This is a genomic window from Cognatiluteimonas telluris, from assembly GCF_011320095.1.
Lineage (GTDB): Bacteria > Pseudomonadota > Gammaproteobacteria > Xanthomonadales > Xanthomonadaceae > Cognatiluteimonas > Cognatiluteimonas telluris.
Window position 1 is genome coordinate 1 of record NZ_JAANOY010000018.1, and the last position, 44,417, is coordinate 44,417.

Annotated in this window: 37 protein-coding genes and 1 pseudogene; 16 read left to right on the forward strand and 22 right to left on the reverse strand. The window is 70.9% G+C overall.

Translation table 11 applies throughout. From position 1 onward, the window contains the following. The 7 genes and pseudogenes from G7B67_RS09505 to G7B67_RS09535 all read right to left on the reverse strand — a co-directional run. A pseudogene (locus G7B67_RS09505) lies at positions 1 to 377 on the reverse strand (hypothetical protein); the annotation flags it as partial. Next, positions 377 to 1,072: a DUF4124 domain-containing protein gene (locus G7B67_RS09510; protein WP_166211406.1), complete on the reverse strand. Its 696-nt coding sequence runs from the start codon at positions 1,070 to 1,072 to the stop codon at positions 377 to 379. The pseudogene G7B67_RS09505 and the gene G7B67_RS09510, both read right to left, overlap by 1 nt. A gap of 79 nt (positions 1,073 to 1,151) precedes the next feature. Then, on the reverse strand, positions 1,152 to 1,718 hold the full coding sequence (gene tsaC, locus G7B67_RS09515) for an L-threonylcarbamoyladenylate synthase type 1 TsaC (RefSeq protein ID WP_166211409.1): 567 nt from the start codon (positions 1,716 to 1,718) through the stop codon (positions 1,152 to 1,154). A 165-nt stretch (positions 1,719 to 1,883) separates the two neighbouring features. Continuing rightward, on the reverse strand, positions 1,884 to 4,442 hold the full coding sequence (locus tag G7B67_RS09520) for a DNA topoisomerase I (RefSeq protein ID WP_166211412.1): 2,559 nt from the start codon (positions 4,440 to 4,442) through the stop codon (positions 1,884 to 1,886). A gap of 284 nt (positions 4,443 to 4,726) precedes the next feature. Beyond that, entirely contained in the window at positions 4,727 to 5,212 is a 486-nt protein-coding gene (locus G7B67_RS09525; RefSeq protein ID WP_166211415.1) for a DUF494 family protein, read from the reverse strand. 202 nt (positions 5,213 to 5,414) lie between these two features. Beyond that, a complete protein-coding gene (gene dprA, locus G7B67_RS09530) occupies positions 5,415 to 6,620 on the reverse strand; it encodes a DNA-processing protein DprA (RefSeq protein WP_166211418.1) in 1,206 nt (401 codons plus the stop codon). A gap of 92 nt (positions 6,621 to 6,712) precedes the next feature. After that, on the reverse strand, positions 6,713 to 7,786 hold the full coding sequence (locus G7B67_RS09535; protein ID WP_243412321.1) for a LysM peptidoglycan-binding domain-containing protein: 1,074 nt from the start codon (positions 7,784 to 7,786) through the stop codon (positions 6,713 to 6,715). Between the two features lie 323 nt (positions 7,787 to 8,109). Here G7B67_RS09535 and def point away from each other — a divergent pair, with 323 nt between their 5' ends. The 8 genes from def (at position 8,110) to G7B67_RS09575 (ending at position 15,676) form a co-directional block, all read left to right on the forward strand. Then, positions 8,110 to 8,619, forward strand: coding sequence for a peptide deformylase (def, locus tag G7B67_RS09540; protein WP_166211421.1), 510 nt, complete (start codon positions 8,110 to 8,112; stop codon positions 8,617 to 8,619). 144 nt (positions 8,620 to 8,763) lie between these two features. Next, entirely contained in the window at positions 8,764 to 9,690 is a 927-nt protein-coding gene (gene fmt, locus G7B67_RS09545) for a methionyl-tRNA formyltransferase (RefSeq protein WP_166211424.1), read from the forward strand. A 226-nt stretch (positions 9,691 to 9,916) separates the two neighbouring features. Next, positions 9,917 to 10,657, forward strand: coding sequence for a pseudouridine synthase (locus G7B67_RS09550; RefSeq protein ID WP_166211503.1), 741 nt, complete (start codon positions 9,917 to 9,919; stop codon positions 10,655 to 10,657). 66 nt (positions 10,658 to 10,723) lie between these two features. Next, positions 10,724 to 11,143 carry an alternative ribosome rescue aminoacyl-tRNA hydrolase ArfB gene (gene arfB, locus G7B67_RS09555; protein ID WP_166211427.1) on the forward strand — a complete coding sequence of 140 codons (420 nt, stop codon included), beginning with the start codon at positions 10,724 to 10,726 and terminating at the stop codon, positions 11,141 to 11,143. A gap of 9 nt (positions 11,144 to 11,152) precedes the next feature. Then, the gene (locus tag G7B67_RS09560; RefSeq protein WP_166211430.1) at positions 11,153 to 11,761 is read left to right on the forward strand and encodes a lysophospholipid acyltransferase family protein; all 609 of its coding nucleotides are present in this window, start codon (positions 11,153 to 11,155) and stop codon (positions 11,759 to 11,761) included. Between the two features lie 102 nt (positions 11,762 to 11,863). Then, complete coding sequence (locus G7B67_RS09565; RefSeq protein ID WP_166211433.1) at positions 11,864 to 12,892, forward strand: NAD-dependent epimerase/dehydratase family protein; 1,029 nt, start codon at positions 11,864 to 11,866, stop codon at positions 12,890 to 12,892. Further along, positions 12,846 to 14,237 (forward strand): glycosyltransferase, encoded by a 1,392-nt coding sequence (locus G7B67_RS09570; protein WP_166211436.1) that lies wholly within the window; start codon positions 12,846 to 12,848, stop codon positions 14,235 to 14,237. Before G7B67_RS09565 ends, G7B67_RS09570 begins: the two co-directional genes overlap by 47 nt. Then, positions 14,234 to 15,676: a PgaA family protein gene (locus G7B67_RS09575; RefSeq protein WP_243412319.1), complete on the forward strand. Its 1,443-nt coding sequence runs from the start codon at positions 14,234 to 14,236 to the stop codon at positions 15,674 to 15,676. The genes G7B67_RS09570 and G7B67_RS09575 overlap by 4 nt, the downstream gene beginning before the upstream one ends. Before the next feature lie 12 nt (positions 15,677 to 15,688). On the opposite strand, the gene G7B67_RS09580 is transcribed toward G7B67_RS09575, so the two are convergent. Beyond that, positions 15,689 to 16,639, reverse strand: a complete 951-nt coding sequence (locus tag G7B67_RS09580) for a LysR family transcriptional regulator (protein WP_166211438.1) — start codon at positions 16,637 to 16,639, stop codon at positions 15,689 to 15,691. A 141-nt stretch (positions 16,640 to 16,780) separates the two neighbouring features. Here G7B67_RS09580 and aceB point away from each other — a divergent pair, with 141 nt between their 5' ends. Then, entirely contained in the window at positions 16,781 to 18,400 is a 1,620-nt protein-coding gene (aceB, locus tag G7B67_RS09585; protein ID WP_166211441.1) for a malate synthase A, read from the forward strand. 65 nt (positions 18,401 to 18,465) lie between these two features. Next, positions 18,466 to 19,782, forward strand: coding sequence for an isocitrate lyase (gene aceA, locus G7B67_RS09590; protein WP_166211444.1), 1,317 nt, complete (start codon positions 18,466 to 18,468; stop codon positions 19,780 to 19,782). Between the two features lie 35 nt (positions 19,783 to 19,817). Here aceA and G7B67_RS09595 read toward each other — a convergent pair whose 3' ends face one another. The 6 genes from G7B67_RS09595 to G7B67_RS09620 form a co-directional block, all read right to left on the reverse strand. Further along, entirely contained in the window at positions 19,818 to 21,563 is a 1,746-nt protein-coding gene (locus G7B67_RS09595) for a potassium/proton antiporter (protein WP_166211447.1), read from the reverse strand. A gap of 137 nt (positions 21,564 to 21,700) precedes the next feature. Beyond that, the gene (locus G7B67_RS09600; RefSeq protein ID WP_166211450.1) at positions 21,701 to 22,414 is read right to left on the reverse strand and encodes a 2OG-Fe(II) oxygenase; all 714 of its coding nucleotides are present in this window, start codon (positions 22,412 to 22,414) and stop codon (positions 21,701 to 21,703) included. Next, entirely contained in the window at positions 22,411 to 23,502 is a 1,092-nt protein-coding gene (locus G7B67_RS09605) for a class 1 fructose-bisphosphatase (RefSeq protein WP_166211453.1), read from the reverse strand. Before G7B67_RS09605 ends, G7B67_RS09600 begins: the two co-directional genes overlap by 4 nt. A 97-nt stretch (positions 23,503 to 23,599) precedes the next feature. Then, positions 23,600 to 23,950 (reverse strand): hypothetical protein, encoded by a 351-nt coding sequence (locus G7B67_RS09610; protein WP_166211456.1) that lies wholly within the window; start codon positions 23,948 to 23,950, stop codon positions 23,600 to 23,602. A gap of 123 nt (positions 23,951 to 24,073) precedes the next feature. After that, positions 24,074 to 24,973, reverse strand: coding sequence for a phenylalanine 4-monooxygenase (gene phhA, locus G7B67_RS09615; protein WP_166211459.1), 900 nt, complete (start codon positions 24,971 to 24,973; stop codon positions 24,074 to 24,076). 27 nt (positions 24,974 to 25,000) lie between these two features. Beyond that, on the reverse strand, positions 25,001 to 26,542 hold the full coding sequence (locus G7B67_RS09620; protein ID WP_166211462.1) for a M28 family peptidase: 1,542 nt from the start codon (positions 26,540 to 26,542) through the stop codon (positions 25,001 to 25,003). A gap of 169 nt (positions 26,543 to 26,711) precedes the next feature. Between G7B67_RS09620 and G7B67_RS09625 the strand changes: the two genes are divergently transcribed. Continuing rightward, on the forward strand, positions 26,712 to 26,861 hold the full coding sequence (locus tag G7B67_RS09625; RefSeq protein WP_166211464.1) for a hypothetical protein: 150 nt from the start codon (positions 26,712 to 26,714) through the stop codon (positions 26,859 to 26,861). On the opposite strand, the gene G7B67_RS09630 is transcribed toward G7B67_RS09625, so the two are convergent. Next, the gene (locus tag G7B67_RS09630; RefSeq protein ID WP_243412320.1) at positions 26,858 to 27,646 is read right to left on the reverse strand and encodes a rhomboid family intramembrane serine protease; all 789 of its coding nucleotides are present in this window, start codon (positions 27,644 to 27,646) and stop codon (positions 26,858 to 26,860) included. The two genes, G7B67_RS09625 and G7B67_RS09630, sit on opposite strands and share 4 nt — an antisense overlap. 89 nt (positions 27,647 to 27,735) lie before the next feature. On the opposite strand from G7B67_RS09630, the gene G7B67_RS09635 reads away from it, so the two are divergent. Next, positions 27,736 to 28,905, forward strand: a complete 1,170-nt coding sequence (locus tag G7B67_RS09635) for a class I SAM-dependent rRNA methyltransferase (RefSeq protein ID WP_166211467.1) — start codon at positions 27,736 to 27,738, stop codon at positions 28,903 to 28,905. Here G7B67_RS09635 and G7B67_RS09640 read toward each other — a convergent pair. Continuing rightward, positions 28,869 to 29,195 carry a hypothetical protein gene (locus tag G7B67_RS09640; protein ID WP_207780905.1) on the reverse strand — a complete coding sequence of 109 codons (327 nt, stop codon included), beginning with the start codon at positions 29,193 to 29,195 and terminating at the stop codon, positions 28,869 to 28,871. The two genes, G7B67_RS09635 and G7B67_RS09640, sit on opposite strands and share 37 nt — an antisense overlap. A gap of 81 nt (positions 29,196 to 29,276) precedes the next feature. On the opposite strand from G7B67_RS09640, the gene G7B67_RS09645 reads away from it, so the two are divergent. After that, positions 29,277 to 30,869 (forward strand): DNA recombination protein RmuC, encoded by a 1,593-nt coding sequence (locus tag G7B67_RS09645; RefSeq protein WP_166211470.1) that lies wholly within the window; start codon positions 29,277 to 29,279, stop codon positions 30,867 to 30,869. Positions 30,870 to 30,908: 39 nt separating this feature from the next. Here G7B67_RS09645 and G7B67_RS09650 read toward each other — a convergent pair whose 3' ends face one another. The 6 genes from G7B67_RS09650 to G7B67_RS09675 all read right to left on the reverse strand — a co-directional run bounded on the left by G7B67_RS09650 (position 30,909) and on the right by G7B67_RS09675 (position 35,152). Continuing rightward, the gene (locus tag G7B67_RS09650) at positions 30,909 to 31,940 is read right to left on the reverse strand and encodes an MlaA family lipoprotein (RefSeq protein WP_166211473.1); all 1,032 of its coding nucleotides are present in this window, start codon (positions 31,938 to 31,940) and stop codon (positions 30,909 to 30,911) included. Positions 31,941 to 32,126: 186 nt separating this feature from the next. Next, positions 32,127 to 32,417 carry an STAS domain-containing protein gene (locus tag G7B67_RS09655; RefSeq protein ID WP_166211476.1) on the reverse strand — a complete coding sequence of 97 codons (291 nt, stop codon included), beginning with the start codon at positions 32,415 to 32,417 and terminating at the stop codon, positions 32,127 to 32,129. Next, positions 32,404 to 33,060, reverse strand: a complete 657-nt coding sequence (locus tag G7B67_RS09660; RefSeq protein WP_166211479.1) for an MlaC/ttg2D family ABC transporter substrate-binding protein — start codon at positions 33,058 to 33,060, stop codon at positions 32,404 to 32,406. Before G7B67_RS09660 ends, G7B67_RS09655 begins: the two co-directional genes overlap by 14 nt. Next, entirely contained in the window at positions 33,057 to 33,581 is a 525-nt protein-coding gene (mlaD, locus tag G7B67_RS09665) for an outer membrane lipid asymmetry maintenance protein MlaD (protein WP_166211482.1), read from the reverse strand. The genes G7B67_RS09660 and mlaD overlap by 4 nt, the downstream gene beginning before the upstream one ends. Positions 33,582 to 33,611: 30 nt before the next feature. Further along, a complete protein-coding gene (locus G7B67_RS09670) occupies positions 33,612 to 34,364 on the reverse strand; it encodes an MlaE family lipid ABC transporter permease subunit (RefSeq protein ID WP_166211486.1) in 753 nt (250 codons plus the stop codon). Continuing rightward, the gene (locus tag G7B67_RS09675; RefSeq protein WP_166211489.1) at positions 34,364 to 35,152 is read right to left on the reverse strand and encodes an ABC transporter ATP-binding protein; all 789 of its coding nucleotides are present in this window, start codon (positions 35,150 to 35,152) and stop codon (positions 34,364 to 34,366) included. Before G7B67_RS09675 ends, G7B67_RS09670 begins: the two co-directional genes overlap by 1 nt. Positions 35,153 to 35,511: 359 nt before the next feature. Here G7B67_RS09675 and recC point away from each other — a divergent pair, with 359 nt between their 5' ends. From recC to recD, 3 genes are all read left to right on the forward strand, one after another. Continuing rightward, the gene (gene recC, locus G7B67_RS09680) at positions 35,512 to 39,033 is read left to right on the forward strand and encodes an exodeoxyribonuclease V subunit gamma (RefSeq protein WP_166211492.1); all 3,522 of its coding nucleotides are present in this window, start codon (positions 35,512 to 35,514) and stop codon (positions 39,031 to 39,033) included. Further along, positions 39,030 to 42,689: a UvrD-helicase domain-containing protein gene (locus G7B67_RS09685; protein ID WP_166211494.1), complete on the forward strand. Its 3,660-nt coding sequence runs from the start codon at positions 39,030 to 39,032 to the stop codon at positions 42,687 to 42,689. The genes recC and G7B67_RS09685 overlap by 4 nt, the downstream gene beginning before the upstream one ends. Next, a partial coding sequence (recD, locus tag G7B67_RS09690) for an exodeoxyribonuclease V subunit alpha (protein ID WP_166211497.1) occupies positions 42,686 to 44,417 on the forward strand: 1,732 nt, incomplete at its 3' end. The genes G7B67_RS09685 and recD, both read left to right, overlap by 4 nt.

Sequence of the window (44,417 nt, forward strand, 5' to 3'; positions counted from 1 at the left end):
AAATTCGGAGGCGGCGGCAGGCGGTCGGCGATCGGCGGCGTGGCCGCTGGCGCCGGCACGTCGGCGGTCGCGACCGGCGCCGGCGTGGCCGCAGCCACCGGCTCGGGCGGGCGTTCGACCGGGCGATACGCCGGCATCGGCGGCGGCGGCTGGATGACCTGCTTCTTCTGCCGCGTGCCCTTCGGGCAAGGCGTGTCGTTCTGCACGGTGAGATGGCCGAAGACGTCGGTGCAGCGATAGATCACCACGTCAGCGGCGTGCACGCGCCCTGCGGGCAGCAGCAGCGCCAGCGCGGCGGCCCCCAGCAGGCACGCGATCGCCGTGCGCCGGGGCCGCAGGGTGCCGGCACGCGGGCCGCCGCTCGTCCGGTCTGGCATCAATGTCCTCCGCAATCTTCGTCCAGGCGCGCATTGATGCCGCGCTCCTCGACCGTCAGTGTGTCGCGCTCGTTGGGCATCGCGTTGAAGAAGCGATGGCGGATGGCGTCGCGGCGGTCGCGCAGGCGTGCGCAGACTTCCGGCTGCGGCAAGGCATGGCAGTCGTCGCGGACCCAGGTGCCGGCGCCATACGCCCGGCGCGGCACCGGGCGCGGCCGGGTGAGCGTGGTGCTGCCGTGATCGATGCGCACGTTGCCATCGGTGATGGCCAGCGAAGTGTCCGACCCGCGGCCCGCGCGTCCGTGGCCGCCGCCGGTGATCATCGGATAGTCCAGCGTCCACAGCGGCACCCAGCGCGGATTTCCGTCCGCGGTGTCGCTGGTGTACGGCTCGCCGCCGGGTGGAATGCATTCGTAGAGCGGACGCGGCGCGCGCAGCACCACAGTGCGCACCGGTGGTGCAGTGGGTCCCCCGGTTGCCGGCGCCGGCGGGCGCGACGGCACGGGCGGCGCGTCGGTGGGCCGCACCATCGTGCGCGCCTGCTGCGCCTGGCCCTTGCCGCAGGGCGTGTCGCGGAACGTGAGATGGCCGCTGGCATCGGTGCAGCGATAGATCGTGACGTCATTGGCCGCGCCCGCCACCGGCGTGCCGCCGGCGAGCGCCAGGACCAAGAGGACACCGGCAATTGCACGCATGGGCGGCATCTTGCGCGCCACCCCGTGATGCGCCAAGTCCATGCCGTCGCCGGGTTTGCGCCGATTCATGTCGCCGCGCTCACTGCGCGCGCAGCACGGCCCCGGAGCGCGCATCCCGGATCGCGGTCGGATTGGCGAGCGTTCCCACCTCACCGTCAAGGATGCCGTCCAGCCGCGCGAACAGCATCGGCGCAAAGCCGTCCCGGGTTTTCGGCGGCGGCGCACCCGCCGGATTGGCGCTGGTCGACACCAGCGGACCGCCGAACGCGGCGCACAAGGCGACCACCCGTGGATGCGCACTCACGCGCACCGCGACGCCATCGTGCGTGCCGGTGATCCAGCGCGGCACCCGGCCGGTGACCGGCACGATCCAGGTGTTCGGACCAGGCCAGGACGCGAACACCGCATCGCGGTTCGCCGGCGACAGCGCGTCCCAATCGACCAGGCCGTCGAGCTGCGCAGGCATGCCCGCGATCAGGATCAGCCCCTTCTCCACCGCGCGCTGCTTGAGGTCCAGCAGGCGCATGACCGCGGCTTCATCGAACGGATCGCAGCCCAGGCCCCACACCGCCTCGGTCGGGTAGGCGATGACGCCGCCGCGGTGGAGGAGGACGGCGGCTTCGGGAGGCGTCAGTGGGGCGGTCATGTCGTTGGCAGGCGTGTGTTGGGCTTGGTGGCGCGCCCGGCGGCGACGGGTCGAGGCGCGAAGGCAGCCGTCGTGCTCGTGTTCCGCCGCGAGCCCGTCGCCTGCAGCGGTTGCCGGCGCGCGCGAGATACGCGCGACGGCGATGTCCACGATCAAGCGCCCGGGTCAGAAGGGCGCGTCGTCCACCGCTGCCGTGGATTTTGCACGGTCCTTGGCCGGCGCCGCCTTGGCGGCCTTGCCTGCGGCGGTCCTGGTGGTCGCCTTCTTCGTCGCGGCGCCCGTGGCGCGCGTGGTTTTCTTTGCCGCCTTCTTCGCGGTCTTCTTCACCGCCTTGCGGGCGGCCTTCTTTGCCGGGGCTTTCGCCGTCGCGGTCCTGGCCGCTTTCGCCGGCGCCTTCTTGGCCGTGGTCTTCTTGCCGAAGCGTCCGCGCATGGGCTTGCCGGTGTCGGCCAGCAACTGCGTGACTTCGGCCAGCGTCAGCGACGCCGGCTCGCGATCCTTGGGGATGCGGCCATTGAGCTTGCCGTCGCTGATGTAAGGCCCGTAGCGGCCGTTGAGCACCTGGATGTCGCTGCCCTCGAAGGACTTGATGATCCGGTTGCGCGCGATCTCTTCCTTCTCGTCGAGCAGGAACACCGCGCGCTCGAGTTCGATCGTGTAGGGATCGTCCTCCTTCTTCAGCGAGGCGTAGACACTGCCGCGCTTGGCGAAGGCGCCGAAGCGGCCGATGCCGACGCTGACGTCCTCGCCGTTGCTCTGGCCGAGCTTGCGCGGCAGCTTGAACAATTCCAGCGCGTCGGCCAGCGAGATCGTGTGCATGCTCTGGCCGGGACGCAGCGACGCGAACGTCGGCTTCTCGGCCTCGTCCTCGGCGGTGCTGCCGATCGCGGCATACGGCCCGTAACGCCCCAGGCGCACGCTCACCGGCTTGCCGGTCTTGGGATCGGTGCCGAGCTCGCGCGCGCCGGAGGCTTCGCTGCGGTCGACCGATTCGGTCTTCTCGTCGACCAGCTGCTTGAACGGCGCCCAGAAGCGCTCCATCAGCGGCACCCAGTCCTCCTCGCCGCGACTGACCGCATCGAGCTCGTCCTCGAGCCTGGCGGTGAAGTCGTAGTCGACGTACTGGGTGAAATGGCCGGACAGGAACTTGGATACCGCGCGGCCGACATCGGACGGACGGAAACTGCGGCTTTCCATCTCCACGTACTTGCGGAACAGCAGTGTCTGGATGATCGAGGCGTAGGTCGACGGACGGCCGATGCCGTATTCCTCCAGCGCCTTCACCAGCGCCGCTTCGGTGAAGCGCGGCGGCGGCTGGGTGAAGTGCTGGTCGGCGTGGATGCGCTCGAGCGGCACGCGGTCGCCGGTCTTCATGGCCGGCAGCTTGCGGCCTTCGTCCTCGTCTTCCTTGCCGCGGGTGTCCTTGCCTTCCTCGTAGACCGCGAGGAAGCCGGGATCGATGACCGTCGTGCCCGAGGCACGGAAACTGTGCTCGCTGCCGGCGGCAAGATCCACCGAGACGGTGTTGAGCGTGGCGGGCACCATCTGCGAGGCGACCGCGCGCTTCCAGATCAGCTCGTACAGGCGGCGCTCGTCGTCGCTGAGGTAACGCGCGACCTGCGCCGGCGTGCGCAGCGCCGAACTCGGGCGCACGGCTTCGTGCGCTTCCTGCGCGTTCTTGGATTTGTTCTGGTAGAAGTTCGGCTTGTCCGGCAGCGCGCCGGTGCCGAAGTCGCGCGCGATCACGTCGCGGATCTCACCCAGCGCATCGGCCGACAGGTTCAACGAGTCGGTACGCATGTAGGTGATCAGGCCGACCGTGCCTTCGTCGCCGATCGCCACGCCTTCATAGAGTTTCTGGGCGACCTGCATCGTGCGGCGGGTGGTGAAGCCGAGCTTGCGCGAGGCTTCCTGCTGCAGCGTGGAGGTGGTGAACGGCGGCGAGGGCCGGCGCTTGCGCTCCTTGCTGGCGACGTCGGTGACGTGCAGCGCGCCGCCGGCGGCACGCACGATGCGCTCGCGCGCGGCTTCGGCGCTGTCGCCGTCGGTGACGGTGAACTGCTCGAACTTCTTCCCGTCGAGCTTGGCCAGCTTGGCGGTGAAGGGCTGCGACGGATGCGCGCACTCGGCTTCGATCGACCAGTACTCGCGGGCGATGAAGGCTTCGATCTCCTCCTCGCGCTCGACGATCATGCGCAGCGCCGGCGACTGCACGCGGCCGGCGGACAGGCCGCGCTGCACCTTGCGCCACAGCACCGGCGAGAGATTGAAGCCGACCAGGTAATCCAGCGCGCGCCGCGCCTGCTGCGCGTCGACCAGGTTGGCCGCGATCGCGCGCGGGTGGCTCATGGCCTCGGTGATCGCGCGCGGGGTGATCTCGGTGAACACCACCCGCTGCAGCGACTTGTCCTTGAGCAGGCCGCGTTCGCGCAGGATCTCGGCGATGTGCCAGCTGATCGCCTCGCCCTCGCGGTCCGGGTCGGTCGCCAGGAACAGGTGGTCGGCGGCCTTGGCGGCCTTGGCGATGGCGTCGACGTGGCGCTCGTTCTTCTCGATCAGGTCGTAGCGCATCGCGAACCCGTTCGCGGGGTCGACCGCGCCTTCCTTCGGCACCAGGTCGCGGACGTGGCCGTAGGAGGCCAGGACGGTGAAGTCCTTGCCCAGGTACTTGTTGATCGTCTTGGCCTTGGCCGGCGACTCGACGATCAGGAGGTTCTTGGCCATGGCGGCGGAGGGTCTCGTGTGCAGCGGGGGTGCGCCGTGAATCCGGCGCGCGAAGAGTGGACCGGACGCAGGGTCCAGAGAAGCCGAACGCCCGGGGCCGGGCCCCAGGCGTTCAGCTTCTTCCTTATTACAGTGGAATCACGGCTTGGGCTGGGATGTCAAGCCGCGCGCCGGTTCCGCCCGAGCGGGACAAGGGCCGGGTGCGGCGATGAAGCCCGCTGAGAGCGCCCTCATCCGCCCTTCGGGCACCTTCTCCCGCGAACGGGAGAAGGGGTCGCCGTGGTTCAATGCACCGGTTCGGGCTCGTCCAGGAACATCTGGGTTTCCATCCAGGCGTAGGCGGCCTCGGCCCCCGGCTGGTTGAACAGGACCATCAGCACCACCCATTTCAGGTCGTCCAGGTCCAGCTCGTCCTGGTCCAGCGCCATCGCGCGGTCCAGCACCAACTCGCGCTGCCCGGCATCGAGCACCCCCTGCTGCTCCAGGAAGAGCAGGAAGCCGCGGCATTCGGTGTCGAGCTTGTCCAGCTCGTTGCCGAAGTAGACCCGGATCGGGCCGTCGGCGCGGGCGGGCGACGCGCCGGGACGCTGCGCGGCGAGCGCATCGAGCCAGTCCAGCGCCTTGTGCACTTCGGCCAGGCTGAAGCCGGCCTGGGTCAATTCGTTGAGCAGTGGGCCGTTGGCGTCGCGGTCCCCCAGCGGCGGCGGCACGTCTTCGGTGAAATAGTGTTCGAACAGGTACAGCAGCACATCCAGGATGCTTTCTTTCATTTCCCTCGGCCTGCGCCGGGCGGCGCTGTGGAGAGGAGCGGTGCGAACCTCGCGGCCCGCGCCGGTTTCGCCGTCGGACTCCCTGCCCGCCGGCGTCTTGGCCCCGGCCTGCGCCGGAGCCGCCGCCACCTGACCCCGCGGTGGCGGTTGCGCTGCGTCCTGCAGCGCCGCGCCCAAGGCCTGGATCCACCGGAACCGGCCGTCAGCGCTTGCGGGAATAGCGGCCGTGTCGGACATCGACACGCCCATCCAGCTCCATGACCAGCAGCATGGAGGACAGTTCCGAGGCCGTCAATCCGGTGCGCTCGACCAGTCGGTCCATATCCGTTGGGTCGTGGCCCAGGGCACACCACAAGCGCTGGTAGTCAGGGTCCGGGGGCGTCCAGCGGCTGGCGGCACTGGCGATGACCGTGGCATCGGAGGTGGGGATGGCCAGGCGCCCGCGCAAGGCCTCGGCCAGCTCCGCCGCCGCGGGCGCCAGCGCCTGGATGACCTCCGTCGCGCACTCCACCAGCCCGGCGCCCTCCCGGATCAGGGCATGACAGCCGCGGGCCATCGGATTGTGGATCGAGCCCGGCACCGCGAACACGTCTCGCCCGCCCTCCGCCGCCATGCGCGCGGTGATCAGGGCGCCCGAGCGCGCGGCCGCCTCGATCACCAGCGTCCCCAGCGCCAGCCCGGCGATGATCCGGTTGCGACTGGGGAAATGCTCCCGCCGCGGCTGGGTCCCGGGCAGGTGTTCGCTGACGATGGCACCGTGCGCCTGGACCCGCGCGTGCAGCCCGGCGTTGGCGCGCGGGTAGGGCACGTCGGCGCCGGTACCGAGCACGGCGATGGTGCGGCCGCCGGCGGCCAGCGCACTGAGGTGGGCAGCGGTATCGATCCCGGCCGCCAGCCCGCTGGTCACCGCCAGCCCGGAGGCCGCGAGGGCATGGGCGAAGTCGCTGGCGTTGTCGCGGCCGCCGGCGCTCGGGGAGCGGCTGCCAACGATCGCAACCGAGGGATGCCACAGGCAATCCGGATCCCCGGCCACGAACAGCAGTAGTGGCGGGCTGGCGATGCGCCGCAGCAGCGCCGGGTAGTCCGGATCCTGCCAGCCGAGCAGATGGTGGCCGGGTTCGCCACACCAGGCCTGGCCACGCGCCAGCATGTCGGCGTCGGCCCGGTCGAGTGCCTGCATCTGTGCGGTGTCCAGGCCGGCGCGACGCCAGCCCGCGGGACCGGCCGCCAGTGCGGCCGCCGGTGACGGGTACGACGCCAGCAGCTGGCGTCGCGGTTCGGCCGCGCCGCCGGCCGCCGCCAGTCGCAGCAAGGCATCCTGGTCTGCGTCGCCGGCCGCGGCCGCCGGGGAGCGAGCGGGAAACGGATGGATGGAGGTGGGCGGGCTTTCCGGACTACGTGCGCGCATCAGGCCAGCCTGGGCCACAGACGACGACGGCGCCCTCGGGCGCCGTCGCGTTGCAGTGTCGGAAAACCACCGGGCGCGCGCCCGGCGGCGCCTCAGTAGGGCGCGTCGGGGTGCTTGAGCTGGTAGCCCACGTGGGTTGGCTTGATGCTGTCCATCACCAGCCCGTAGCTGACCTTGTCGAAGGTGCGGAACACCATCACGTGGCCGGCGAATTCGTCGGGCAACCGCACCTTGGCGCGCTCGGGGATGGTGTCCTCGGTGCGCTCGGCCCCGTATTCCACCCGGTCCACCGCATTGCTGCCGGTGCGCCAGATCGAGAAGACGGTCCCGTTGTCGACGCCTTCGCGCGAACCGACCGACAGCGCGATCACGTCGTGGGTACCGGCGTTGGCAAGCATGTCGCTCGTCGCCAGCACCGTGGCGCGGCCGTAGTCGAGCTGCTGCCTGGGGGGATGCGGGAAGAACTGCAGGTCGTAGGGCTGGGCGTCGACGGGCACCAGCCGATCGCCCACCCGCACCTCGCGGCCTTCGTCGTCCAGCAGCACGGTGCTGGCCTCGATGCCGCCGACTTCGCCGCGGGTCAACGTGCCGGTGGTGACCTGCACCAGCTCGAAGCCGAGCAATTCATTGCCGTTGTCCGGCGTCAGCGCGTTGGTCCAGTAGTTGGCGAAATCGATCGTGCGCCGGCCGCGGAAATCCAGGTCGTCCTGGTGGAACAGGTCGCAGCAGGCGGTCCGGTCCAGGCGCGTGTAGCGCTGGGCCGGGCGCAGGATCGCGAAGCGCTGGCCCGCCTGGGCGCCGCCCAGGCCGCGGACGTAGACGACCTGGCCTTCGCTGGAGCGCAGGCGGTCGCCTTCGAGCCCGACCACGTACGGCATCTGCTCGAAGGCATCGACCACGCGCAGGTTCTTCAGGAACGGTTCGACCTCGGCCAGCGGCACCGCGTTGATCGCCGGCGCGTTGCGCGGGCCCGGCTGCACCGCCACGCGGTCCAGGTAGGCCAGGCTGAGCACGTCGCCCGGATAGATCAGGTGCGGGTTTTTGACCTGCGGATTGGCCTGCCAGATTTCCGGCCACAGCCAGGGCTTCTTCAGGAAGCGCCCGGCGATATCCCACAACGTGTCGCCACGCTGCACGACGTAGGTGTCGGGGTGGTCGCCGCGCATTTCCACGGCGGCGGCGTAGGTGGCGACCGTCAGCAGCGCGACGGCGGCGATCTGCAGGCAGACCTTGGCCTTGCGCCCCGCTCTCGTCCAGCTGCCCTTCGACGCGCGCTCAAGCATTGCGTCCATCTACCCGCTCCCCTTGGAGATTTTCCCCTGTTGCAGCGGCAATATAGCCCACAAGCGACGCGTCTTGGCAAGCCCGCGGCGTTACAATCGGCAAGGCGGCGGCCATGCCGGCTGCCGATGTGACCGTCGCCGCTGTTTTCCGGCGGTACGCGCCGTTCGTCTCCTCTCCGCCTCCGTCCCCCGCTTCCCTTCCGGTCATGGCCCAGCTCCCGATCCTCGAATTCCCCGACCCGCGCCTGCGCACCCGCGCCGCGCCCGTCGACCCTGCCTGGCTGGCGGAAGCGTCGACGCAGCAGCTGATCGATGACATGTTCGAGACCATGTACGAGGCGCCCGGGATCGGCCTGGCCGCGAGCCAGGTCGACGTCCATCGGCGCTTCATGGTCATCGACGTGTCCGAGGAGCGCGCGCAGCCGCGGGTGTTCGTCAATCCGGAGATCACCGCGCGCAGCGGCGAGCAGGTCTACCAGGAAGGCTGCCTGTCGGTCCCCAACATCTTCGCCGACGTCACCCGCAGCGACACCATCACCGTGACGGCGCTGGATCGCCACGGCGTCGCGTTCGAGCTCCATGCCGACGGCCTGCTGGCGGTCTGCGTCCAGCACGAGATGGACCATCTGGAAGGCAAGCTGTTCGTCGACTATCTGTCCCCGCTCAAGCGCGAACTGGTTCGCAAGAAGCTGGCGAAGGCGCGCAAGGCGGCGTGACGCCATCCCGGCCCCGGGCCGCCGGCCCGGGAGACCGCCACGCCGCCTTCGACCGCGCGCGCCTGTTGCAGGACAACGCCGCGACGTGTCGCTCCCCGCGCGGTTCCCCCTTTACTTCCAGCCTTCGAACGCGGTCCCTCGCCCATGAGAATCGTTTTTGCCGGCACGCCGGAATTCGCCGTGCCCTGCCTGCGCGCTGCCGCGCAACGCAATGAAGTCGTCGCCGTCTACACCCAGCCCGATCGGCCCGCCGGTCGCGGCCGCGGCCTGCAGTCGTCGCCGGTCAAGCGCGAAGCGCTGGCGCGTGGCCTGCCGGTGCTGCAGCCCGAATCATTGAAGACGGCATTGTCGCGCGATGCCCTGCGCGCGCTGAAACCGGACCTGCTGGTGGTGGTCGCCTATGGTCTGATCCTGCCGCGCGCGATCCTCGACATCCCGCGCCTGGGCTGCTGGAACGTGCACGCCTCGCTCCTGCCGCGCTGGCGCGGCGCCGCGCCGATCCAGCGCGCGATCGAAGCCGGCGATGCGGAAACCGGCGTGTGCCTGATGCAGATGGATGCCGGCCTGGACACCGGCGCGGTCCTGCTGTCGCAACGGCTGGCGATCGGCGCCGACGAAACCGGTGGCCAGCTGCACGACCGCCTCGCCACGCTGGGCGCACAGACGCTGGCCGACGGCCTGGGCCTGCTGCGCGCGGGCATGCGCCCGGTGCCGCAGACGCAGCCCGACGCCGGCGCGACCTACGCCCGCAAACTCGACAAGGCCGAGGCGCGGCTGGACTGGACGCAGCCGGCCGAGGTGCTGGCGCGCAAGGTGCGCGCGTTGAATCCCTGGCCGATGGCCGATGCGCTGCTCGCGGGCGAGCGGGTGCGGGTGCACGAGGCGGGCGCGATCGAGCGCGTGCGCGACGCGGCGCCCGGCGTGGTGCTCGGTGCCGGCCGCGACGGGATCGATGTCGCCTGTGGCCGCGGCGCATTGCGGATCCGCGTCCTGCAGCGCGACGGTGGCCGCGCGATCAGCGCCGCGGATTTCGTCAATGCGCGCGGCACCGGCTTCGTCGATGCCGGTTAGCAGCGCCATGCCCGTTGCGGACCCCGGCACTGCGAGTGCCCGTGGCGACGCAACCGATGCCGCAACGAACAATTCCACTGCGGTGAAACCATTGGCAGTCGATTGCCCGCAAATCGCCGGCGGCCGGATCATGCGAGGCGACAATGGCACCGCGAATGTCGGTGTTGTTGTCGATGGAGTCGGCGACGCCGTCGATGGCGGCAGCCACGGCGTCGCATGCGCCCCGATGGGCGCTGCACGCGCGGGCGACGATGCCGATCGTGGCCTGGACCTGGCGGTGCTGTATCGCGATGAACACCTGGCGGTGGTCGCCAAGCCCGCTGGACTGATGGTCCACGACAGCGCGCTGGCACGCGGCGAGAGCGACTTCGCCGCCGACCGCCTGCGTGCGCAGTTCGCGCGGCCGGTGTTCCTGGTCCATCGCCTGGACCGCGCCACCAGCGGCTGCCTGCTGCTCGCCTTCGACCGCGAGACGGCATCGCGGCTGGGCAAGGCATTGATGGCCGGCGAGGTCGACAAACAGTACCTGGCCATCTGCCGTGGCTGGCCGGAGGCGGACTTCAGCGTCGACCATCCGCTCGACGGCGGCCCGGGAAAACCGCTGAAGAAGCCCGCGATCACCGCCTTCGTCCGCCGCGCCACCACCGAGCTGGACTGGCCGTCGGCGGGCTTCCCGACCTCGCGCTACGCGCTGCTGCAGGTCGCGCCACGGACGGGCCGCTTCCGCCAGATCCGGCGCCACCTCAAGCATCTCTCGCACCACCTGATCGGCGACAGCAGCCATGGCGACGGCCGCCACAACCGGGCGTTCCGCGCGCGCGGGATCCACCGCATGTTGCTGCACGCGCAGCGCCTGGCGTTCGTGCATCCGCATTCGGGTATCCGGATCGAAGCGGTGGCGCCGGTGGATGCCGAATTCGCACGCGCGCTGGCATTGTTCGGCCTGTCTGACGCCGACATCGGCTAACCAGGCGGCCCCGGCCTGCGGGCCGATCGCGGCGAGGTTCGCACCCGCCGCCCTTACACTGCGCGCATGCTGCACATCGCCGACAACGTCGAGATCGCCGACGACGAACTGCTCGAGCGCTTCGTGCGCGCCACCGGCCCGGGCGGCCAGAACGTCAACAAGGTCGCCACCGCGGTCGAACTGCGTTTCGATGTCGCGCGATCACCGTCGCTGCCCGAAGCGGTACGCGAGCGCCTGCTGGCCAAGCGCGACCGCCGCCTGACCAGCGAGGGCGTCTTCGTCATCAGCGCACAACGCTTCCGCACCCAGGAGCGCAATCGCGAGGATGCACGCCTGCGGCTGGCGGCCTTCATCGGTTCGGGCCTGCGCGCGCCGACGCCGCGCATCGCCACCCGGCCCACGCGCGCGTCGAAACAGCGCCGCCTGGACGCCAAGCGCGGACGCAGTACGATCAAGCAGGGGCGCACGCAGCGCGACTGGGACTGACGGCAACCAATGGGCGAGGATTCGACCGCGAGCGACATCGTGTTGCCGCTGCCGCCCAATGCGCCGCGCACCGGCGGTCGCTTCGGGCGCTGGCTCGGACGCAGCGCCCTGCGCCTGGGCGGCTGGCGTATGGTCGGCGCCTTCCCCGACATTCCCAAGCTGGTACTGGTCGGCGCCCCGCACTCGTCCAATTGGGATGGCATCTGGGGCTTCGCGGCAAAGCTCGCCCTGGGCCTGGACATCAAGATCCTGGGCAAGCGCGAGCTTTTCTGGTGGCCGCTGGCGCCGGTCCTGAGGTGGCTGGGCGTGATCGCGGTCGACCGCAACGCGGCCAGTGGCGTGGTCGAGCAGCTTGCGACGCTGATCGGCAGTTCTGACAAATTCTGGTTCGGATTGGCCCCGGAGGGCACCCGCAAGCCGGTCCGGCAGTGGAAGACCGGGTTCTGGAAGATCGCCCGGGCGGCCGGAGTCCCGGTCCTGCCGGCCTATTTCCACTATCCCGACAAAGTGATCGGGATCGGCCCCCCTGTTGAGCTTTCGGACGACATGGCCGCCGACATGGCTCAACTGCGTATCTGGTATCGGCCCTGGCAGGGTCGGCACCACGGGACGGAGTGAGTGCTCCCGAGCAAATGGCACGCCAATTGCTTGCGCATGGTCACGGTTTCATCAATGCTGTGTGAGGATCCGACGGCCGCGCCGCGGGTCGAGGGGAAGGGCATGCATATCCTGGTCACCGGCGGCGCCGGTTTCATCGGCTCGCACCTGGTCGACCTGCACCTGGCGTGCGGGGACCAGGTGCATGTGGTCGACGACCTGTCGACGGGCCAACGATCCAACCTCGCCGCCCATGAGGACAACCCCGATTTCCGCTTCGACCAGGCCGACGTGCTGACCTGGGACCGACTGGATCGCGCCGTGGGCTGGGCCGACCGCATCTACCACCTGGCCGCCGTGGTCGGCGTCTACCGCGTGCTCGCCGAGCCGACCAAGGTGCTGGCCACCAACATCGCCGGCTGCGAGCGCATGCTTCGCGCGGCGCGCGATGGCGGCTGGAAGCCTCAGGTCGTGCTGGCCTCGAGTTCCGAGGTCTACGGGCACAACGACGAGCAGGTGCTGCGCGAGGACCAGGACCTGGTCGTCAGCACCCGCGCCGGCACCCGCTGGGGCTACTCGGTGAGCAAGATCGCCGACGAGGCGCTGGGCCTGTCGTACGCGCAACGCTTCGGGATCCCGGCGGTGATCGCCCGCTTCTTCAACACCGTCGGCCCGCGCCAGGTGGGCCGTTACGGCATGGTCGTGCCGCGCTTCGTCGCCCAGGCCGTGCGCAACGAGCCGATCACCGTGTTCGGCGGCGGCGCGCAGACCCGTTCGTTCTGCGACGTGCGCGACACGGTCGTGGCGCTCAACGCGCTGGCCAACCGTTCGCGCACCGACACGCTGATCGCCAACGTCGGCAACGACCGCGAAATCAGCATCCTCGAGCTGGCCCGGCTGGTGATCCAGCGCGCGGGCAGCCGTTCGACCATCCGCGACATCGGGCTGCGCGAAGCCTACGGCGAGGATTTCGAGGACATCCGGCGGCGCCGGCCCAGCCTGGACCGGCTGCGCAACCTCACCGGGTTCAAGCATCGCTACACGCTGGAAGAGACGATCGATGACCTCATCGCCGTCGAACGCCAGGGCCTGATCGGGGAAAAAGATGGCCACTGCACCTTGGTTCGTCATCAGTCCGAGCGTGCTGCTTAGCACGATCGGACTGCTGCGCGGGCCCGACAAGACCGTACCGACTCCCGCGGAAGACTGGCGCAAGGCGATCGTCGACGTCGTCATTCCGGCATTCAAGGAAGAGGACAACATCGTCCACTGCCTGGCGTCGCTGGCGCGCCAGACCATGCGCCCGCGCAACGTCATCCTGGTCGAGGACGGGGCGAAGGACCAGACCGTGCCGCGCGCGCGCGAATACGCCGCGGCCGCCGGGCTCGACCTGACCGTCATCGAACGCGCGGCGTCGATCGGCAAGACGCCGACGATCAAGCGCCAGGCGCGCGAGTTCGACTCCGACGTGGAGTTCATCCTCGACGGCGACACCTTTCTGGAGTCGCCGGACTACATCGCCCGCTGCGTGGAAGAGCTCTACCAGGGCGTCGGCATCGCCAGCGCCTGCGGCACGATCCTGCCGATGCGGCCAACCGATCGCCACGCGCTGGCGCAGACCCCGGAATTCCAGCGCTGGCATGGCGCGCCGACCTACGACGACCCGCACGCGCGGCGCGGCGCGTTGCATGCGCTGTGGTGGTGGACCACCAACATCTACCGCGAGTGCCTGTACCTGTTCCTGCAGCGTTTTGTCTACAAGGGACAGATGGTGTTCTTCGGCAGCATCACCAACCCGGTGGGTTGCGCGGTTGCCTATCGGCGCAAGTACATCGCCGATCTCTTCGACCATTACGAGCCGCTGTTCGGCGACGACCTGACCAACTCCGAGGACATCTTCATCGGCTTCGCGCTCAACTACGAGGGCTACCGCAACATCCAGCTGCAGGACGTGCTGGCGCGTTCCGAGGAACCGGAAGTCCAGCGGCTGCCGCGGCAGATCTACCTGTGGTCGTCGTCGTTCCTGCAAAGCTGCTACTACTTCGACGCGCTGCTGCGCACGCCATTCAAGACCGTCAAGCGCTGGCGCAAGGCCCGGCGCGACCGCGCCAGCGGCGAGGCGCAGCGGATCGAGGAACTGCGCAAGGTCAAGGAGCAGTACCGGCAGCCGTTCGGCAAGGCGTACACGCTCCAATACGGCCGGCCGATCGGCTGGGCAATGTTCCTGGCGGCGCTGGAAAAGGTCGCCTTCCCGACCGCGCTGGTGATCATGCTGGTCCTGCGCATGTGGGAGGCGCTGGCGGTCACGCTGGTGGCCGAACTGGTGGTGTCGCTGGCGGTGCTGTTCGTGGTCTCGCGCGGCGCGCGCATCGCCACCGTGCTCAAGGGCATCGTGATCACGCCCCTGCGTTACCTGCTGATCGTGGCCGATACCTTGACGATGCTGCGCTTCGCCAGCGACCTGTGGATCACCGGCAACCGGAAGTGGCGCAAATGAGCCTTCGTACCCCGCTCGCCGCGCTGGCGATGGCCGTGCTGGCGACACTGCCGGCGATGGCACGCGCGCAGGACGCCTCCAACGGCTACCAGCAGGCGCTGGAAGCGGGCTGGAACGGTCGCTACGGCGACGCCCTGGCGCGCATCGATGCCTATCTGGCGACCCATCCCGACGACCGCGCCGCGCAACTGGATCGCGCCCGCTTCCTGGCGTGGCGCGGCGACTATGCCGCCGCCAACACCGCCTTGTCGAAATTCCCCGACGGTGATGCCGAGGCCGCCGGCCTGCGCGCGCGCACGCTGGCCTGGGCCGGGAGGCGCGACGCCGCGCTGGCGCTCAATACACCGCTCTACGAGGCAACACCCGACGACTACGACCTGGCCTGGACCCAGGCCCTGGCGCTGCACCAGGGCGAATGGCCGCAGCGTGCGCTGCCGGCGCTGGCGATGGTCCAGTCGCTGAAACCCGACAGCGCCGATACCCGCTCGCTGCGCGACGCGGTTCGCCTGCCGCTGTTCTCAATGGTGTCGATGCCGTTGTCGATCTACAGCGATTCGGACGACATCGAGATCCGCAGCATCGGCGCCGGCGCCAGCCTGTGGCTGGGCGACCAGTGGCGGCTGCTGGCCGATGGCCTGCGGCGCGCACATTCGGCGCCGGCGACGGGACCGTTCGCCCCCCTGGGTGGTGGCAACTCGGTCGATGAAACCCGAGCGGGCGTGGGCCTGCGCTATGCGCCGTCGCCCGAGGTCGCGGTGGAAGGCTGGCTGGGGCGTTCTCACCTGGACGACGACACGCCGGCCACGGACGATGCGACGATCGGCCGCCTGTCGCTCTCCCAGCGCGTCAACGATTCGGTTTCCTACACGCTGACCGCCGACCGCGATCGCATCGATGCATCGCCGCGCGCCCTGGCCGTGGTTCGCAACGGACTGACGGCGGACCTGCACTGGACGCCGGGATTGCGGGATACGGTTTCAGGCCGCGCCAGCCTGCAGGACTTCGACGACGACAACCGCCGGCAGTCGCTGCTGCTGGACTACCGGCATGCGACCTGGCGCGGCGACCATGTCATGTTCGACCTCGGCGGCCAGGCCGAATGGCAGCACAACACCAGCAACACCGGCAACGGCTACTACAGCCCGGATCGTTACGTGCGCGTCGCGCCGCAGGCGTCGGCGTACGTCGGGCTGTCGCCCGATGCCGGGCTGTACCTGTCCGCGGCGCTGGGCGTCCAGCGTGACGAGACCTTCGACAGCTGGAAGCGCGCCGGCGACGTCAACGCCGAGCTGACGCTGGGCATCTACAGTCCCTGGCAGCTGGTGGCGCGCGTCGGTTACAGCCAGCGCCTGAACCAGTTCGGCCGCTACGAAGGCCGCACCGGCGGCCTCGAACTGCGCTATCGGTTCTGCGCCTATCGCGCAGGTCGCTGTCCCTGAGAGTCGACGGGATTACGGCGCCAGTCCGGTGCCGTCGCGCGGCGCAGGCTGGATGAGGTCGACGAAGGCGCGCGCGTGCGCCGACAGCCTGCGGCTCTTGCGGGTGACCACGCCGTAACTGCGCGAGGGGAAATATGCGGCCAGCGAGCGCGCGGCGATGCGGGTGCGATCGAGCTCGGTGAGGCAGATCGCGGTCACGATCGAAATCCCCAGGCCCATCGCCACGTACTGCTTGATCACTTCCCAGCCGCCGACTTCCAACGCCACCGTGTACGGCACCCGGTTGCGCTGGAACACCAGGTCGACCAGCCGGTAGGTCGTCAGCCGCTGCGGCGGCAGGATCAGCCCGTAGGGCGACAGGTCCTCCAGCGCCACCTCGCGCCGGGTCGCCAGCGGATGGTCGAGCGGGGTGATCAGCATCGGTTCGAACTGGTAGACGGGCCGGTACTCCAGGTCCGCCGGCACGTCCAGCATCGAGCCCACGGCCAGGTCCACCGCATCCGAGCGCAGCAGGTCCAGCCCACTGGCGCCGGTGACGTTGTGCAGGCGTAGCCGCACCCCGGGCTGGCGCTGGCGGAAGGCGTCCACGATCCCCGGCAGCAGGTAGAGGATGGTCGAGCTGCCGGCGGCCACGTCCAGGTCGCCGGCGTCCAGGCCGCGGATCTGTTCCTGGAAGGCCCCGTCCAGGCCATCGAGGCCTTCGACCAGCGGCCGCGCCAGCGCGTACAGCGCATCGCCCTCGCGGGTCGGCAGCAGCCGGCGGCCGCTGCGCTCGAGCAGCTTGACCCCCAATTCACGCTCCAGGGCCTGCAATTGCAGGGTGATCGCGGGCTGGCTGACGTACAGCGACTCGGCCGCGCGCGACACCGAGCCCAGGCGGACGGTCTGGCAGAAGGCTCGCAGCGGCTTCAGACGGTCGGCCTTGTAGGCGAATCGCGGTGCCGCGGGCTGGCGTCCGGCCATTGGCAGGGCTCTGTATAAGTCCAGCTAATGGTACGCATTGTCAAAACTGGTTTGTCAAATAACGTACGCCAGCGGATTGTCGGCGACGGCGCACCCCGACCGTGGCACCCACGGCCGCCACGAACGCAAGGAGGCACTCCCATGGTGGCAGTCCTGAAACCGCAGGCCGGCGACGCCCTCGTGCTGACCCGCCAGCTCCCGGGGCAGGCCGAGCTGCTGCCCGCGGCCGCCCGGGTCTTCCTGGCCGAGCTGCACCGACGCTTCGAGCCCGAACGCCAGGCGCGCTTGGCGGCGCGGATCGAACGCCAGGCGTGCTTCGATGCCGGCGGCCTGCCCGACTTCCGCGCCGACACCGCCGAACTGCGGGCGGGCGACTGGCAGGTTTCGGAACTCCCGGCAGCGCTCCTCGACCGGCGGGTGGAGATCACCGGCCCGGTCGATCCGAAGATGGTCATCAACGCGCTCAACGCCGGCGCGCAGGTGTACATGGCCGACTTCGAGGACTCGACCGCGCCGACCTGGGCCAACCTCGTCGGCGGCCAGCAGGCGCTGCGCGCCGCGGTCGCCGGCACGCTGGAATTCGACGCGCCCGGCGGCAAGCACTACGCCCTGCGTCCGTTCGCCGAACAGGCGGTGCTGATGGTGCGGCCACGCGGCTGGCACCTGGACGAGAAGCACGTGCAGGTCGACGGCCAGCCGATGAGCGCGAGCCTGTTCGACCTGGGCCTGTTCGCGTTCCACAACGCGCGCGCGCTGGCGGCGAAGGACCGCGGCCCCTACTTCTACCTGCCCAAGCTGCAGTCGATGGAGGAAGCCGCGCTGTGGGACGCGGTGCTGGCGCACATCGAGCGTGCCCTCGGCCTGCCGGCCGGGCGGATGAAGGTCACGGTGCTGATCGAAACGCTGCCGGCGGCATTCGAGATGGACGAGATCCTGCATGCGCTGCGCACGCGCGTGGCCGGCCTCAACTGCGGGCGCTGGGACTACATTTTTTCCTACATCAAGACCTTCCGCGCCCATCGCGACAAGGTGCTGCCCGAGCGCGGGCAGGTGGCGATGACGCAACCGTTCCTGAAAGCGTATTGCGACCTGCTGATCCGCACCTGCCACCGCCGCGGCGCGCATGCGATGGGTGGGATGGCGGCGCAGATCCCGATCCCGCGCGACCTGGAAGCCAACGCCGCGGCGCTGTCGCGGGTGCGCGAAGACAAGCAGCGCGAGGCGCGCGCGGGGTGCGACGGCACCTGGGTCGCGCATCCGGCGCTGGTGCCGCTGGCGCGCGACGTCTTCGACGAACACCTGCCGTGCAAGCACCAGCACCGCGTGCGCCGAGACGACGCGCAGGTGACGCGCGACGACCTGGTCGCGCCACCGCTGGGCAGCATCAGCCGCGCCGGCTTCGACAACAACGTCGAGGTCTGCGTGCGTTACCTCGCCGCCTGGCTCGACGGCCAGGGCTGCGTGCCGATCCACTGGCTGATGGAGGACGCGGCGACCGCCGAGATCGCGCGTGCGCAGCTGTGGCAGTGGCTGCATGCCGGCGACGGCGACCGCACGGGCCTGCACCTAGCTGATGGCACGTCGATCGACTTCGCGCTGTTCGAGCGCGCGCTGATCGGATTGCCGAGCCGGCTCGCCGCGCAGGGCGCGATGCCCGGCGCGGACCACGTCGATGCGGCGATCGCGCTGCTCGACGAACTCACCCACCGCGACACGCTCGCCGAATTCCTCACCCTGCCCGCGTATGACCTGATCGACTGAGCGATGGCCGCCGCGAACGCGGATTGCGCTGTCGCGCCACCACCCTCGACGCCAAGGACCGACACATGAAGACCACGTTGCCGACCGCCGAACAACTCAAGCTGGACTGGAGCAACAACGCGCGCTGGGAGGGCATCTCCCGCAACTACGCGGCCGAGGACGTCGTGCGCCTGCGCGGCACCGTCGCGATCGAGCACTCGCTGGCCAGGCTGGGCGCGGAAAAGCTGTGGCGCGCGCTGCACGGCGAGGACTTCGTCGCCGCGCTGGGCGCGCTCACCGGCAACCAGGCGATGCAGCAGGTCAAGGCCGGGCTCAAGGCGATCTACCTCTCGGGCTGGCAGGTCGCGGCCGACGCCAACGTCGCCGGCGAGATGTATCCCGACCAGTCGCTGTATCCGGCCAACTCGGTGCCGCTGGTGGTCAAGCGCATCAACAACGCGCTGCTGCGCGCCGACCAGCTGCAGCACGCCGAGGGTGACGACAGCATCGACTTCCTGCAGCCGATCGTCGCCGACGCCGAGGCGGGTTTCGGCGGGGTGCTCAATGCCTTCGAACTGATGAAGGCGATGATCGAGGCCGGCGCCGCCGGCGTGCATTTCGAGGACCAGCTGGCCAGCGCCAAGAAGTGCGGGCACATGGGCGGCAAGGTGCTGGTGCCGACCCGGGAGGCCGTCGAGAAGCTGACGGCCGCGCGCCTGGCGGCCGATGTCATGGGCGTGCCGACGCTGATCGTCGCCCGCACCGACGCCGAGGCGGCCGACCTGCTCACCTCGGACATCGACGCCAACGACAAGCCGTTCTGCACTGGCGAGCGCACCGTCGAAGGCTTCTTCAAGACCCGCAAGGGCCTGGAGCAGGCGGTCTCGCGCGGCCTGGCCTATGCGCCGCATGCGGACCTGGTCTGGTGCGAGACCGGCAAGCCGGACCTGGCCTTCGCGCGCGCGTTCGCCGAAGGCATCCATGCGAAATATCCGGGCAAGCTGCTGGCGTACAACTGCTCGCCCAGCTTCAACTGGAAGCAGAACCTGGACGACGCCACGATCGCGAAGTTCCAGCGCGAGCTGGCGGCGATGGGCTACAGGTTCCAGTTCATTACCCTGGCGGGATTCCATGCGCTGAACTACTCGATGTTCCACCTCGCCCATGGCTATGCGCGGCGGCAGATGAGCGCTTTCGTCGAACTGCAGCAGGCCGAGTTCGCCGCCGCCGGGCAGGGCTTCACCGCGGTCAAGCACCAGCGCGAGGTGGGCACCGGCTACTTCGACTCGGTGGCGCAGGCGATCCAGGGCGCGCAATCCTCGACGGTCGCCTTGAAGGGCTCGACCGAAGAAGCGCAATTCCACGCGCCGCCGTCGCCGCCCGAGGCTGCCGCCGCCGCGTAGTAAGCGGGAGGACCTCCGGCGAAGCCAGTCCGCGATCAGCCGGTGATCAGCCGCTCGCCGGCGCCGGCAAACTTCAGCCCGACCTGCAGCACGCGATCGTCCTGGACCGCGCGCACCACCAGCAATGCCGGCCCGAGCGCAACCCGGTCGCCGACCTGGGCCTGCTCGTCGAAACGCTCGTCGAACACCTGAGCGGCGGTCGACCTGGCGAAGCGCGGCGGGATCGCCAGTCCATAGAACGATGCCAGCTCGCCCAACGGGACGTCGCCGGGCAGGCTGAACAGGCCGAACATGTCCTGCTCCGCCTCGCGCGCATCGGCGCCTTCGGCAAACAGCCAGTCCAGGCGCGCGGCCTGCGCGCTGGGGGCGACGAAGTACGCATAGTCGTTGGGCGCCAGCGCGCCCACTTCGCCGGGCAGCAGGATGGCGCCGTCGCGCACGGCCATCGCCAGCCGCACCCGCCCCGGCAAGGGCGCGCCGCGTAGCAGCGCACTACCGGGTGCGACCCGGTAGCCGACCATCTCGTACTCCAGCTGCCCGGGCAGGTCGAGCTGGATGCGCCGGGTGTTGGGATCGCTGCGTGGCACCGCGACCCCGAACCGGTGCGCCGCGCGCGCCAGCGTCCAGCCCTGCACCAGCAGAGAGGCCAGCACGACCAGGAAGGCGACGTCGAAATACAGCCGTGCGTTCGGCAATCCGGCCAGCAGCGGGATCGAGGCCAGGAAGATGCCGACCGCGCCGCGCAGTCCGACCCAGCTGATGAAGCCGATCTCCTGCCAGCGATAGCCGAAGGGCAGCAGGCAGGCCACCACGGCCACCGGGCGGGCGACGAACATCAGGAACGCCGCCACCCCCAGCGCCGGCCACAACACCTTGAGCAGTTCGCTGGGCGAGGCCAGCAGGCCCAGCAGCAGGAACATCACCAGCTGCGCGAACCAGGTCGCGGCGTCCTGCACCGCCAGCACGTCGGCGCGCGCGCGCACCGGCCGGTTGGCCACGACGATGCCGGCCAGGTAGACGGCGAGGTAGCCGCTGCCGCCGAGCAGGTTGGTGGCCGCGAACAGCGCCACCGCCGACGCCAGCGCCAGCCACGGATGCAGGCCCGAAGGCAGCGACACCCGGTTCAGCGCCGCGACGATGCCGCGGCCGCCGGCATAACCGGCGCCCAGGCCCAGCACGATCGCCCACACCAGCTCAATCGCCATCCGCACGGCACCGACCTCGGCGCCGACGTCACGCGCCGCCAGCCAGCTGGTCAGCGCGACGGTCAGGAACACCGCGGCCGGATCGTTGCTGCCCGATTCGATCTCCAGGGTGGCGCCGCTGCGCCGCTGCAGGTGCAGGCCGCCGGCCCGCAACAGGAAGAACACCGCCGCCGCGTCGGTCGAGGCGACGATGGTACCCAGCAGCAGCCCCTCCACCGGCGGCAGGTCGAGCAGCTTCATCGCCGCCAGTGCGGTGAGCACCGCGGTCAGCACCACTCCCACGCTCGCCAGCACCAGCGCCGGCACGACGCTGCCGCGCACCTGCGCCGCGCGCGTTCGCAGGCCGCCGTCGAACAGGATCACGCTCAGCGCCAGCGCGCCGACCAGGAAGGTGAAGCGGGTGTCGTTGTAACGGATGCCGCCGATGCCGTCTTCGCCCAGCAGCAGGCCGAGCATCAGGAACACCAGCAGCAGCGGAGCGCCGAAGCGCCGCGCGAGCACCGAGGAGGCGATCCCCACCAGGATCAGCAGCGAGCCGCCGAGCAGGGTGAGCTCGATTGCGTGCAGGCTCTCCAAGCGCCGCTCCAGTCAGGTCCCCCGGCATCCTAGCAAGCGCCCGTGGCGGCAATCGGCGCGGCTCCGCGCGCGGCGATCGGCGGCGCGCCGCGATCGCCTGACTGCGGGCGGCGCGCCAACGGCATGGCGGCTCCCGGTCAGCGCGCGAACAGCTGTTCGGCCCGCTGGAACAGGATCCAGCTGGTCGCGATCACCTTGTCGCCGCCCACCGGACGATTGCCGCGATGGGTATGGGTGAATGCCGCCGGGGCGATCAGCAGCCGGCCGCTGCGCGGCACCACCCTGCGCTGCTGGAAGAGGAATTCGGTCTCGCCCGCCGTGAACCCCTCGTTGAGGTAGAGCGTCCACAACAGGTGCCGGTGCAGCGTCTCGGCGCCCGGGTCGCGCGGATACAACTCGCAGTGCCAGTAGGGATAACCGCCTTCGCCGTCGGCATACCACTGCAGGTTGATGGCGCCCGGACGCAGGCAGGCCTGCACCAGCGGGGCAAGCGCAGCGTCGTCCATCGCTGCCAGCTGCGCCGCTTCCAGCCGCCGTGGCTGGCCGTCGGCGCCAGGCGCCTGCAGCATCAGCGGCGCCAGCAGCGCCTGCGGGTAACGGCGCAGATAGGCGAGCAGTCCCGCGAACACCGCCTGGTTGAGCGACGCCTCGACGTCGGCCCAGTCCGGCCGGCCCGCCAGTGCCAGGTCGCGGCTGTGCTTGAGGTCGGGGAAGACGCCGGCGCCAACGCGACCGGGTCGCAGCGCATCGCTCCCGCGCAGGCGGGCGAGGATCGCGGCGCAGCTCGCGGCCGGCAGCGCGTCATCGATGACTTCGATGAAGTCGCAACCGGGGGCGGGGGCCCCGTTCACGCCTGCGCCCGCACCTCGGGCTGGATACCGGCGTCGAACTGGTGGTGGTACTGCACCGCCGCTTCGACTTCCGCTTTCGATCCCAGGAACACCGGCACGCGCTCGTGCAGGTGGCTCGGCACCTGGTCCAGGATCCGCGCGCGGCCGGTGCTCGACGCGCCACCGGCCTGCTCGACCAGCATCGACATCGGGTTGGCCTCGTACATCAGGCGCAGCTTGCCGGCCCTGGTCGGGTCGGTGTTGTCCTGCGGCCGTGCGCCGAGCTTGCGGTCCCAGGGGTAGATGAAGATCCCGCCGCGGGTCAGGATCCGGTGCACGTCGGCCACCATCGAGGCGATCCAGCGCATGTTGAAATCCTTGCCACGCGGGCCTTCCCTCCCAGCCAGCAGGTCGCGCACGTAGTCCTGCATCGGCGCTTCCCAATGGCGCTGGTTGGACATGTTGATCGCGAATTCGCGCGTCTCGGCCGGGATCCGCATCTCGCGCTGGGTGAGCATGAACGATCCCTGCTCGCGATCCAGGGTGAAGCCATGCGTGCCGTGGCCGGTGGTCAGCACCAGCATCGTGGACGGGCCATAGATGCAGTAGCCGGCGGCGACCTGGGCCGTGCCCGGCTGCAGGAACGACTGCGTATCCACGCATTGGGCATCGCCCGGGCAATCGAGCACCGAGAAGATCGTGCCGACCGAGACATTGACGTCGATGTTGCTGCTGCCATCCAGCGGATCGAACAACAACAGGTAATTGCCGCGCGGGTAGGCGTCGGGAATCGGGAAGGGCTCCTCCATCTCCTCCGAGGCACAGGCGGCCAGGTGGCCGCCCCAGGCGTTGGCCTCCAGCAGTACGTCGTTGGCGATCACGTCGAGTTTCTTCTGCGCCTCGCCCTGGATGTTGATCGATGCACCCTGCGCGCCCGCGGCCTCGCCGAGCACGCCGCCCAAGGCGCCCTTGCCGACCGCGACGGCAATGGTCTTGCAGGCGCGCGCGACGACTTCGATCAGCAGCCGCAGGTCGGCGTTGATGCGCTGCTCGCGCTGCTCTTCGATCAGGAACCGGGTCAGGGAGACGGGCGTTGCGGGCGTGGGCATGGCGTGGTGGCGACGATGGGAAGCCGCCATTGTCGCCTGCGCTTGCCAGCCGCGCACCCGCAGGCAGGCGCACCGCTGCAGCGGCTGCGCGACGCCGCTATGCCGCCAGCGGGTTCTGCGGGGCGACCGGGCCGGCGGCGACAGCCTGGCCGGGACGGGCGCTGGCGCGCCGGCGCAGGACGCCGGTCAGCGTCTTGTGCGCCATCGCCAGCATCAGCAGCGGCGCGCTGGGATCGGCGGCGGTCATGACTCGCTTGGCGGCCTCGATGGCGTCGGCCGCGACGATGAAATCGTCACCCGAAAGCATCGGCCTCAGGCTGCGCAGGCAGGCGTCGAGCTGGCGCTCGAAATCGGGGTTGCAGCCCTGCCCGGCGCGGCGGGTGGCTTCGTGCATCAACGAATTGACGTGGCTGAGTTCATCCATGAGTTCCTCGGCGGCAAAGTCCATGCAGGTACCTTCGTGCGCGCAGGTCGCACAGGCTGCGATCGGGGGGAAAATCATCCGGGCGGGCGAGTGAGAGCCCGGTGTAGGCCGCCGCCGCGCGGCTGATCCGTTCAGCAACGGGCCGGATCAGAAGTCCGGATCGTCCGGCCAGCCTTCGCCGCTGCCGCGGTGGTACACGCGGTCGGAGTCGAGCACCGTGCCCGCCGGATACGAAGGCTGGTTGCCCAGCCTGGCATAGATCGGGGCGAAGTCGGGTCCGGTCGCCTGCATCAGCTGCTCGAAGCTGTCGATGACGAAATAGGTCTTCTGGAACGTGTCGATGCGGTAGCGGGTGCGCATGATGCGTTCGAGGTCGAAGCCGATCCGGTTCGGTGCGTCGGAATCCAGACAATGGATGCTCTCGCCCTTGGACGAGACGATGCCGCTGCCGTAGATGCGCAGGCCGTCGGCCTGGCGGATCAGGCCGAATTCCACCGTGTACCAGTACAGCCGGGTCAGGTTGACCAGCGCCTCGGGGCCGATGCCATGCGCCTTGACGCCGCCACGGCCGTAGGCGGCCATGTAGTCGGCGAACACCGGATTCATCAGCAGCGGCACGTGGCCGAACAGGTCGTGGAAGAGGTCGGGCTCGGCCAGGTAATCGAGCTGCTCGGGCTTGCGGATCCACCAGGTGACCGGGAACCGGCGATTGGCCAGGTGCTCGAAGAAGGTCAGCTCCGGCAGCAGGCCTTCGACCCCGACCAGGGTCCAGCCGGTGGCCTTCTCGAGGATGTTGTTGAGCTCGGCGAATTTCGGGATCGCGTCGGGCGTCATCCCCATCGCATCCTGCGCGACCAGGAACTCGTCGCTGGCGCGACCGACCAGCAACTTGCGCTGGCGCTCGAACAGCTGCGCCCAGACGTCGTGGTCGACCGCCGTGTAGGCCGCCCACGGCTGCTCGACCACGGCGGTGGTGTAGACCGGGACGTAGCCCTTGTCGGTCTGCTGGTGCTCGACGCGGGTGGGAGCGGGAGGCGTGGCGTTCATGCCCCGATGGTAACCCCGCCCCGGCATTTATCGCGATGACGTCGCCACCGCGCGCAGCTGGCCGAAGAAGTCACCGGGACGCCAGCGCGGCGGTTGCGTTGCGTCGCCCAGTCGCCGCCCCAGCGCCGCCGTGAGCGCCGCCATGCGCGCGGCATCCTGGTACTGGATCGGCTGGCTGGCGTCGTCGCAGGGCTGGTGGTAGCAGCGGCGCAGGAACTCACGCTGGGCGAGCTTGGGCAGCGTGTGCTCGTCGGCCTTCTTGCCCGCGCTGGCCGCGCCCGGGACCACGCCACCATCCAGGTACAGCGCCGGCACCCCGGCGCGCACGAAGGCGAACTGGTCACTGCGCACGAACACCGCTTCCTCGGGAAAGGGATCGGGCGACACGGCGATGCCCAAGGGTTTCGCCGCCGCCTCGAGCGCGGCCTGCAGCGAGGAATGCGTCGCGCCGATCGGCACCACGTCGCGCGTGGGCACCAGCAGCATCGGCATGTCGAGGTTGATGTCGGCGGCCAGCGGTTGCGGCGGATGAGTGACGAACCACTGCGCGCCGAGCAGGCCCTGCTCCTCCGCCGTCAGGGCGACGAACAGCAGCGGCCGCTCCGGCGTCGCGTGCCGCAGCGCCCGCGCGGTCTCCAGCACGATCGCCACGCCCAGCGCATTGTCCAGCGCGCCATTGCGGATGGCGTCGCCAGCGACCGGCGCCCCGATCCCGAGGTGGTCCAGGTGCGCGCTGAACACGATCGCCTGCGACGCCAGCGCCGGGTCGGTCCCCGGCAGGCGCGCGACCACGTTGCGGCTGTCCAGCGGCGCGATGAAGCTGCGTGCCGCCAGCGACAGCGTCACCGGCAAGGCGAAGCCCTTCAATGTTCCGGCCTGGGCCGCCTGGGCCAGTTCGGCCGCGGTATGCCCGCTGCCGTCGAACAGCAGGTCCGCGGCGGCGGCGCTGACCCGCACGACCACGCGCAGTTGCGGGAAGGTGCCGATGCCGCGGCCATCGGCGGCGCGCAGGCGCAACTGCGGCTGTTCCCAGTTCGCGGCCTGCGCCGACCAGGGCGCGCGCGCCTCGTCGTCGGCGGTGTCGACGAACACCGCGCCGACCGCGCCACGCTGCGCCAGCGCGCGCAACTTCTCCTCGCGCGAGGCGTGGAAGGCGCGGCGGTCGTCGTCGAACGCCGCCGGTGCCCCGCCGAGCACCACCGCAATCTTGCCGTGCAGGTCGAGTCCGACGAAGTCGTCGTGCTCCAGGTCCGGCGCCGACACGCCTTGGGCGACGAACACCGCGGGCGCGCGCACGCGCGCATCGGCCGCGTCGAAGCCCGGCTCGGTGAGGAAGTGGTCGCGAAAGCGCAGTGCGATCGTGCGATCGCGGCGCGCCACGTCCAGCCGCGCGCCTTGCGCCAGCCGCGTGGCCTGCAGCAGCGGCACCCGTTGCGAAAACGTCCCGGCGTCACCGGCCGGCTGCAGCCCCAACGCGTGGAATCGCGTGGCGACGACATCGGCGGCACGCTCGAACCCGGGCGTGCCGGTGCGCCGGCCCTGCATGGCGTCGCTGGCCAGGGTCGCCACGTCCGCGCGGATGCGCCGGGCGGCGGGGCTGGTCGTCGCAGCGGTAGCCGCCGGCGCGGAAGCCGTCGCCGCCGGCGGGGTGGGCGTCCCCGATCGCGAACATCCCGCCAGAACGCAGGCGCCGACCAGCAACGCGGCGCGCGCAGCGCAAACCAGACCCGGAACAGCCATGGCGAACATCCACGAAAAGTTGCGCGACGCTAGCACGCCGCCATCGCCACGCAAGCCGGTCGCCAGAAGCGGCGACGCGGTGACGCGGGCGCGGCGCGGACGCGCGCAGGTCGCGCTCGCCACCAGCACCGCGATCGCCGGGCCCTAGCGCCGCTGCGTGAAGGGCAGTACGACTGGCGCTCCAGCCTGCGTGGTCTCCTCGCGCTCCCAAAGCACCGGCACCTGCGGCGGCCGTGCGGGCTCGAACTGCGAGCGCTCGGCCGCGGCCGCGGCCTGTGCCGTGGCGGCGAGGTCTTCTTCCAGTTCCCACGAGTACCGCCGGCGCGCGGGCAACGGATCGCAACGGCGAAGCAGCCATGCGGCCAATACACCGGACATGGCGCCGCCCAGGTGCGCCTGCCACGACACCCCGGGCTCGTGCGGCAGCACCGTCAGCAGCATGCCGCCGTAGAGGAAGAACGCGATCATCGCCGCCGCGATCGCCGGCCGGTCGCGACGCAGCAGTCCGAGCGTGAACACCAGGAACATCAATCCGTGGGTCAGCCCGCTCGCGCCGAGGTGCCAGCTGCCGGCATCGCCGAGCATCCATGCGCCCAGGCCCGAGCCGATCCACAGCAGCGGCAGCGCGCGCGGCGTCGCTCGCGGATACACGGTGCCGGCGAGCGTGCCGAGCAGCAGCAGCGACACCGCGTTCGCGCCCAGGTGTCCGGGCGAGCCATGCAGCAAGGGCGCGAACACCACGCCCACGAGGCCACTCCAGCGATGCGGCGCGATCGCCAGCCAGCGCCAGTCGAACACCTGCTGGGCGGCGAAGGCGATCGTCATCAGCAGCACGAAGCCCAGGCTGGCGGTCAGCGCGCGCTGCAGCCGGCGGCGATCGAGCGCGCGCTGGGCGGGACTGTCGGGGACCGGCTCGGGCATGGGCAGGTGCATGACCCGAGGATGGCGACGAACGCGCCGGATGCAAGCGGAGGCGCCGCCGCAGCCCGGGCGGGTGCGGACCGCCGCGTAGAATGCGCGCGATGAACGACGCGATCCCCACCGTCCGCCTGCGCAATCCCTGGCGTTCCAACCATCCCTGGATCTTCCAGAAGCTGGTCGACAAGCCGGTGAGCAAGCCCAAGCCCGGGAGCGTGGTCGACATCGTCGGCATCGATGGCGACTGGATCGGGCGCGGTTTCTACAACGGCCATTCGCGGATCGCGCTGCGGATCCTGGAAACCGATCGCGAGGTCGCGATCGACGCCGGCTGGTTCGCGCGGAAGATCGCCGCGGCGGTGGCGCTGCGCCGCGAGGTGTTGCAGCTCGACGCGATCTCCGACGCCTGGCGGGTGGTGCATTCCGAAGGCGACGGCCTCAGCGGACTGGTGGTCGACCGCTACGGCGACCTGCTGGTGGTCGAATATTTCAGCGCCGGCATGTTCCGCCACCGCGAATGGATCTACGACGCGTTGCGCGCGCAGTTTCCCGGTTGCCGTTTCCACGCCTTCGCCGACGAGCACGTGCAGAAGCAGGAATCGTTCGACTTCCGCGGCAGCGAACCGGCGCAGCCGGCGATCATCACCGAGCACGGCATCCGCTTCCGCGCCGATCCGGCCGGTGCGCACAAGACCGGCTTCTTCGCCGACCAGCGCGACAACCGGCAATGGCTGAGCCAGCACGTTGCCGGCAAGCGCGTGCTCGACCTGTGCTGCAACACCGGTGGCTTCGGCGTGTACGCCGCGGTGCGCGGCGCCGGCGAGGTCGTCGGCATCGACATCGACGAGGACGTGCTGGCGATCGCGCGCGGCAACGCCAAGCTCAACGACGCGCGGGTGAAGTTCATCCAAGCCGACATCTTCCCGTGGCTGCGCGACGCCGGCCAGCGCGGCGATGCCTACGACGTGGTGATCCTCGACCCGGCGAAGATGACCCGCGATCGCGAGCAGGTCATCCCGGCGCTGAAGAAATACCTGGACATGAACAAGCTCGCGATGGGCGTGGTCAAGCCCGGCGGATTGGTGGCGACGTTCTCGTGCACCGGGCTGGTGAGCGAGGACGAGTTCCTCGGCATGCTGCGGCGCGCGGCGTTCTACGCCGGGCGCACGGTGCAGGTGCTGAAGGTGTCGGGCGCGGGCCCCGACCATCCGTTCCTGGCGCAGGTGCCGGAATCGCGTTACCTGAAGGCGGTGTTCTGCCGCGTGCTGGACTGAGGGCGCAGCGAGATCGGGATGATCTCGTCGCGGCCCAGGCGGGTGGCGAACCGGTTGCCGACGTGGCGGCCGATGTACGTGCCCAGTCCGCGGCCTTCGCGCGCCAGCGCCTTCATGCGGCCCACGTGGCGGCGGCCCGGGACGTCGTAGGTGTACAGGTAGACGTTGCCGTCGACGAACTGCACGGCGATGCCGTCGGGCACGATCGAGTAACCCACCACGCCCGAGTGCCCGCTTTCGTTGCGGTAACGGTGGAACGGCGGCATCCGTAGCGCAGTGACAGCTTCCATGCGCCCGATCCTATGGGGCCAAAAGTGTGCGTGCGATGAAGTGGCGCAACGGGTGAGACCGGCGTCGCTACACTGTCCGGCATGACCGCCACGCTGCTGATCCTGTTGTTCCTCGCCGTGCTGGTGGCCATCGCCATGCTCGGGCTCCTGCTTCGGCGCGGCCTTGCCACGGCGCCACAGGCGATGACCGAGCTGGAGCGCCTGGCGGCCGAACTGGCCGGCGAGCGCGACAACGCGCGCCTGCAATCGGGCGAGATCGGCAGCCTGAATGGGCGCCTGGGTGCCTTGGAAAGCACGCTGGCTGCGCGCGAGGAGGCGCTCGCGCGGACGGAGGCGCAGCGCGCCGAGCTGCAACAGCACAATGAACAGGCGCGCCAGCAGATCCACGTCGCGACCGTCGCGCTGGCCGAGCGCGAGGCGGGGCTGGCCGAAGCGCAGGGACGGCTGGCCAGACTGGAGTCCGAGTTGGCGCGGTTGCGTGAACAGGCTGAAACGCTCCAGATCGAGCATGCGCAGGCCAACGCCAACCTCGCCCATGCGCGCCAGGCGAACGTCGACATGCATGCGTTCCTTGCCGAGGCGCAGACGCGGCTGTCCGGCGCATTCAGCGAACTGGCCGGCAAGGTATTCGACGAGCGCGGCCAGCAGTTCGAGAAGAACGTGCAGCGGGCGACGTCGCAGTCCAAATCGGACATCGAAACCCTGCTCAAGCCGTTCGCCGACCAGCTGGGGCAGTTCCGTATCCGGGTCGACACGCTGTATTCGGAAGAGGCCAAGGAGCGCTCGATGCTGCTGGGCGCGGTCAACGAACTCAAGACGCTCAACCAGGACATGGCCCAGCACACCGATGCGCTGACGCGCGCGCTGAAGGGCAACGCCAAAGTTCGCGGCGACTGGGGCGAACTGATGCTCGAAAGCGTGCTGCGCGGGTCCGGGCTGGAGGAAGGCCGGCATTACGACCGCCAGAAAAAAGCCGTCGACCAGGATGGCGCGCGCCTGCATCCGGACGTGGTCGTGCGGCTACCGGACGAGCGCCGCGTGGTGGTCGACAGCAAGGTCAACCTCATCGCCTGGCAGGAGGCGATGAACGCGCAGACGCCCGAGCAGCAGGACGAAGCCATGCGCCGCCACGCTGCCGGCCTGCGCCAGCACGTGCGCGACCTGGGCGAGAAGAACTACCCCAAGGCGGTCGGCGATTCGGCGCTGGAGATCACCATCGCCTTCGTGCCGATCGAGGGCGCACTGTCCGCGGCGCTGGGGTTCGATCCGGCGCTGCAGACCGATGCCTTCGACCGCCGCGTGGTGTTCGCCTCGCCCAATACGCTGATGGCGCTGCTACGGGTGGTCGAACGGCTGTGGACACGCGACAAGATCCAGCGCGAGGCCGTCGACATCGCCAAGAGCGGTGGCCTGGTGCTGGATGCGTTGATGACGTTCCTGGCCGACTTCGATCGCGTCGGCCAAGGACTGCAGCAGGCGACCGAGGCCTTCAACACCGCGCACCAGCACCTGCGCGAATCGTCCAAGGCGGTAATCCCGCGCGCGCGACGGCTGGCGTCGCTGGGCGTGCAGGGCAAGAAGCCGCTGCGCGACGAACTCAAGCCCGACGCCTCCGATCCCGAGGACGCCGCGCGACTGCCTCTTCTGGACCTGCCCATCGACGACGGGCGCTGATCGACGACGCTTGGCAACTCCACGCAGCCGCGTTGGCGCTTACGGCACGCCTTCGATGCCCGGCATCGCGCTGGCCGGTACAGTCGGATTGTCCTGGTCGTCGCGCAGGTAGGCGGGCAGCGAGTCGTCCTGCTTCTGCTGGCGGTCGCCGAAGATCTGGTAACGCCGGCGCTGCAGCCAGGCATCGCGGAACAGCGCGTACTCGTCGGTCGCGCCCTCGCGCATGCTGTCGACGGCGAACAACTGCGTGCGCACGTCGACCAGTTGCAGGCCCTGCAGGAACACCCGCGCACGGTCGCTTTCCACCTGGCGCAGCGGCGCCAGCGGCGCATCGCCGATCAGTCCGAACACGTCGCGCACCGTGCGCGGGCCGAACAGCGGCAGTTCGACGTAGCGCGAGCGCTCCCAGCCCCAGACGCCCAGGGTCTGCCCGAAGTCCTCGCTGTGCATCGGCAGCCCGACCGACGAGGCCGGATCGAACAGCCCGCCGAATCCCATCGTGGTGTTGAGGGCGAAGCGGCCCATCGCCTGCGCCGCCCCCTTCGGCTTGCCCTGCAGCAGCGCATTGAGCGCGCTGATCGGCTGGCCGAGGTTGTTGAAGAAATTGCCCACGCCCAGGCGCACCGGCCGCGGCACGACCGCGACGTACGCCTTCGCCAGCGGCCGCGCGATGCGGCGGTCGACGACGTTGTTGAAGGCGTGCACGCGCCGGTTCAGCGGCTCCCACGGGTCGTAACTGGCGGGCAGTTCGGCCGGCGCGGGCAGGGTCGGATCCGCGATCGGGTTGTAGGCCTGGCCCGGTGGGCCGTAGAGCGCGTCGTAGTCGCGCTCGGCCTGGGTCCGCGGGTCGGCCGCGGGCACGACGGCATCGGCATCGCGGGCGGCGGCGCTGGCGTCGCCTTCGATCGCCGTGGATTGGACCGCGGCCACGTCGGTTGCGGGCGCGGCGTTGGCGTCGGCATCGGTCTGCACCGGCGCGGGCGACGCGCCAGTGGCAGGCGTGGCTTCCAGCAGGCAGGCTTTCAGCAGGCAGGCTTTCAGCAGGCAGGCTTTCAGCAGGCGTCGCGGCAACCGCCTGGGGTTCGGTCGACGGGCCAGCCGCCGTCGTGGACGGCAGCGGGGTGGACGGCAAGGGTGCGGCGTCCTGCGCCTGCGCGGCACCGGTGAGCAGGCCCAGCGCCAGCAGCAGGACAATCGGGTGACGGTTCATGCGCGCAGTTTAGTGGCCGCGATGCGGGCGCGACAGTCGCGCCGCGATCAGCCGACGTAGGCCAGCGCCGGGTCGAGCCGGTAGGCTGCGCGCAGTGCGGCCAGTCCCGCAGGATCGCCGCTGACCGCGACGCCGCCGGCGCGCTGCGCGAGCTCGGCCAGCAGCGCCACGCCCGCGCTGTCGACGCGGCTGACGCCGCCCAGGTCGAAGCGATGCACGCCTTCGAGCAGGCCCAGCGCCCGTGGCCAGGCGGCGGCGACCGCCGCGGTGGTCAGCGCGCCGCCGACACGCAGGGTGTCGCCGTCGCGCTGCAACGTCACCGCATCAGTGCCTGGCATCGGCCTGCAGCTGGCCGCTGCGCAGGTCGGCGGCGACCTGCGCGATCGACTTGTGGGTGAGTTCGGCATCGAACTGCTGGCGGAAGGTCTGCACGAAGGACACGCCTTCGACCATCACGTCGAACACCTTCCAGGTGCCGCCGGACCTGCGCATCAGGTAATCGACCGGCACCGGCTCGCCGCCCTGGCGCAGCATCTCGCTGGCGACCTTGACCCCAAGGCCGCGCGGCAACACGGTCTCGGACTTCACCCGAACCCGCAGCCGGGTGTTGAAGTCCAGCAGCGAATCGCCGTAGCGCTGCATCAGGTTGTCGGCCAGCGCATCGGCGAACAGCTTGACGTCGGCATCGCTGGCGCCGCGCGCGTGGCGGCCGAGCACCTGCCGCGCCGCGTAGTCGCGGTCGAACATCTTGCTGAACTCGCTGGAGACGAACTGGCGCAGCGCGGCGCGGTTCTTGGTGAACTCCGCGCGCCGCTGCTCCAGCGTCGACAGCACGCGCTGGCTGTTGTCCAGCACCATCTGGCTCGGCGATGCGCTCGCCGTGGCGCTGGCGTCCTGCGCGCGCGCGGGCATCGGCGCGAACGCAGCCGCGCCCATGGCCAGGCTGGCGGCGACGGCGATCGAAAGGAAGGAACGCTTCATGGATTGGCATCCGTGGCAGGGGGGTTGGAGGTGTCGCTGCCGGCATCGGGCGTCGTCGCCTTGCCGCCGCCACCGAACATGTACTTGCCGACCATCTGGATCAGGTCGACCGCCGGCGTGGTGAACGCGATCTCGTCGCCGGGTTTCAAGGCCTGGGTGTCGCCGCCCGGCTGCAGGCCGATGTAGCTTTCGCCGAGCAGGCCGCCGGTGAGGATGCCGGCGGAGGTGTCCGCGGGCAGGTCGTTGTAGCGGTCATCGATGTCCAGGGTCACGACGGCGTCGAATTTGACCGGGTCCAGCTGAATGTCGGCCACATTGCCGACCACGACGCCGCCAATCTTGACCGGCGCCGACGTGCGCAACTGGCCGAGGTTGGTGAAGCGCGCCTTGAGCGGATAGCTGTGCGCGCCGAAGCCGAACTTGCCGTTGGTCGAGGCCAGCGCCAGCACCAGCAGCGAGGCCAGCGCGAGCAGCAGGAAGGCGCCGACGGCGAATTCGAGACGGGGACCGCGGACGGACATGATCGATTCCTCAGGCGTGGCGTGCGGCAATCACTTGCCGAACAGGAAAGCGGACAGCACGAAGTTGAACATCAGCACCAGCAGCGAGGCATTGACCACCGCGCGCGTGGTCGCCACCGAGGTGCCTTCGACGGTGGGCTCGGCATGGAAGCCGACGTAGGAGGCGACCAGCGCCGCGGTGCCGCCGAACACGGCGGACTTCTCCAGCGCGACCAGGAAGTCGTGGCGGAAGTCGACGGCGTCCTTGAGCACCTGCCAGAACGTGCCGCTGTCGATGCCGATGATGTGCACGGCTTCGAAGTAGCTGGCGCTGATCGCGAGGGAGCAGAAGAAGCCGGTGAGCAGCGGCACGCAGATCACCGCCGCCCAGAAGCGCGGCGCCACCGCTTTCGCGATCGGATCGATCGCCATCAGGCCCAGCGCGGTGATCTGGTCGGTGGCGCGCATCAAGCCAAGTTCCGCCGCGATCGAGGACCCGGCGCGACCGACGAACAGCAGCGCGGTCAGCACCGGCGCCAGCTCGCGATACAGGCCCAGGCCCACCAGCGCGCTGATCTGGTTGCTGGCGCCGTAGGTCTCTAGCGCGCGATAGCCCAGCAACGTCACCGACAGCCCGACGAAGGCGCCGCCGACGGCGATGATCGGCAGCGAGCGGGCACCGATCTTGTAGATCTCGCGCACCAGCTCGGCGAGGAAATCCCGCGTGGGCGTCGAGGCGCGCAGCACAGACAACGAGAACAGGCCGGCGCGGCCGAGCGAGCGGGTGGCGGCGACAAACGGCATCAGGCGGCTTCCTGTTCGCGCGCGGTGGCGTCGAAGGCGATGGGACCGTCGGGCTCGCCGCGCAGGAACTGCAGCACCAGCGGATCGCGCGTCGCCTCCAGTTCGGCCGGCGTGCCGGAAAACACGATGCGGCCGTTGGCGATCACGATCGCGCGGTCGGCGACCGGCAACGTCTCGTGCACATGGTGGGTGACGATGATGCTGGTCAGGCCGAGGCTGGCGTTGAGCCGCGCGATCAGCGCCATGATCACGCCGCTGGCGATCGGGTCCAGCCCGGTCAGCGGCTCGTCGTAGATCATCAGCGGCGGATCCAGCGCCAGCGCACGGGCCAGCGCCACGCGGCGCGCCATGCCGCCGGACAGTTCGCGCGGGTAAAGACCGGCCGCCGCGCGCAGGCCGACCGCGTGCAGCTTCATCGCCACCAGCCGCTCGATCACCGGCCGCGGCAGGTCCGTGTGCGTGTGCAGCGGCAGCGCGACGTTCTCGGCCACGCTCAGGTCGGTCAGCAGGCCGTTGCCCTGCAGCAGCACGCCGATGTCCTTGCGCCGCTCGAGCAGCGCCCGCATGCGCGTCGGCAACGGCGCGCCGAGCACCTCGACGGTGCCCGCGACCGGTTGCAGCTCGCCGGTCAACGCCGCCAGCAACGTCGACTTGCCGCTGCCCGACGGCCCCAGCACCGCGGTGATGCTGCCGCGCGGCACCACCAGGTCGATGCCTTCGAGCACGGCGCGGCCGCCGCGTTCGAGGCGGACATCGGTCAGGCGCACGGCGGGCGAATCGGTCGTCATCGACGCAGGTCCGTTTTGGCGAGGAGCGTGACAGCGCGGTCGGTTACAGCGCCGGGCGCGCGGGCACGCTCAAAAAGCGGGAAAGCTTGGCCGCCGCCCGCTGAATGGCGGCGGAGCGGCGCCGCGCATTGTCGCAGCTTCGCCAGCGCCGCCCGTTCGCGCCGCGAACCCGCCGGGTCCGCGTCGCGCAACCGACCTCCGCAGGAGCGGCTCCAGCCGCGAGCCCTCCGTGGGCCACGGGCCCCCGCGCACGCACCGGCGCCGCAACGGCAGCCCCACCCCCTCCCCGCGTACCGCGACGCCCCCGGCGCCGCCACCGGTCTCTGCGCCTGCGACCGCGCTCCGGCAAGATGCGCTGGATGCCGACCGCGCCGCCGCTTCGATCGCCCGACTTCCGCCTGTACCACTCGAACTCGCTGGAAGTGCTGGCCGGGCTGCTGGCGGACGAACTGCGTTCGGCCGCGCCGGGGCAGCCGTTGCTGGCCCCCGACACGGTGCTGATCCCCCAGGTGGCGATGCGGCGCTGGCTGCAGGCGACGATGGCCGAGCGGCATGGCATCGCCGCGAACCTGGCGTTCCTGACCCCCGGCGAGTTCGTGGGGCACGCGCTGGCCGCCAATGCCGGCCCGGCCAACCTGGCGGGCGGCGGTAACGACCTCGACGCCGACAACCTGCACTGGCACCTGTACGCGGCGCTGCTCGATCCCTCGCTGCGCGCGCGGCCGGCGATGGCGCAGCTCGCGGGCTACCTGGACGGCGACGACGGCGTGCCGAAGGAAGGCATGCTGCAGGACGGCATGCTGCAGGACGGCATGGTGAAAGCGTGGACGCTCGCCGGCGAACTGGCGACCGTGTTCGGGAAATACCAGGCCTGGCGCCGCGACTGGCTGCTGCGCTGGGAAGGCGGCGCGGATCCGGACGATCCGCAGGCGATCCTATGGCGCGCCGTCGCCTCGGGCCGCGACCATCGCGCACGCCGGATCCAGGGCTACCTGGCGCGGTTCGGTGGCGATGCCGGCGTCGACGCCGTGCCTTCGCTGCCCGCGGGGCTGCCGCCGCGGCTGTTCGCCTTCGCCACGCTCAATGTCTCGCCCGACGTGCTGCGGGTGATGGCGAGCCAGGCGCGTGTCGGCACGCTGCACTTCTACCTGCCGACGCCGACCAAGGAATACTGGGGCGACCTGCAATCGCTCGGCGCGCACCTGCGCGCGGGCACCGATCCGTTTTCAATCGGGCAAGCCGGCGACCACTGTGCGGAAAACCCGCTGCTGCGCGACTGGGGTGCCGCCGGCCGCGACTTCATGGCGCTGCTGGGCAGCTACGAGGTCGTGCATCCGTCCGGCGAGATCGCCGCCTACGCCGATCCCGAAACCGCACCCGGCAGGACGCTCGCCGACGGCGGCCTGCGCGACAGCCTGCTGCGGCGGATGCAGGGCGACCTGTTCCATCGTCGCGCGGCGCCGTCCGGCGCGCTGCGCCCCGACGTCGATGCGCGCGATCCCAGCCTGCAGTTCCACGCCTGCCACACCCGGCTGCGCGAATTGCAGGTGCTGCACGACCGCCTGCATGCGCTGCTGGAGGACAAGCGCTTCGATCCGCCGCTGCAGCCGCGCGAGATCGCGGTGCTGGCGCCGGACATCGATCCGTACGTGCCGTACCTGGACGCGGTGTTCGGCGGAAGCGGCCGTGGCGAGGCGGGCATCCGGCAGGCGATCCCGTGGGCCATCGCCGACGCCAGTCCGCTGGCCGGCGAGCCGCTGGCGGCCGTGTTCCTGCGCCTGCTGGCATTGCCGGTCTCGCGCTTCGGGCTGGAGGAAGTGCTGGAGCTGCTCGCCAGCCCGCCGCTGGCCGAAGCCGCGGGGCTCGACGGCGCGGCGTTCGAACGCCTGCGCGCCTGGCTGCACGAGGCGGGCGCGCGCTGGGGTATCGACGCCGCGCATCGCGCGCGGATGGGAGCGCCGGAGGACGACGCCTACACCTGGCAGTTCGCGCTCGACCGGCTGCTGCTCGGCCACGCGACGGACGCCGACGCGCTGGTCGAAGGCGACGGCGCGCGCGTGGCGCCGTGGACCGATCTCGAAGGCAGCGCCCTCGACGCGCTGGACGTGCTGCTGCGGCTGCTGCGCGTGCTGGCCCGCCACCAACGCCTGCTCGGCGAAGCGATGCCGCCGTCGGCCTGGCGCGAACGCCTGCTGGGCCTGCTCAGGTCGGTGCTGCCGCGGCCGCGCATCGGCGGCAGTGGCGAGCGTGCCTACGAGCGCCTGTGCAAGCTGATCGACGCCTTCGCCGAAGACGCGGCGCGCGCCGGCTACACCGCGCCGGTGCCGGGCGAAATCGTGCGCGCGCATTTCGCGCAGGTGCTGGGCGAGGCCGACACGCGCGCGCCGCTGCTCACCGGCGGCGTCAGCTTCGCGCGCATGGTGCCGATGCGGCTGCTGCCGTTCCGCGCGATCTGCCTGCTCGGCATGAACGACGGCGACTTCCCGCGGCGCGATCCCGCCGCCGGGCTCAACCGCCTCACCGCCGAACTGGGCACCGAGCGTCGCCGGCATGGCGACCGTTCCACCCGCGACGATGATCGCTATCTGTTCCTGCAGCTGTTCTCGTCGGCGCAGGATGTGTTCCACGTCAGCTGGATCGGCGCCGACCCGCGCGACGGCAGCGCGCGCGAGCCGTCGGCGGTCGTGTCCGAATTGCTGGCCGCGGCGGCCGCGTACCACGCGCCGGCGGACGCCGATGCGCTGGTGCTACGGCATGCGCTGCAGCCGTTCTCGCCGGCCGCGTTCGGCAGCGGCGATCCGCGCCACTTCAGCTACGACGCGCGCTGGCATCCGGCGGCGGGGCAGCTGTCGGGCGTGCGCACGACGCTGGCGCCGTGGATGCGCGCAGGCACTTCGCTGCCGCCGCCGGTCGAGGCGGAAACCGAGTTGTCGCTGGAATCGCTGCGCCGCTTCCTGCTGGCGCCCGCCGAGCAGTTCCTGCGCCAGCGCCTCGGCCTGCGCCTGCCCGAGGTCGAGGCGGCGGGTGAGGACATCGAGCCGCTGCGTGCCCCCGGCGGCGGGCTGGAACGCCACCGGCTGCAGCACGCGGTGTTCGACGCGCTGCTGGCCGGCGAGCGCCGCGACGCGCTGCTCGAACGCCTGGGCGCGCAGGCGCTGCTGCCGTCCGGTGCGCTCGGTGCGCGCGCGCTGTCCGACGTGCTCGACGAAGTGGCGCCGTACGCGGAGCACTTCGCGCGCTGGCGCGGCGACACGACGGCTTTGGAGCCGTTGCCGCTGGAAGCCAGCATCGATGGCGTGCGCCTGCACGCCCGGCTCGGCGGCGTGTGGCCGGCGGGCTTCGCGCGGGTGCGCTTCGGCGCGCCAAACGGTGCCTCCGTTCTCCGCAACGGGCTGGACTGGCTGCTGGCGAGCGCCGCCGGCGAATCGCGGCCGATGTTCGAATTCCACGCGGAGAAGGGCGGCAACCTCGGCCCGCACGAACGCGGCCGCATTGATCCGGCGCAGGCGAAGGACGCCCTGCGCACGCTGATGGCGCTGCGCGCGTCCGGCCTGCGCGAACCGCTCCCGTTCGCGCCGCGCAGCGGCTGGAAGTATTACAGCGCGGCGACCGCCGAGCGCGGCATCGAGGACGCGCGCAAGCAGTGGCAGGGCAGCAACCGCACGTGGGGCGAGGGCAGCGGCACGGCCTGCGAACTCGCCCTGCGCGCGCGCGATCCGTTCGCCCACCGCGACGCCCTGCGCGCCTTTGTCGCCAACACAATCACCGTGTTCTCCGCGGTCGGCAGCGGCATCGCGAGCATCAGGCACGACGCGCCGGAGCTCGACGAGGACGCCATCGCCAACGCGACGCTGTCGCGCGACGAGGACGAAGGCGAATGAGTACCGCGCCCGCCCGCGATGCCTATCTCGAGCTGCCGCTGGACGGCGTGCGCCTGATCGAGGCGTCCGCCGGCACCGGCAAGACCTTCACCCTGGCCACGCTGGTCACGCGCCTGGTGGTCGAACGCGACCTGCGGGTCGGTCAGGTGCTCGCGGTGACCTTCACCGAAGCGGCCACGCAGGAGCTGCGCAAGCGCATCCGCGAGCGCATGCTGCTCGCCCTGGAACTCGTCGAGGCGCCAGTCGTCGACGGCGAGGACGCCGAGGCGGCGTTGACCGGCGACATCCTGCAGGCGCACCTGGCGCGCAGCGGCGAACGCCCCGACGCGCTGCGCCGCCGCCTGCGCGCGGCCGCGCGGGACATCGACCTGGCGGCGATCTTCACCATCCACGGTTTCTGCGCGCGCGTGCTGCGCGAACATGCGCTGGAAAGCGGGCAGGGCTTCGATCCACCGGAACTGCTCGCCAACGACCGCGGCCTGCGCGAGGAACTCGCGGCCGACCTGTGGCGCACGCATGGCCGCGACGCGGCGGGCGCGGAGGATCTCGCGGCGCTGTGGAAGGGCGGCCCCCAGGCGCTTGCCGCCGACCTGCGCGCGCTGATGCGCGAGCCGGTGCTGCTGCCGCCGGACGCAGCGCTGCCTTCGGACCCGATGCCCGCGGTGCTGGCCGCCGGCCACGCGCTTGCCGAGGGATTCCGCGCGCACGGCGAGGACTTCCTCGCGCTCCTGCTCGACGCGCTCGAACGCAAGGTGCTGCATGGCGGCAGTTACAAGGCCGCGTGGATCCAGCCGCTCTGGACCGCGCTGGCGGGCTGGTGCGAAGGCGGCGATTACTCCGCACCGCTGCACGAAAAGCTCCGCTGGCTCACCCCGCGCATGCTGCAGGAGAAGACCAACAAGGCGCACGTGGGCAAGACGCCGCAGTCGCCGCTGTGCGCGCTGATCGACGACTACCTGCGCGCGCTGGCTGGGTGTGACGCGTACCGAATCCGCCGCCGCATCGCCCTGCTGCATTGCATCCGCGCGGATGCGCGCGAGCGGCTCGCGCTGCTCAAGCACCAGCGCCGCCTGCAGGCCTACGACGACATGATCGACGGCGTCGCCGACGCGCTCGACGGTCCCCGCGGCGAGGCGCTGGCCCGCAGTCTGCGCGTGCAATACGCGGTCGCGCTGGTGGACGAGTTCCAGGACACCGACGCGCGGCAGTGGAGGATCTTCGATCGCGTGTTCGGCCGCGGCGCCATGGCGGATGGCAGCGCGCCGGCGCTGTTCCTCGTCGGCGATCCCAAGCAGGCGATCTACAGCTTCCGCGGCGGCGACGTACACACCTACCTCGCCGCGCGCGCCACCGCGGACGAGGCACCGGCGCTCGTGCACAACTTCCGATCGCGGCCGTCGGTGCTCGCGGCGATCCAGGCGCTGTACGCCCAGGCGGGCGACGACGCCTTCGTCGACCGGCGCATCCGCTTCCGCGCGGTCGAGGCCGGCGGCAAGCGTACGGACGCGGATTTCCAGCGCGACGGTTCCGATGCACCGGCGCTGACGCTGTGGCGCGCGCCCGACCCGAAGCCCGACGACAAGGGCGAGGTGAAGCCGTGGAAGGCCGAGGACTCGCGCGTGCATTGCACCGCGGCCTGCGTCGCGGCGATCCACGCCGTGCTGTCGGAGGGCCGCGCCGGCACCGCCACCATCGACGGCAAGCCGGTGCAGCCGGGCGACATCGCCGTGTTGGTGCGCACGCACGGCGAAGCCACGCGGCTGCAGCAGGCGCTGGCCGTGGTCGGCATCCCGGCGGTCGCCGCCGGCAAGCAGAGCCTGTTCGACACGCTCGAAGCGCGCGAAGTGCACGCCCTGCTGCTCGCGCTGCTGCAAAGCGGCGACGACGGCCGCCTGCGCGCCGCGCTGTCGACGGTGCTGGTCGGCGTCGACGCCGCCGCGATCGCGGCGCTCGACGGCAGCGATCACGACTGGCAGCACCGGGCGCTGGCCTGGCGCGAGCGCCTGCTGCGTGGCGGCCCGCTCGCGCTCATCGGCGACCTGTGCGCGGAACACGCGCCGCGCCTGCTCGGCCTCACCGATGGCGAACGGCGCGTCGGCAACTACCTGCAACTGGCCGAAGCACTGCAGGAAGCGCAGGCGCACACGCTCGGGCTGCACGGCCTGGTCGAATGGCTCGGCGCGCGCATCGCCAACGCCGACCCCGACGACGAGGCGCAGCTGCTGCGCCTGGAGTCCGACGCGCGCCGCGTGCAGATCGTCACCCTGCACAAGAGCAAGGGCCTGGAATACCCGCTGGTGTTCCTGCCGTTCATCGGGATCGGCGGTAGGGAGCCGTCGCCGGGCCGGTACTGCACCGCGCAGGGCGAGGACGACAACACGCGCCGCCTGCACTGGAAGATCGAGGTTCCCGAAGCGCAATGGGGCCACGCCAAAGAGCGCTGGACCACCGAGCAGCACGCCGAGCAGGCGCGCCTGCTCTACGTCGGCCTGACCCGCGCGCGGCATGCACTGTGGCTGGCGAGCGGCGCGTTCTACAACGCCGGCAAGGCCGCGCTCGCGCCGATGCTCGCCGACCTCGTCGCGCTGCAGGCCGTGCCGTGCATCCGCGTCGACACCGTCGTGCCGTCGGCCGCGCTGTCGCGACTGCCGCCGGAATCCGACGCCGCCGTGCCGCCGGCCCGGATCGCGACGCGCGCGCTGTCGACCGACTGGTGGGTGCACAGCTTCAGCAGCCTGGCGCGCAAGACCGGCCCGGCGGAGGACGCCTCGACGTCGGCCACGCTGCCCGCGCCGGGCGGCACGGACGAAACTATCGCCGTCGAGGACGATCCGGCGCCCAGCGCCACCTACGAGATGCATGACCCACGCTTCGCCGGCCCGCAGTTCGGCGTCGCCATGCACACCGCGCTGGAGCGCACCGACTTCGCCGCGTGGCGCGCGTGGCTGCCCGGCGATGCCGCGCCCGGCGCCGAAGCGACGACGATTGCCCAGGCGCTGCGCGAACAAGGCTACCCCGAAGACGTGCTGGACGACGGCGTCGCGTTCGTGACGAGCCTCGTCGGCAGGACCCTGCGGGTCGTGCTGCCCGAGGGCGTGCAGCTGTGCAACGTGCCGGGCGAATGGCGCCGCCCCGAGCTGGAGTTCCAGTTCCCGCTGCGGCCCGCCCGCGTCGACGCGCTGCTGCAGCTGCTGCACGAACACGACGTCGTGCCCGAGCGCCACGCCTTCGGCTTCCGCCAGCGCCTGGAAGGCCTGATGACCGGCCTCGTCGACCTGACCTACCGGCACGACGGCCGCTGGTACGTGCTCGACTACAAGTCCAACCGCCTGCCGCGCTACGACGCCGACGCGCTGGACGCGGCGATGCAGCACAGCGAGTACGACCTGCAGGCGCTGGTGTACACGCTGGCGCTGCACCGCTGGCTGCGGTTCCGGCTGGGCGATGCGGCCGATGGCGGCGGCTACGACTACGCGCGCGACTTCGGCGGGCACCGCTATGTGTTCAGTCGCGGCATCGATCTCGACATGCCTGCGAAGAGCGTGCCTGCGGCGGGCGCGGCTGCGGACGCCGCGCCGGCGGGCGTGCATGCGCGCAAGTTCGATCCCGCGCTCATCCACGCGCTCGACGCGCTGTTCGCTGGGGAACCCACATGACCCCAGGCAAGACTGCCGGCGCGACCGCCGCGTCGCTGCTCGACGCGCTCTGGCGCAGCGGCGCCCTGCGCACGCTCGACCACGCGCTCGCGCAGAGCCTGCGCCGCCTCGACCCCGCCACGCCCGACAGCGTGCTCGCCGCCGCGGTCCTGGCCTCGCTGGCCGTCGCCAACGGCCATGCGGGCTTCGACCTGGCGTCACCGCGCACGCTGGTCGACGCACCCGACATCGCGTGGCCCGACGCCGACGCCTGGCGCCGCGAGCTGGCCGCGTCGCGCTGGGTGGCCGTGCCCGCCAACGGCGCCGACGTCTCCGACGCCGATCGCCCGCTGGTGCTCGAAGGCCCTCCCGGTGCACCGGGCCTGCTGTACCTGCGCCGCTACCGCGAATACGAACGCCGCGTCGCCGCCGGCCTGCAGCGCCTCGCCGCGGCGACGTCCGAAGCCGGCGGGGTCGACCTGGTCACCGGCGGCCCCGGCACCGGCAAGACCACCACGATCGCGCGCCTGCTGGTGCAGCTGGTCGAACAGGCGCGCGCCGCGGGCCGCACGGATCCGCACATCGCGCTGGCCGCGCCCACCGGCCGCGCCGCCGAGCGCATGGCCGAAAGCGTGCGCAACGCGCTGCAGGCGCTCGCCGCCGCGGGCACCGACGCCGGCGTCATCGAAACCCTGCCCGGCAGCGGCAGCACCCTGCACCGCCTGCTCGGCACCCTCCCCGACAGCCCGCGCTTCCGCCACGACGCCGGCAACCCGCTGCCGTTCGACGTGGTCGTCGTCGACGAAGCCTCGATGATCGACCTGCCGCTGATGGCCAAGCTGGTCGAAGCCGTCCCCGACGGCGCGCGCCTGGTACTGATCGGCGACCCCGACCAGTTGCCATCGGTCGAGGCCGGCGACGTGCTCCGTGGCGTCATCGCTGCGGCCGACGCCGGCGGCGACGCCTTTCCGGCGCGGCGCACCCACCTCACCCACGCCTGGCGCCAGCACGAAGCGCTGCAACTCGCACCGCTCGCCGCGGCCATGCGCGAAGGCGACAGCGCCGCCGCCCTGTCGCTGCTGCGCGGCGGCACGCTGTCGGGCGTCCACTTCCACGAGGACCTCGCCGACCCGCTGCAGGCGCCGCACCGCGACCGTCTGCTCACCCACTGGCGGGCGCTGGCCGATGCCGACAGCCCCGCCCAGGCACTCTCGCTGGCCTCGCGCCTGCGCCTGCTCACCGCCGTGCGCGACGGCCCGCAAGGCGCGCGTACCCTCAACGCCCGCATCGAGGCGATGCTCGCCGGCGCGGGCGGCGCGTCGGGCCGCCACTTCCAGGGCCGCCTGCTGCTGATCACCGAGAACAGCTATCGCCACCGCCTCTTCAACGGCGACATCGGCATCTGCTTCCGCGATGCCGATGGTGCCGTGATGGCCTGGTTCCCCGGCGACACGCCCGACGCCCCGCGCGCCTTCCATCCCGCCGCGCTGCCCGCGCACGAGAGCGCCTTCGCGATGACGGTACACAAGGCGCAGGGCTCCGAGTTCGACACCGTGTGGCTGCAACTGCCACGCCACGACGCGCGCACGTTGTCGCGCGAACTGCTGTACACCGCCGCGACCCGCGCCCGCGCGGCGTTGCACGTCGCGGCCGGCGACGCGGTGCTGCGCGCGGCGCTGGCGCGCCATGTCGTCCGCATCTCCGGCCTGCGCCAGCGATTGCCGGCGCCGGCTGCAACGGCGCCCGCCG

Coding starts and splice junctions, on each gene's coding strand:
- G7B67_RS09510 (WP_166211406.1), bottom strand. CDS start 1,072: ATGCGTGCAATTGCCGGTGTCCTCTTGGTCCTGGCGCTCGCCGGCGGC.
- tsaC (WP_166211409.1), bottom strand. CDS start 1,718: ATGACCGCCCCACTGACGCCTCCCGAAGCCGCCGTCCTCCTCCACCGC.
- G7B67_RS09520 (WP_166211412.1), bottom strand. CDS start 4,442: ATGGCCAAGAACCTCCTGATCGTCGAGTCGCCGGCCAAGGCCAAGACG.
- G7B67_RS09525 (WP_166211415.1), bottom strand. CDS start 5,212: ATGAAAGAAAGCATCCTGGATGTGCTGCTGTACCTGTTCGAACACTAT.
- dprA (WP_166211418.1), bottom strand. CDS start 6,620: ATGCGCGCACGTAGTCCGGAAAGCCCGCCCACCTCCATCCATCCGTTT.
- G7B67_RS09535 (WP_243412321.1), bottom strand. CDS start 7,786: ATGCGCGGCGACCACCCCGACACCTACGTCGTGCAGCGTGGCGACACG.
- def (WP_166211421.1), top strand. CDS start 8,110: ATGGCCCAGCTCCCGATCCTCGAATTCCCCGACCCGCGCCTGCGCACC.
- fmt (WP_166211424.1), top strand. CDS start 8,764: ATGAGAATCGTTTTTGCCGGCACGCCGGAATTCGCCGTGCCCTGCCTG.
- G7B67_RS09550 (WP_166211503.1), top strand. CDS start 9,917: ATGGGCGCTGCACGCGCGGGCGACGATGCCGATCGTGGCCTGGACCTG.
- arfB (WP_166211427.1), top strand. CDS start 10,724: ATGCTGCACATCGCCGACAACGTCGAGATCGCCGACGACGAACTGCTC.
- G7B67_RS09560 (WP_166211430.1), top strand. CDS start 11,153: ATGGGCGAGGATTCGACCGCGAGCGACATCGTGTTGCCGCTGCCGCCC.
- G7B67_RS09565 (WP_166211433.1), top strand. CDS start 11,864: ATGCATATCCTGGTCACCGGCGGCGCCGGTTTCATCGGCTCGCACCTG.
- G7B67_RS09570 (WP_166211436.1), top strand. CDS start 12,846: ATGGCCACTGCACCTTGGTTCGTCATCAGTCCGAGCGTGCTGCTTAGC.
- G7B67_RS09575 (WP_243412319.1), top strand. CDS start 14,234: ATGAGCCTTCGTACCCCGCTCGCCGCGCTGGCGATGGCCGTGCTGGCG.
- G7B67_RS09580 (WP_166211438.1), bottom strand. CDS start 16,639: ATGGCCGGACGCCAGCCCGCGGCACCGCGATTCGCCTACAAGGCCGAC.
- aceB (WP_166211441.1), top strand. CDS start 16,781: ATGGTGGCAGTCCTGAAACCGCAGGCCGGCGACGCCCTCGTGCTGACC.
- aceA (WP_166211444.1), top strand. CDS start 18,466: ATGAAGACCACGTTGCCGACCGCCGAACAACTCAAGCTGGACTGGAGC.
- G7B67_RS09605 (WP_166211453.1), bottom strand. CDS start 23,502: ATGCCCACGCCCGCAACGCCCGTCTCCCTGACCCGGTTCCTGATCGAA.
- G7B67_RS09610 (WP_166211456.1), bottom strand. CDS start 23,950: ATGGACTTTGCCGCCGAGGAACTCATGGATGAACTCAGCCACGTCAAT.
- phhA (WP_166211459.1), bottom strand. CDS start 24,973: ATGAACGCCACGCCTCCCGCTCCCACCCGCGTCGAGCACCAGCAGACC.
- G7B67_RS09625 (WP_166211464.1), top strand. CDS start 26,712: ATGGCGAACATCCACGAAAAGTTGCGCGACGCTAGCACGCCGCCATCG.
- G7B67_RS09630 (WP_243412320.1), bottom strand. CDS start 27,646: ATGCACCTGCCCATGCCCGAGCCGGTCCCCGACAGTCCCGCCCAGCGC.
- G7B67_RS09635 (WP_166211467.1), top strand. CDS start 27,736: ATGAACGACGCGATCCCCACCGTCCGCCTGCGCAATCCCTGGCGTTCC.
- G7B67_RS09640 (WP_207780905.1), bottom strand. CDS start 29,195: ATGGAAGCTGTCACTGCGCTACGGATGCCGCCGTTCCACCGTTACCGC.
- G7B67_RS09645 (WP_166211470.1), top strand. CDS start 29,277: ATGACCGCCACGCTGCTGATCCTGTTGTTCCTCGCCGTGCTGGTGGCC.
- G7B67_RS09655 (WP_166211476.1), bottom strand. CDS start 32,417: ATGCCAGGCACTGATGCGGTGACGTTGCAGCGCGACGGCGACACCCTG.
- G7B67_RS09660 (WP_166211479.1), bottom strand. CDS start 33,060: ATGAAGCGTTCCTTCCTTTCGATCGCCGTCGCCGCCAGCCTGGCCATG.
- mlaD (WP_166211482.1), bottom strand. CDS start 33,581: ATGTCCGTCCGCGGTCCCCGTCTCGAATTCGCCGTCGGCGCCTTCCTG.
- G7B67_RS09670 (WP_166211486.1), bottom strand. CDS start 34,364: ATGCCGTTTGTCGCCGCCACCCGCTCGCTCGGCCGCGCCGGCCTGTTC.
- G7B67_RS09675 (WP_166211489.1), bottom strand. CDS start 35,152: ATGACGACCGATTCGCCCGCCGTGCGCCTGACCGATGTCCGCCTCGAA.
- recC (WP_166211492.1), top strand. CDS start 35,512: ATGCCGACCGCGCCGCCGCTTCGATCGCCCGACTTCCGCCTGTACCAC.
- G7B67_RS09685 (WP_166211494.1), top strand. CDS start 39,030: ATGAGTACCGCGCCCGCCCGCGATGCCTATCTCGAGCTGCCGCTGGAC.